This is a genomic window from Planococcus sp. TJ-302, from assembly GCF_058268455.1.
In genome coordinates this window covers 1,151,786-1,209,456 of the sequence record NZ_JBZDOI010000001.1, presented here as the reverse complement: position 1 = coordinate 1,209,456, position 57,671 = coordinate 1,151,786, and the positions used below count along the sequence as shown (strand labels likewise).

At 45.7% G+C, this 57,671-nt stretch carries 52 protein-coding genes and 1 other annotated feature (2 of these 53 running past the window's edge); of the genes, 41 read left to right on the top strand and 11 right to left on the bottom strand.

The features are described from left to right. Together AC4EHB_RS06140 and AC4EHB_RS06135 are read left to right on the top strand one after the other, a co-directional pair. On the top strand, positions 1-469 hold the 3' portion of the coding sequence (locus AC4EHB_RS06140) for an NAD-dependent epimerase/dehydratase family protein (RefSeq protein WP_490980927.1). Its footprint begins 494 nt before the window's first position; only the last 469 of its 963 coding nucleotides appear in the window; its start codon lies off the left edge, out of view; its stop codon occupies positions 467-469. Positions 470-629: 160 nt separating this feature from the next. Next, on the top strand, positions 630-1,706 hold the full coding sequence (locus AC4EHB_RS06135) for a glycosyltransferase family 4 protein (RefSeq protein WP_490974684.1): 1,077 nt from the start codon (positions 630-632) through the stop codon (positions 1,704-1,706). 74 nt (positions 1,707-1,780) lie between these two features. Here AC4EHB_RS06135 and AC4EHB_RS06130 read toward each other — a convergent pair whose 3' ends face one another. Together AC4EHB_RS06130 and AC4EHB_RS06125 are read right to left on the bottom strand one after the other, a co-directional pair. Further along, on the bottom strand, positions 1,781-2,827 hold the full coding sequence (locus AC4EHB_RS06130) for an LCP family protein (RefSeq protein ID WP_490974683.1): 1,047 nt from the start codon (positions 2,825-2,827) through the stop codon (positions 1,781-1,783). A 152-nt stretch (positions 2,828-2,979) separates the two neighbouring features. Beyond that, positions 2,980-3,615 carry a YigZ family protein gene (locus AC4EHB_RS06125; protein ID WP_490980926.1) on the bottom strand — a complete coding sequence of 212 codons (636 nt, stop codon included), beginning with the start codon at positions 3,613-3,615 and terminating at the stop codon, positions 2,980-2,982. 159 nt (positions 3,616-3,774) lie between these two features. On the opposite strand from AC4EHB_RS06125, the gene AC4EHB_RS06120 reads away from it, so the two are divergent. The 7 genes from AC4EHB_RS06120 to AC4EHB_RS06090 all read left to right on the top strand — a co-directional run bounded on the left by AC4EHB_RS06120 (position 3,775) and on the right by AC4EHB_RS06090 (position 9,712). Next, complete coding sequence (locus AC4EHB_RS06120) at positions 3,775-4,920, top strand: sensor histidine kinase (RefSeq protein ID WP_490974681.1); 1,146 nt, start codon at positions 3,775-3,777, stop codon at positions 4,918-4,920. A 26-nt stretch (positions 4,921-4,946) separates the two neighbouring features. After that, positions 4,947-5,621, top strand: coding sequence for a response regulator (locus AC4EHB_RS06115; protein WP_490974680.1), 675 nt, complete (start codon positions 4,947-4,949; stop codon positions 5,619-5,621). Between the two features lie 114 nt (positions 5,622-5,735). Continuing rightward, positions 5,736-6,299 carry a DUF4440 domain-containing protein gene (locus tag AC4EHB_RS06110; protein WP_490980925.1) on the top strand — a complete coding sequence of 188 codons (564 nt, stop codon included), beginning with the start codon at positions 5,736-5,738 and terminating at the stop codon, positions 6,297-6,299. A gap of 196 nt (positions 6,300-6,495) precedes the next feature. After that, positions 6,496-7,332: a DegV family protein gene (locus AC4EHB_RS06105; protein WP_490980924.1), complete on the top strand. Its 837-nt coding sequence runs from the start codon at positions 6,496-6,498 to the stop codon at positions 7,330-7,332. A gap of 38 nt (positions 7,333-7,370) precedes the next feature. Then, positions 7,371-8,699, top strand: coding sequence for an ATP-dependent helicase ComFA (locus tag AC4EHB_RS06100; RefSeq protein WP_490980923.1), 1,329 nt, complete (start codon positions 7,371-7,373; stop codon positions 8,697-8,699). 200 nt (positions 8,700-8,899) lie between these two features. Then, entirely contained in the window at positions 8,900-9,355 is a 456-nt protein-coding gene (locus AC4EHB_RS06095) for a ComF family protein (protein WP_490974676.1), read from the top strand. An 18-nt stretch (positions 9,356-9,373) separates the two neighbouring features. Further along, complete coding sequence (locus AC4EHB_RS06090) at positions 9,374-9,712, top strand: PilZ domain-containing protein (protein WP_490980922.1); 339 nt, start codon at positions 9,374-9,376, stop codon at positions 9,710-9,712. A gap of 31 nt (positions 9,713-9,743) precedes the next feature. Here AC4EHB_RS06090 and AC4EHB_RS06085 read toward each other — a convergent pair whose 3' ends face one another. Further along, a complete protein-coding gene (locus tag AC4EHB_RS06085; protein WP_490974674.1) occupies positions 9,744-10,451 on the bottom strand; it encodes an SDR family NAD(P)-dependent oxidoreductase in 708 nt (235 codons plus the stop codon). Between the two features lie 128 nt (positions 10,452-10,579). Here AC4EHB_RS06085 and hpf point away from each other — a divergent pair, with 128 nt between their 5' ends. The 12 genes from hpf (at position 10,580) to AC4EHB_RS06025 (ending at position 23,565) form a co-directional block, all read left to right on the top strand. Further along, complete coding sequence (gene hpf, locus AC4EHB_RS06080) at positions 10,580-11,143, top strand: ribosome hibernation-promoting factor, HPF/YfiA family (protein ID WP_490974673.1); 564 nt, start codon at positions 10,580-10,582, stop codon at positions 11,141-11,143. 257 nt (positions 11,144-11,400) lie between these two features. Continuing rightward, positions 11,401-13,920: a preprotein translocase subunit SecA gene (gene secA, locus AC4EHB_RS06075; RefSeq protein ID WP_490980921.1), complete on the top strand. Its 2,520-nt coding sequence runs from the start codon at positions 11,401-11,403 to the stop codon at positions 13,918-13,920. A 59-nt stretch (positions 13,921-13,979) separates the two neighbouring features. Beyond that, positions 13,980-15,084, top strand: a protein-coding gene (prfB, locus tag AC4EHB_RS06070; RefSeq protein ID WP_490980920.1) for a peptide chain release factor 2 whose coding sequence is annotated in 2 segments (ribosomal slippage) — positions 13,980-14,054 and positions 14,056-15,084 — 1,104 coding nt in all. Because the reading frame shifts where the segments join, the coding sequence is not laid out codon by codon here. Positions 15,085-15,566: 482 nt separating this feature from the next. Further along, positions 15,567-16,439 (top strand): YitT family protein, encoded by an 873-nt coding sequence (locus tag AC4EHB_RS06065; RefSeq protein ID WP_490974669.1) that lies wholly within the window; start codon positions 15,567-15,569, stop codon positions 16,437-16,439. 49 nt (positions 16,440-16,488) lie between these two features. After that, on the top strand, positions 16,489-16,824 hold the full coding sequence (gene cccB, locus AC4EHB_RS06060; RefSeq protein WP_490974668.1) for a cytochrome c551: 336 nt from the start codon (positions 16,489-16,491) through the stop codon (positions 16,822-16,824). A gap of 273 nt (positions 16,825-17,097) precedes the next feature. Beyond that, positions 17,098-17,784, top strand: a complete 687-nt coding sequence (ftsE, locus tag AC4EHB_RS06055; protein WP_490974667.1) for a cell division ATP-binding protein FtsE — start codon at positions 17,098-17,100, stop codon at positions 17,782-17,784. After that, positions 17,774-18,658: a permease-like cell division protein FtsX gene (gene ftsX / locus AC4EHB_RS06050; RefSeq protein WP_490974666.1), complete on the top strand. Its 885-nt coding sequence runs from the start codon at positions 17,774-17,776 to the stop codon at positions 18,656-18,658. The genes ftsE and ftsX overlap by 11 nt, the downstream gene beginning before the upstream one ends. Positions 18,659-18,736: 78 nt before the next feature. Beyond that, a complete protein-coding gene (locus AC4EHB_RS06045; RefSeq protein ID WP_490980919.1) occupies positions 18,737-20,239 on the top strand; it encodes a murein hydrolase activator EnvC family protein in 1,503 nt (500 codons plus the stop codon). Positions 20,240-20,358: 119 nt separating this feature from the next. Next, the gene (locus AC4EHB_RS06040) at positions 20,359-20,937 is read left to right on the top strand and encodes a peroxiredoxin family protein (protein ID WP_490974664.1); all 579 of its coding nucleotides are present in this window, start codon (positions 20,359-20,361) and stop codon (positions 20,935-20,937) included. A 12-nt stretch (positions 20,938-20,949) separates the two neighbouring features. Further along, positions 20,950-22,059, top strand: coding sequence for a trans-sulfuration enzyme family protein (locus AC4EHB_RS06035; protein ID WP_490980918.1), 1,110 nt, complete (start codon positions 20,950-20,952; stop codon positions 22,057-22,059). Positions 22,060-22,251: 192 nt separating this feature from the next. Next, on the top strand, positions 22,252-23,295 hold the full coding sequence (locus AC4EHB_RS06030; RefSeq protein WP_490980917.1) for a PDZ domain-containing protein: 1,044 nt from the start codon (positions 22,252-22,254) through the stop codon (positions 23,293-23,295). Between the two features lie 12 nt (positions 23,296-23,307). Beyond that, on the top strand, positions 23,308-23,565 hold the full coding sequence (locus AC4EHB_RS06025; protein WP_490974662.1) for a CsbA family protein: 258 nt from the start codon (positions 23,308-23,310) through the stop codon (positions 23,563-23,565). Positions 23,566-23,575: 10 nt separating this feature from the next. Here AC4EHB_RS06025 and AC4EHB_RS06020 read toward each other — a convergent pair whose 3' ends face one another. Together AC4EHB_RS06020 and AC4EHB_RS06015 are read right to left on the bottom strand one after the other, a co-directional pair. Beyond that, positions 23,576-23,887 (bottom strand): AzlD domain-containing protein, encoded by a 312-nt coding sequence (locus AC4EHB_RS06020; RefSeq protein ID WP_490974661.1) that lies wholly within the window; start codon positions 23,885-23,887, stop codon positions 23,576-23,578. Next, positions 23,887-24,579, bottom strand: a complete 693-nt coding sequence (locus tag AC4EHB_RS06015) for an AzlC family ABC transporter permease (protein WP_490974660.1) — start codon at positions 24,577-24,579, stop codon at positions 23,887-23,889. Before AC4EHB_RS06015 ends, AC4EHB_RS06020 begins: the two co-directional genes overlap by 1 nt. 218 nt (positions 24,580-24,797) lie before the next feature. Between AC4EHB_RS06015 and AC4EHB_RS06010 the strand changes: the two genes are divergently transcribed. The 7 genes from AC4EHB_RS06010 (at position 24,798) to AC4EHB_RS05980 (ending at position 36,765) form a co-directional block, all read left to right on the top strand. Next, positions 24,798-25,424: a TVP38/TMEM64 family protein gene (locus AC4EHB_RS06010; protein WP_490974659.1), complete on the top strand. Its 627-nt coding sequence runs from the start codon at positions 24,798-24,800 to the stop codon at positions 25,422-25,424. 75 nt (positions 25,425-25,499) lie between these two features. Continuing rightward, positions 25,500-28,976, top strand: coding sequence for a helicase-exonuclease AddAB subunit AddB (addB, locus tag AC4EHB_RS06005; RefSeq protein ID WP_490980916.1), 3,477 nt, complete (start codon positions 25,500-25,502; stop codon positions 28,974-28,976). Beyond that, entirely contained in the window at positions 28,954-32,562 is a 3,609-nt protein-coding gene (gene addA, locus AC4EHB_RS06000) for a helicase-exonuclease AddAB subunit AddA (protein ID WP_490980915.1), read from the top strand. The genes addB and addA overlap by 23 nt, the downstream gene beginning before the upstream one ends. A 10-nt stretch (positions 32,563-32,572) precedes the next feature. After that, positions 32,573-33,751 (top strand): DUF418 domain-containing protein, encoded by a 1,179-nt coding sequence (locus AC4EHB_RS05995; protein WP_490980914.1) that lies wholly within the window; start codon positions 32,573-32,575, stop codon positions 33,749-33,751. Positions 33,752-33,794: 43 nt separating this feature from the next. After that, positions 33,795-34,694 (top strand): fumarylacetoacetate hydrolase family protein, encoded by a 900-nt coding sequence (locus tag AC4EHB_RS05990; protein WP_490980913.1) that lies wholly within the window; start codon positions 33,795-33,797, stop codon positions 34,692-34,694. Between the two features lie 69 nt (positions 34,695-34,763). After that, complete coding sequence (locus AC4EHB_RS05985; protein WP_490980912.1) at positions 34,764-35,138, top strand: YisL family protein; 375 nt, start codon at positions 34,764-34,766, stop codon at positions 35,136-35,138. A gap of 178 nt (positions 35,139-35,316) precedes the next feature. Beyond that, positions 35,317-36,765, top strand: coding sequence for an alpha-amylase family glycosyl hydrolase (locus AC4EHB_RS05980; RefSeq protein WP_490980911.1), 1,449 nt, complete (start codon positions 35,317-35,319; stop codon positions 36,763-36,765). Positions 36,766-36,801: 36 nt separating this feature from the next. On the opposite strand, the gene AC4EHB_RS05975 is transcribed toward AC4EHB_RS05980, so the two are convergent. The 3 genes from AC4EHB_RS05975 to AC4EHB_RS05965 are packed head-to-tail and all read right to left on the bottom strand — an operon-like array spanning position 36,802 to position 39,848. Beyond that, positions 36,802-38,133, bottom strand: a complete 1,332-nt coding sequence (locus AC4EHB_RS05975) for a CoA-disulfide reductase (RefSeq protein WP_490980910.1) — start codon at positions 38,131-38,133, stop codon at positions 36,802-36,804. A gap of 12 nt (positions 38,134-38,145) precedes the next feature. After that, complete coding sequence (locus tag AC4EHB_RS05970; RefSeq protein WP_490980909.1) at positions 38,146-39,000, bottom strand: DegV family protein; 855 nt, start codon at positions 38,998-39,000, stop codon at positions 38,146-38,148. Positions 39,001-39,035: 35 nt separating this feature from the next. Further along, a complete protein-coding gene (locus tag AC4EHB_RS05965; protein WP_490974650.1) occupies positions 39,036-39,848 on the bottom strand; it encodes a Cof-type HAD-IIB family hydrolase in 813 nt (270 codons plus the stop codon). A gap of 167 nt (positions 39,849-40,015) precedes the next feature. Between AC4EHB_RS05965 and AC4EHB_RS05960 the strand changes: the two genes are divergently transcribed. From AC4EHB_RS05960 to AC4EHB_RS05950, 3 genes are all read left to right on the top strand, one after another. Continuing rightward, positions 40,016-40,786 carry a prolyl oligopeptidase family serine peptidase gene (locus AC4EHB_RS05960; protein WP_490974649.1) on the top strand — a complete coding sequence of 257 codons (771 nt, stop codon included), beginning with the start codon at positions 40,016-40,018 and terminating at the stop codon, positions 40,784-40,786. A 67-nt stretch (positions 40,787-40,853) separates the two neighbouring features. Then, positions 40,854-41,162, top strand: coding sequence for a metal-sulfur cluster assembly factor (locus AC4EHB_RS05955; protein ID WP_135502344.1), 309 nt, complete (start codon positions 40,854-40,856; stop codon positions 41,160-41,162). Between the two features lie 132 nt (positions 41,163-41,294). Beyond that, on the top strand, positions 41,295-43,436 hold the full coding sequence (locus AC4EHB_RS05950; protein WP_490974648.1) for an ATP-dependent Clp protease ATP-binding subunit: 2,142 nt from the start codon (positions 41,295-41,297) through the stop codon (positions 43,434-43,436). A 36-nt stretch (positions 43,437-43,472) separates the two neighbouring features. Here the strand turns inward: AC4EHB_RS05950 and AC4EHB_RS05945 are convergent, their stop codons facing one another. Continuing rightward, entirely contained in the window at positions 43,473-43,658 is a 186-nt protein-coding gene (locus tag AC4EHB_RS05945) for a YjzD family protein (protein ID WP_490974647.1), read from the bottom strand. Positions 43,659-43,846: 188 nt separating this feature from the next. Here AC4EHB_RS05945 and AC4EHB_RS05940 point away from each other — a divergent pair, with 188 nt between their 5' ends. The 3 genes from AC4EHB_RS05940 to AC4EHB_RS05930 all read left to right on the top strand — a co-directional run bounded on the left by AC4EHB_RS05940 (position 43,847) and on the right by AC4EHB_RS05930 (position 48,106). Beyond that, positions 43,847-44,785 (top strand): beta-ketoacyl-ACP synthase III, encoded by a 939-nt coding sequence (locus tag AC4EHB_RS05940; RefSeq protein ID WP_490980908.1) that lies wholly within the window; start codon positions 43,847-43,849, stop codon positions 44,783-44,785. A 29-nt stretch (positions 44,786-44,814) separates the two neighbouring features. Continuing rightward, a complete protein-coding gene (gene fabF, locus AC4EHB_RS05935; protein ID WP_490974645.1) occupies positions 44,815-46,050 on the top strand; it encodes a beta-ketoacyl-ACP synthase II in 1,236 nt (411 codons plus the stop codon). A 331-nt stretch (positions 46,051-46,381) separates the two neighbouring features. Next, the gene (locus tag AC4EHB_RS05930) at positions 46,382-48,106 is read left to right on the top strand and encodes a peptide ABC transporter substrate-binding protein (RefSeq protein ID WP_490980907.1); all 1,725 of its coding nucleotides are present in this window, start codon (positions 46,382-46,384) and stop codon (positions 48,104-48,106) included. 36 nt (positions 48,107-48,142) lie between these two features. Here AC4EHB_RS05930 and trpS read toward each other — a convergent pair whose 3' ends face one another. Both trpS and AC4EHB_RS05920 read right to left on the bottom strand, forming a co-directional pair. Beyond that, positions 48,143-49,132, bottom strand: coding sequence for a tryptophan--tRNA ligase (gene trpS, locus AC4EHB_RS05925; RefSeq protein WP_490980906.1), 990 nt, complete (start codon positions 49,130-49,132; stop codon positions 48,143-48,145). Positions 49,133-49,178: 46 nt separating this feature from the next. Further along, positions 49,179-49,391: a binding site (T-box leader), on the bottom strand. A gap of 42 nt (positions 49,392-49,433) precedes the next feature. Beyond that, positions 49,434-49,775 carry a DUF3899 domain-containing protein gene (locus AC4EHB_RS05920; RefSeq protein WP_490980905.1) on the bottom strand — a complete coding sequence of 114 codons (342 nt, stop codon included), beginning with the start codon at positions 49,773-49,775 and terminating at the stop codon, positions 49,434-49,436. Between the two features lie 241 nt (positions 49,776-50,016). Here AC4EHB_RS05920 and AC4EHB_RS05915 point away from each other — a divergent pair, with 241 nt between their 5' ends. From AC4EHB_RS05915 to spxA, 7 genes are all read left to right on the top strand, one after another. Continuing rightward, the gene (locus tag AC4EHB_RS05915) at positions 50,017-51,729 is read left to right on the top strand and encodes a peptide ABC transporter substrate-binding protein (RefSeq protein ID WP_490980904.1); all 1,713 of its coding nucleotides are present in this window, start codon (positions 50,017-50,019) and stop codon (positions 51,727-51,729) included. Between the two features lie 198 nt (positions 51,730-51,927). Beyond that, positions 51,928-52,863 (top strand): oligopeptide ABC transporter permease, encoded by a 936-nt coding sequence (gene opp3b / locus AC4EHB_RS05910; protein ID WP_490974640.1) that lies wholly within the window; start codon positions 51,928-51,930, stop codon positions 52,861-52,863. Next, positions 52,863-53,882, top strand: coding sequence for an oligopeptide ABC transporter permease (opp3C, locus tag AC4EHB_RS05905; RefSeq protein ID WP_490980903.1), 1,020 nt, complete (start codon positions 52,863-52,865; stop codon positions 53,880-53,882). Before opp3b ends, opp3C begins: the two co-directional genes overlap by 1 nt. Positions 53,883-53,897: 15 nt before the next feature. Continuing rightward, complete coding sequence (locus AC4EHB_RS05900) at positions 53,898-54,953, top strand: ABC transporter ATP-binding protein (protein ID WP_490974638.1); 1,056 nt, start codon at positions 53,898-53,900, stop codon at positions 54,951-54,953. Next, entirely contained in the window at positions 54,953-55,891 is a 939-nt protein-coding gene (locus AC4EHB_RS05895; RefSeq protein ID WP_490974637.1) for an ABC transporter ATP-binding protein, read from the top strand. Before AC4EHB_RS05900 ends, AC4EHB_RS05895 begins: the two co-directional genes overlap by 1 nt. 109 nt (positions 55,892-56,000) lie before the next feature. Next, positions 56,001-57,206, top strand: coding sequence for a putative glycoside hydrolase (locus tag AC4EHB_RS05890; protein WP_490980902.1), 1,206 nt, complete (start codon positions 56,001-56,003; stop codon positions 57,204-57,206). Positions 57,207-57,583: 377 nt separating this feature from the next. Next, positions 57,584-57,671 carry the 5' end (the start) of a transcriptional regulator SpxA gene (spxA, locus tag AC4EHB_RS05885; RefSeq protein WP_175580282.1) on the top strand. The gene runs 308 nt beyond the window's last position, so 88 of the gene's 396 nt are visible here — the first part of the coding sequence; it begins with the start codon at positions 57,584-57,586; its stop codon lies beyond the right edge, outside the window.

Below are 57,671 nucleotides of genomic sequence, written 5' to 3'. Positions count from 1 at the left end.
CTGGGCAAGTAAATTGGCGGAAAGCGGGAAAGCGTTGATTCCTGGCAGCAAGGCACGAAAAGTGCAGTGGATCGATGCACGGGATTTGGCGAGCTTTGTCATTAGGCAAATCGAAGAGGAAAACGGGGGGATCTTCAATGTAGCGGCGGACGCAATCGACATGGAACAATTTGTCTGCGCTGTTGGAATAGGGGAAACAGACGCTATATGGGTTGATGATGAATTTCTAATGGGCCAGGGCATTGAGGCTTTTGAGATTCCATTGTGGATACCGGTGTCCGATGAACATCCTGAAGGATTTATCGCAGTCGACAATTCCAAAGCGAAGAAAGCGGGGCTTCAATGCCGAGCGGCCGACGAAACTGCCAGAGATATCCGGGAATGGCTTACTGCACGAGGTGAAGGGCAATTGCAAGCAGGTATTAGCTGGGAAAAAGAACAAGAGCTGCTGGCTCTTTTTAAAAAATGAAATACTGATTTATTTTATGGGAATCTGTGAAACTTTTCATGGGCAAATGCGTCTTACTATAGAATAAAAACTTTATGCAAAAATCTAGTATTCTTTAAGCTGCGTGTTATAATAAAAATTGGATATATATGTGGTAAAAGAAGTTTTGAGGAGGAAAGACATGCTATACCTAACATTGGTTTTGGCATTTATCGCTTCTATAGTTCTCACTCCGATTGTGAAACGGTTGGCATTCCGTATAGGAGCAGTTGACCGCCCTAATTATAGAAAAGTACATGCGAGAATTATGCCTCGCTTAGGCGGATTAGCAATATTTGGTTCATTTGTTATCGGTTATTTCATTTTACGCCCAGAAGAATCGATTTCAAATGCCGTGGATCCGGCCTTTATCCCGATTTCTACAGCTATTTTAATCGGCGCCGTTATCATCACCATTACAGGTGTATTGGATGATATGTATGAAATTACTGCTAAAGCGAAAATGCTGGGCCAATTTCTTGCTGCAGCGATTGTCGTTGTAGCGGGGGGACTTGAAATTTCGTTTATCAACTTGCCGTTCGGGGGAGTACTTGATTTCGGGTATTTCAGTATTCCTTTGACAATTATTTGGATTATCGGTATTACAAATGCAATCAATTTAATTGATGGGCTCGATGGCCTTGCAGCAGGCGTTTCAACAATCGCCTTGACAGCATTGGCAATTATGGCATTTATCATGGGTGATCCATTTGTTATGTCACTTGCTGCAATCCTGGCCGCCAGTTCCATCGGCTTCCTGTTTTACAATTTTCATCCCGCGAAAATTTTCATGGGAGATACAGGGGCTTTGTTCCTTGGATTCATGATTTCAGTACTGGCTTTGATGGGCTTTAAAAATGTTACAGTAGTAGCATTGATTATTCCTATTATTATGCTGGGAGTGCCAATTTCGGATACATTCTTCGCCATCGTTCGAAGAGTGCGCGAAAAGCAGTCGATTTCTGCTGCTGACAAATCGCATTTACACCATTGCTTATTGAACATCGGCTTCTCCCATAGACAGACCGTATTGATCATTTACGGCATTGCCGCATTGTTCGGCTTAGCTGCATTGCTTTTCTCACAAGCAACTTTGTGGGGCGGCATCCTGCTCATAAGTGTTATGCTGATTGCCATCGAATTGTTCGTTGAAGTGGTAGGGCTCGCTGGCAAGAATTACCGGCCCCTTATCAATCTTGTCAAACTCATCGGAAAATAAAAAATCTGAAGCGCTCTGCGCTTCAGATTTTTTTTGGTTAATAGCAAAAGAAAAACCGCAGCAAGGCTGCGGTTTTAATAATCATCTTTATCTTCTGGAGTTTCTGCAAACTTAGTATCGCTATTGTCTGAAAGGGTGGATGTATCTGGTTTTAACCCTAAATGGCTTTGCAGAATATCTTGTACTTCTAAAAGAGACTCTTTATCGAGTTGCCAGTAGTAAGTGCCGGTAGACATGTCGTCATATCCTTGTACAGTCAATGTATCAACATCCGGTTTGCCGTCTTTTGCATATTCAAAGAACGATTGCATATCTTTGAATGTCAAATCAGTTTTCATATTGCCCCCAACTGCATCAATAACATCGCCGTACTTAGTTAATGAAGAAGCGGATAGTACTTTGTTCATGATGCTCTCGATAATCATTTGCTGGCGTTTTCCTCGCTCAATATCATTATCGTAATGGCGGGTTCTGGCTAAGGCAAGCGATTCACTGCCGTTTAATGTCTGTAAGCCTTCTTCAAGAACAATCGCATCTTTTTTATCATTTTCATCTTGTTCTTTCAAATCATAAGGTACGTTTACTGTGATGCCGTCAAGCGCATCAACTACATCGATGAAAGCATCAAAGTTCATGCGTACATAATAATCGACCGGTACATCCAGCAAACCTTCCACACTTTCTATTGTGGAACTGGGTCCATTATAAGCATAAGCATGTGTGATTTTATCTTCCCTGCCAGAGTCCGGGATAAAAGTATAGGTATCTCGCGGAATGCTCACTAGCTTGATCGATTTGTCTTCGTTGTTCAATGTGGCGAGAACCAAGGCGTCGGAACGGGTATTGCTATCGCTTTGTCCTCGTTTTTCACTATTATCAACGCCAATGAATAGGATGGAAACATTATCGTGCAGAGGTTCAACCTGTTCTTCTCTCAGTTCGGACTTGCCGCGGTCTCCGGCAGTTTCAAAAGCGTTTTCGGCAGCATTCTCCACTTTTTTTATTAGATAGACGCCATAGGCAGAACCGCATATGAGAACAGATAGGGCTAAAGTTATCAATACTTTAATCGTCGTGCGCTTTTTTTCGCTTTTGCTTTTGCGGTAATGTTTACGATTCATGGTTAAAACTCCTCTATAATAGGAATGGGTTAACCGAGTATAGAATTCGATCGATCCAATCTTTCCGATTTTAATCAGCATTGTATACAAGTCAGCATACATAGATTCTATTTATTATATACTGAGTTAAATGATACGTAAACGATAATTGATCAAATGGTTTTAAACTCCAAAAATTTGTTTTCTAAGCAGCTGATGACAGCCTGGCCATTAGTCAATTCGTTGATCCATGTGATGAACTCATCTTCTTTTTCCACGGGAACAAAGATGTGGAGACCTACTCCTTCAGAGTAAATAATGTCATCCAATGGATATTCTGATTGTCGTACCTCATTTTCGATTTTGCCAAGCCATGTATAGTCAATCGAGACGTTCATCCGTCTGTGCAGCCGCCGTTCCACCACTCCGGAGGCCAGGATTGCTTCGCTGGCTGTTTTCCCATATGCGCGGATCAATCCGCCTCCGCCAAGCTTGATGCCGCCGAAATACCGGGTGACCACAATTACTGTGTCTTTTAACCCTTGTTTTTTTATCACTTCCAGGATTGGGACGCCGGCCGTTCCACTAGGTTCCCCATCGTCATTCGCTTTTTGGATAATATTATGTTCGCCGATTATATAGGCCGAACAATTATGATTTGCGCTCCGATGCTTGGCCTTAATGGAATCAATAAAATCAATTGCTTCTTTTTCGGTTTCTGCGCGAGCTGCGTAACCAATAAAACGGGATTTTTGTATAATGATTTCACATTGGTTTAATTCACCGATAGTTTTGTAATTTTCTCGCATTTTAATGCCTCCTGGTGTAAAATGTAATCAGATAATATGTAATGTGTTTTTAATATGGATTTGCTTATAAAGTGATATACTAGTTTAAGTCGTAACAGGCATAAAGGTATACAGATTTTACCCCTATATACAGTTCAGTATAGCTAAGGCGGTTTTAAAATGGCTAAAAAATACGATGTGAAAGCACTGGATTCCATTTTCGGCGATGTCCTGGATAGAATGGAAAGTTCAAAGCAGGATATTTTCGTCATCAGTGAACAAAGTCGCCAAAGTTATGAAGATATGAAAAATGAACTCGAAGATGTCCGGTCGAATATCACGCGGATTGTAAAGACCGGCGACCTTCTGGAAGACAAAACACGCGCGGCGCGAAGGCGTCTAGCAGAAGTCTCAAAGTTTTTTGATACACTCTCAGAAAGCCAAGTCAGCCAAGCGTATGAACTGGCGAATGGGCTGCAGGTGCAGTTAGCGGAAAACCGGGCTGAAGAAAAACAGTTTCGCCAAAAACGGGATCGGCTGCAGCGCCGGTTGCAATCACTTTTGCAGACGATTGAACGCGCAGAGCATCTTGTCAACCGGCTGAACGTGACGATGAGCTATTTGACTTCCGATTACGAAGATGTCGGTGAAGCGATCGATAAAGCCAAGCTAAAGCAAGATTATAGCCTGCGCATTATTGAAGCGCAAGAAGAAGAACGAAAACGGCTTTCGCGGGAAATTCACGACGGTCCCGCCCAGATGATGGCGAATGTGCTGCTCCGTTCAGACCTGATCGAACGGACATACAGGGAAAAAGGGCCGGAACTGGCTTTCCAGGAGATTAAATCATTAAAAGAAATGGTGCGGGACGCGCTCACTGAAGTGAGAAGAATCATTTATGATTTGCGGCCGATGGCCTTGGATGATCTGGGGCTTGTACCGACATTAAAGAAATATCTTGAAACCACAGAAGATTACAACAAGGGTACCAAACTTTACTTTCAGTCTAACGGCAATGAAGTGCGGCTTCCCGGCAATTACGAAACTGCCATTTTCAGGCTGGTTCAAGAAGCCATAACTAATGCAGTCAGGCACGGCAAAGCTTCTAAGATAGAAGTGAAAGTGGAATGGTTGAAAAACCATGTAACGCTGATCGTAAAAGACAATGGATCTGGATTTGACCAAGGCATTGTGAAAAACCAGTCGTTCGGTCTGCTCGGCATGAAAGAGCGGATTGAATTGGTGAACGGTGAATTTTTTATCAATTCGTCGCCTGGCAACGGCACGGTGTTGATGTTCCAGATTCCATTGGAGACTGAAAGTTAAGAGACGGTATTGAGGAGGACAACATAATGACGAAGATTATTATTATTGACGACCATCAATTGTTCCGCGAAGGAGTAAAACGCATTCTTGATTTTGAAGACTCGTTTGAAGTCGTCGCTGAAGGCGGAGACGGAACAGAAGTAGTTAAATTGTATGAAGAATACCAGCCGGATGTCGTGTTGATGGATATCAACATGCCACAGAAAAATGGTGTAGAAGCAACTGGTGAATTGATTGAGAAGTTCCCGGATGCAAAGGTCATTATGCTGTCGATCCATGACGACGAGTCGTATGTGACACATGCTTTGAAAACAGGCGCACTCGGCTATATGCTGAAAGAAATGGACGCGGAAGCAATCATCCAAGCCATTAAAGTTGTGGCTAAAGGCGGATCGTACCTGCATCCGAAAGTTACGCGCAATTTAGTGATGGAATTCCGCCGTTTAAGCGAACGCGAAAACAAAGGTTCATTCCATCAAACTGAAATTCGCCGCCCATACCATTTGCTGACAAAACGCGAAAGCGAAGTGCTCCAGCTTTTGACAGATGGACAAAGCAACCGTGTAATCGGTGAAACCTTGTTCATTTCTGAAAAAACGGTAAAAAACCATGTTTCCAGCATCCTTCAAAAAATGCAGGTGAATGACCGTACACAAGCGGTTGTCACAGCGATTAAAAATGGCTGGGTTGAAGTGCGATAAAAATACTTTAAAAGCCTGCTGAAAATGCAGGCTTTTTTCTATGTGTTTGGACACAGTTTCTTCATTGTAATTGGTGGCGAGCTATGGCAAAATTGACGGCAGGAGGAATGCGAGATGAAAAAATATCTAGTAGCTGCAGGGCTCATCCTTGTTCTAGCAGGGTGTTCCGATAGAGAAGAAGAGGCAGAAAACGGCAATACTTCGGAAGATGGCAATGCCTCAGCTGAAAATAATGCTGTCGGTCATGGCATCGAAGACGGAGGGGAAGTCGGTTTTACGCTAGACGATGAAGGCAATGTGCAGCAGGCAGAAGTTCCCGCTGAAGAGGAAAAAGCGGTTTTAGCATCCTATAAAGAGTATATCGAAGCATTCAATGCGGAAGATACTGACCGCTACATGACAGTGATTTCCGAAAATCCGGAAGGCTTTGACCGGGAAGAAGACAAAAAGGCTTTGGAAGAAGCATTTGCTGCATTTGATACGACTTATACGACTTCTGATGAAACCATTGTGAAGTACGAAGCTGGCCGCGCTGAAGTATACGCCACAATCGCTGTAGAGATGAAAGATCCGAATTCCGATAAAAGCACAGGACAGACAGGCAGACAAGTAGTGGTCTTCAAGAAAGAAGAAGGAAACTGGCTTGTCAGCGCGCTGCACTTTATCGGCAGCCAATGAATGCGTACGGTACGAGTGAATGGAAGCTAAGGCGATGCCTAAAGCTGAGCAAGAACTAAAGAGAGACGGGACAAGGCAGAAGATTCGCCCTGTCCCGTCTTTTTGTTTTTACCTCATAGGGCTTGCTATTGAGGCCACATATTTATGTACTTTTATATTGTTATTTTTGTTAAACTGGCAATGGAGGCTGATAGAATTGAAAACAGCGATTGTAACCGACAGTACCGCATACATACCGGAGCATGTCCGGAAAGCGAAAAAAATCGAAATGATTCCACTGCAAGTGACTTTTCATAATGAGTCTTTTGCGGAAGAAAAGGAATTGCATGTCGATGAATTTTATAAAAAAGTGAGCGGCACATTGCCTAAAACATCTCAACCGCCTTTAGGCGAATTTGTCAATTTGTACAGCAGACTTGCAGAGCATCACGATGAAATTGTCTCAATCCACTTATCAAGCGGCATCAGCGGAACGTTCAATGGCTCTGTTCAAGCAAATGATCTTGTGGAAGGCGTAAAAGTCTATTCTTTTGATTCGGAAATTTCCTGTGCCATGCAAGGATTTTATGCCATAAAAGCGGCGGAAATGGCTAATTCCGGAGAACGAGCCGCGAATATCATCGCACAGTTGGAAAAAATGAAAGAGTCGATGCGAGCGTATTTCATGGTTGAAGACCTCATGCACCTGAGCCGTGGCGGCCGCTTGTCAAACGCACAAGCGATAGTCGGTGGTATGCTGCAGATTAAGCCACTGCTCCATTTTGATGAAAAAGTGATTGTGCCTTTTGAGAAAATTCGGACTCGCAAAAAAGCAATGAAGCGAATCGGAGACTTGCTGAAAGAGGATTTTAGAGTCGGCGGCCAAATTCAGGCGACAGTGATCCACGCCAACCGTCTGGAAGAGGCTGAAAAATGGATGGAACAATTAAAAACGGAATGCCCTGAAGTGGACTTCGGTATTTCCTTTTTCGGACCGGTCATCGGAACGCATTTAGGTGAAGGCGCTATGGGTCTTGGCTGGGTTAGAAAATAACCAGCCAAGTTCACTTATAATATGGAAGGAGGATGCGAATGGATGAATTGGAAGCATTTTTCAAAGGAAGAATCTGGCTGAAAGATTTTACGCCTTTTTCGGAAGAACAAATTGAACACGCCATAGCCAAAGGCGACCTGCTCGTCACCAGAGGCATCACAGCAGACGGACAATGCGCCCGCTGCCTGGAAAAATCCCCTCAAAAAATCCTATCTTATAATTGTGCGAAATGCGGCAGCATCTGCTTGTATTGCCGGCATTGCATTCAAATGGGGCGCATCAGTTCCTGTACGGAATTGATCTCCTGGGCGTCCTCATCTCCCCAACTACACCTGAACCATTCATTCAATTGGAGCGGCACGCTGACTGCTGCTCAACAGGCTGCTTCGACAGAAGTGGCTGACAGCATGGCAAGAAAGGAAAATCATCTGGTCTATGCGGTCTGCGGAGCGGGAAAAACGGAATTGCTCTTTCAGCCGATATTCGATGCGCTCCAAAAAGGGCTCCGCATCTGCATCGCAGCCCCGCGCACGGACGTTGTCCTGGAACTGTCACCGAGAATCCGTACGGTGTTCCCCTTAACGACTGTCCATACACTACATGGTGGTGCGTCAGTGGAAGAAGGATTCGCAGATATCGTTATTTCCACGACCCATCAATTGTACAGATTCGAAAAGGCGTTCGATGTCATGATTGTCGACGAAGCGGATGCTTTTCCTTATTCTTTTGACGAGGCCTTGGAGAGGGCTGTACTAAAAGCAGCAAAACCCGATTCTCCGATTGTTTTTGTATCAGCGACCCCTTCCAATAAATTATTGAAGCGGGCAGCGAACCGATCCGAAATCTTTAAGCGTTTTCATGGCCATGACCTGCCAGTGCCCGTATTCAAGCCGCTTTGGGCTTATAAGAAAAAATTGAGGCGCAACGCCATTCCTCAAAAACTTAGGTTATGGATCGAGGAACGCATTGCCAAAAAAGAACCATTCCTGCTATTTTTGCCGACGATTGAATTAATTGACCACAGCATTCCGCTCTTCAAAAAAATGGATGCCCGTATTGAAGCAGTGCACTCCAAAGATCTTCAGCGCAAGGAAAAAGTTATGGCACTGCGCAATGGAAACATCCCCGGACTTTTGACGTCGACCATATTGGAGCGGGGCATTACCATACCAAATGTACAAGTGGCGGTGGTCGGAGCGGACGATGCGCTTTTTAATGCCTCCGCATTGATTCAGATTGCCGGGAGGGCTGGGCGTTCGATTTCTTATCCGGCTGGCGATGTAACCTTTTTCCACGATGGTATTTCCCGGGAAATGGACAAGGCAAAATCGATGATCACTTTTTACAATAGGAGGGGAATGCGCTGAACTGTTATTTATGCGATCAGAAAATGCGGCATGAGCCAACATGGCGAAGCCTGTTCTTCCGTGATTTATCTGAAACAGCCTGTCCGTCGTGCAAAGCCCAATTCTGCAGGGTGCCAAAGGCTTGCTGTGGCATATGCGGACTTCCAGGGGATGCAATCTGTCGGGACTGCAGCGAATGGGAAAGGACAGAATATGCGGGGATGGTGGATTCCGGAAAAAGCCTGTATTTGTATAATGAAGCGATGAAAACCTTTCTCCACCAATATAAATTCCTCCAGGACGTTGTTCTTTCGGAAGTCTTTGCAGGTGACATCAACGAAGCGCTGCGCCATTCCAGCTCCATGTTAGTGCCTATTCCAATGAATAAGGAAAAGTTGAAAAAAAGGACTTTTTCGCAAGTGGACGAGCTGCTGGCGTCTGCTGGATTGCCTTTTACCCACCTGCTGTCGAAGACAGATCAAGTTCAAGGCCAGAAGAATCGGCAAGAACGCTTGGAAAGCGCAAAGCTTTTTGAGTGGAATGGCAACGAAATACCGGATAAAATCATGTTAATCGATGATCTGTATGCAACTGGCACGACAATGCGCCACGCTGCAAAAGAATTGAAAATGGCGGGAGCCGGTGAAATTGAGCTGTTTACCTTGATACGGGCATAAGCGCAGAGGAGGGCAATCATGATTTTCGACAGAACGGAAAGTTTCAGGCATGCGTTTGGAAAGCCTCCAGAAGTCCGCATGAAATTTAAGTCAGGGCGAGAAAATTCCGTATTCGGTTTGCTGCTGGATATCTCGCCTTGTGGAGCACGGGTGTTTGTTGACGATGAAATCCCTGCCAATGCTGACACCTTAAGCATTTCTTTCGCCATTACGAATGAAAGGATCAGCGCTGATTGCCTAATAATATGGAAGAAAGAAGCGGCCGGCGGTTGGATTTATGGCCTCCACTTAACGCGGGACGCTGTCCGCGAAATGTTCATCGCAGATGAAGTGAAAGCTTTGAAAGAAAAGAAATAGGCCTGCCGAGCCGGCAGGCCTATTTCTTTTCTTAATGTTCGTAAATCATTTTATGGGTCATGCCACCATCGATTTTCAAGCATTCGCCGGTAATAAAGTCATTTTTCGGATCGCAGAGAAACAGGCATGCGCGTGCAATGTCATCAACTCTTCCAACACGTCCGCTCCAATGCTGCTGGTGGTCTAAGGGGCGCAAGTCTTTTTCATCTCCGGTGTGGATCCATCCCGGAGCGACAGAGTTGACCCGGATGCTGTTTTCGCTAAGAGTGGCAGCCAGTGAATGGGTCAATGCGTAAATGCCGCCCTTAGAAGCTGAATATGTTTCAGTATTGGGTTCTGACATGAAAGCGCGTGTTGAAGCCATATTGACGATGGAACGGATATCCTCGGTCATGAAGCGTGCAGCTTCACGGCTGCAGATGAACACGCTCTTAAGGTTAGTGTCCAAGACCCTGTCCCATTCCCTTTCATCAACTTCCCATATGGATTTGAATTCGGATATGCCCGCATTATTAATGAGAATGTGTATGGCACCATGGTCATTGTTAATAGAAGCGAATGTCTCAATCACTTGGTTGAAGTTTCCGACATTGCAACGCCGGAATTCCACCCCGTCGATTTTCACTTCTTCAATATCCAGCGCAATGACTGTAGCTTGCTGTTTTGCAAAATGCTCTGCGATGCTCTTTCCGATTCCTTGAGCAGCACCGGTGACGACAACAATTTTGTTTTTTAACATAATTTTCATCTCCTTATTAATTTATTTACCTAATCTTTACGAAGTTGAAACTTTTCACGTTTTAAGCAGGAATGTTAAGGGAAGTTATAGAAATAATACCGTGTAAGCTAATAGAAGGAGGAGTTAACATGCTACTATTTAACATTCGAGGCGACAACTTTGAGGTAACTCCAGCAATTCGCGAACATATTGAAAAGAAAGTTGAAAAAATCGAACGTTATTTCCCTGAAGGAACTGATGCTACGGTTATGGTCAACTTAAAAACGATCAATAACAGCCAAACTCAAGCGGAAGTTACAGTGCCGATGAAAAACCTGGTACTCCGCGGGGAAGAGCGCCATGAAGACTTATATGCAGCTATCGATTTGATCGTTGCCAAACTGGAACGCCAAATCAGAAAATATAAAACACGCATCAACCGCAAGTTCCGTGACCGTGAAAGCCTAGGCACAGCGTTTGCGTCGATTGAAAACGAAGCAAGAGCCCTTGACTCGATTGAAGAGGACGAGGAGGATCTGACAATTGTGCGCACGAAACAATTTGATTTGAAACCGATGGATGAAGAAGAAGCGGTTCTTCAAATGAATATGCTGGGCCATAATTTCTTCGTCTTCACCGATGCAGAATCGAACGGCACGAATATCGTCTACAAACGAAAAGATGGAACATACGGCTTGATCGAAACGAGCTGACTCCGATAAAAAGCCTCTCCTAGCGAGAGGCTTTTTTCTGTGATGAATGTGCTTAACCAGCCAATTAAAGCATTCTTGTTTATTTGCACAGGGTTCCTAGCAGTGTTAAAATGAGTCATGAGAATTTTTGTCATGGATTAGAAATAAAAGGCGCCGAGGCAATGGCATTATGGCGCCTGTAGATTATCACACAATAGCAAAAGCGTTTTGGCATCTTGTTAAGGGACAGCCAGACACTATACAGGGAGCGGTTATATATGCTTGGAGTATTAAATAAAGTATTCGATCCGAACAAACGGGACTTGAAAAAATTAGAAAAGACTGCTGACACTGTCGAGGCATTGGCAGCTGATTTTGCAGCTTTATCCGACGACGCTTTAAAAGCGAAAACGGATGAGTTCGTAGCACGCTATGCAAAAGGCGAATCATTGGATGAAATGCTTCCAGAGGCATTCGCAACAGTACGCGAAGCATCAAAGAGGGTTCTTGGCATGTATCCTTTCCGCGTCCAGATTATGGGGGCAGTATCCCTGCATGAAGGGAATATCTCGGAAATGAAGACCGGGGAAGGTAAAACTTTGACTTCGACACTTGCCGTCTATTTAAATGCAATTGCAAAAAAAGGTGTTCACGTTGTAACGGTCAATGAATATTTGGCTAGCCGGGATGCTATCGAAATGGGCCGTTTATATGAATGGCTTGGCTTAACGGTCGGCATGAATTTGAACAACTTGACGAAAGACGAAAAAAGAGCAGCTTATGCAGCGGATGTCACATACAGCACGAATAATGAGCTTGGGTTTGATTACCTGCGCGACAATATGGTGCTTTATAAAGATGATATGGTTCAGCGTCCGTTGAATTACGCCGTCATTGATGAAGTCGATTCAATTCTGATTGATGAAGCACGGACTCCATTGATCATTTCAGGGCAAGCAGCAAAAGCGGCCCAGCTTTATATGCAAGCCAATGCGTTTGCTCGCCTTCTGATGAAAGACACGGATTATACGTTTGATGAAACAACAAAAGGCGTTGTGTTGACAGAAGAAGGCATTGAAAAGATCGAGAAAGCATTCAGCATCGATAATTTATTCGACATGAAGCATGTTCGGTTGAACCATGCGGTCAATCAGTCGCTGAAAGCGCAAGTGACAATGCATAACGATGTCGATTATGTCGTACAAGACGGCGAAGTGGTCATCGTTGACCAATTTACAGGACGCTTGATGAAAGGCCGCCGCTATTCTGATGGCCTCCACCAAGCAATCGAGGCAAAAGAAGGCCTTGAAGTTCAAAATGAATCAATGACGATGGCAACGATCACGTTCCAGAACTTCTTCCGTATGTATTCGAAATTGTCGGGGATGACCGGTACAGCGAAAACAGAAGAAGAGGAATTCCGCAATATTTACAATATGAACGTTATTACAATTCCGACCAACAAGCCGATTATCCGGGATGACCGGGTCGATTTGATTTATGCGACAATCGCTGGAAAATACAAAGCGGTTGCGGAAGATATCGCTGAGCGCCATAAAAATGGCCAGCCAGTGCTTGTCGGTACTGTCGCTATCGAAACTTCTGAAATCATTTCAGCTTATCTGAAAAAAGAAGGCATCAAGCATTCCGTTCTTAACGCCAAGAATCACGCTTCAGAAGCTGAAATCATTTTGAATGCCGGCCAAAAAGGCGCAGTGACTATTGCAACTAACATGGCAGGCCGTGGTACCGATATCAAACTTGGTGAAGGTGTCATCGAAGCGGGCGGCCTTGCGGTGCTTGGCACAGAGCGCCATGAATCCCGCCGCATCGATAATCAGCTGCGCGGACGTTCAGGGCGCCAAGGAGATCCGGGTGTTACGCAATTCTATCTTTCATTGGAAGATGATTTGATGCGCCGTTTCGGTTCTGACGCAATGCGTTCTATGATGGGTAAATTGGGCATGGACGATTCGCAGCCGCTTCAGTCGAAGATGGTGACGCGTTCTGTAGAATCCGCCCAGAAACGGGTAGAAGGAAACAACTTTGACGCACGTAAACGCTTGCTGCAATATGACGATGTTTTGCGCCAGCAGCGGGAAGTTATCTACAAAGAGCGAATGGAAGTTCTTGAAACTGGCAATATGCGCGCGTTAGTGGAAAAAATGATCGACAGTTCTATCGAACGGATGGTCTATAGCCACACGGCTGATGAAAAACCGGAAAACTGGAACCTGAAAGCGATGTCCGAATTGATCGGTGCGAATCTGCTGCCGGAACACACAATTACCTTGGCTGACCTCAAAGGGAAGAACCAGCAAGAACTGATTGAGTTCATCACAGCGGCTGTCAATAAACGCTACGATGAAAAAGAGCAGGAATTGACATCGGACCGCATGCGCGAGTTCGAAAAAGTCGTTCTCCTCCGTTCGATCGATACAAAATGGATTGATCATATTGATGCGATGGACCAGCTTCGCCAAGGGATTCACCTGCGCGCTTATGCCCAGAACGATCCGCTCCGTGAATATCAGCAGGAAGGTTTTGCAATGTTCGAGGAAATGGTGCTCGCCATCGAAGAAGATGTTGCGAAATATGCCATGAAAGCTGAAATTCGCAGCAACTTGGAACGCGAAGAAGTTGCAAAAGGCCAAGCGGTCAATCCGAAAGAGGATGGGCCAGCGGCAGTTAAAAGAAAAGAACCCGCACGCAAGGATGTATTAATAGGACGCAACGACCCTTGCCCATGCGGCAGCGGCAAGAAATATAAGAATTGCCACGGTACGACAACAGCATAACAAGCAAGCCATGCCGAAGAGCGAATGCTCTTCGGTGTTATTTTGAGGAGGAACTTTCAATGATAGAATTAGCAAGCATCCGCAACGAGCTCGACAAATCCGCCAGCAAATTGGCCGACTTTAGGGGGTCACTTTGACTTAGAGAACAAAGAAGCCCGCATTCAAGAATTAGATGAAATGATGCAGGACCCAAGTTTCTGGAACGACCAAGATTCAGCGCAAGTGGTGATATCAGAAGCGAATGGCTTAAAGGAAATCGTCAATACCTACTATAACTTTGTGGAAACCCAGGAAAATCTGGAAATGACACTTGAACTTTTGCGTGAGGAAGAAGACGAAGAAGTGTATGATGACCTTACTTCAGAGTTAAAAGCCTTCATCTCGCAACTAGCCGATTACGAACTGACGATGCTGCTCAGCGAGCCTTATGATAAAAACAATGCGATTTTGGAATTGCATCCAGGTGCAGGCGGAACAGAGTCGCAGGATTGGTGCTCGATGCTGCTTCGCATGTATACGCGTTGGGCTGAGAAACGCGGCTTTAAAGTGGAAACATTGGATTACCTGGCTGGAGACGAAGCAGGGGTGAAATCTGTCACGCTCGGCATCAAAGGGCATAATGCTTATGGCTACTTGAAAGCTGAAAAAGGCGTGCACCGACTCGTCCGCATCTCACCATTTGATTCTTCGGGGCGCCGCCACACGTCGTTCGTATCCTGTGAAGTGATGCCGGAGTTTACTGGTGAAATTGAAATTGATATCCGCACGGAAGATCTGAAAATCGATACGTACCGCGCAAGCGGCGCCGGCGGGCAGCATATCAACACGACAGATTCCGCTGTCCGCATCACCCACCTTCCAACCAATTCGGTTGTAACGTGCCAACAAGAACGCTCGCAGATCAAAAACCGTGAGAAAGCGATGCAGATGCTGAAAGCGAAATTGTATGCTCTTAAGATACAGGAACAGGAAGAACAGCTTCTTGAAATCCGCGGCGAACAAAAGGAAATCGGATGGGGAAGCCAAATCCGTTCTTATGTGTTCCACCCGTATTCAATGGTTAAAGACCACCGCACGAATTTTGAAACCGGAAATCTCCAGGCTGTCATGGATGGCGATATTGACGGCTTCATCAATTCATTGCTGCGTTCAAAAATGCAATAAGCTAAAGCTAAATAGTTAACAGACATTCCACAAAACAGCTTTGCTTTCCTGCGGGCTTGCGCCGAACTAACTCGTGCTAGCGCTCGAGTGGATTTCGGCACTTCGCTATCCCGCGGGAGTCGGAGCTGTTTTGCTTCATGTCTAAATATATGAAAGATACAGCATCAAATTTATCTTTAAAGTCTATCGATAAAACAAATAATTCGCTATAAAGAAATACTTTGAATGAAGCGGAAGGCGGCGACTCCTGCGGGAGCCGTGCCTGCGGAAAGCGTCTGCCCAAAGCGCAATGAAAAGAATATTTGAGATTTTCTTTATAACAAACCAAAAGCTCGGAAGCGTTTTTCGCTTCCGGGCTTTTTCGTTCCCAAGTGAGTTAGATGGCAACCTGCTTTATCTTGATGAAGTTCACAAGCGACTGTTCCTTTGGTATACTCTGACGGGGTTAAAGAGCTTATTAAGGAAAGAGGATTCAAACCATCATGATGAAAAACAAACAACGCAACCGTAAAGATCCACATCCGCTGCTGCGAATATTTGGTGAGTATTTCAGCATCATCGTCGGCTCCGCAATTGTGGCAATTTCGTTTAATGTATTTTTGCTGCCGAATGAAGTGGCTTCAGGCGGCGTGAGCGGCATCAGTACGATCTTAAAAGGCGTATTCGACTGGAAGCCAGCTTTCGTTCAATGGGCGTTCAATATTCCATTGTTCATTGCGGGCATCATTTTGCTCGGACGAAATTTCGGTGCCAAAACGGCAGTGGGCACGGTATTCCTGCCGCTTGTTGTCTTCTTGACGGAAGCTTGGGAACCGTGGACGCTGAATCCGCTTCTTGGGGCTTTGTTCGGAGGAATTCTTGTCGGGCTTGGCCTTGGCATCGTCTTCCGCGGTAATGCTTCGACCGGGGGAACCGATTTAGCTGCGCAGATTATCACGAAGTATACCGGATTTACACTAGGCACTAGTGTCGCGCTTATAGACGGACTGATTGTGCTTGCTGCTGCCATCGTTTTTGATATTGAAAAGGGCTTATACGCATTGGTCGGGTTGTATGTGACGACAAAAACCATCGACTTGGTGCAAGTCGGATTTGGCAGGTCAAAACTTGTATACATTATCACCAACAAACAAGTCCAAATGCGCGATGCCATCTATGAAGAAATTGATCGTGGCGTCACAAAGCTGACGGCAACTGGTGGTTATACAGAAGCTGAAAAGCCAATTCTTCTAGTGGTCGTCCACCAAACTGAATTTACCCGGTTGAAGAAATTGGTCAAGGATGTCGATCCTGCGGCATTCGTCATAGTTTCTGATGCAGCAGAAGTCCTGGGAGAGGGTTTCAAAAGAGCATAGTATTGGTATACTGTATTGTGTAGATACTTAAAGCGAGGAGGAACAAAGAATGAAAAAGCAATTGATGGCTTTATTATTCGGTTCTGCTTTGGTTCTTGGAGCATGCGGAGGCGGAGAAGATACTGTTGCACCGCCTGCAGACTCAGGAAACGGAGACACGGCAGCTGTTGATGCTGAACAAGTTGTTCAGCAAAACTGTATTTCTTGCCATGGTGAAAATCTTGAAGGGCAAGGAAATTTCCCACCATTAAATGATGTTGGTGCCAGATTATCAGAAGAAGAGATCTTAGGCGTCATTGAAAATGGCCGTGGGGCAATGCCTGCAAAAATTATTGAAGGTGAAGAAGCGACAGCTGTAGCGAAATGGCTGTCCGAGAAGAAATAAACCGGCTAATCAGCCGGTTTTTTCTTTTTGTACAGAAATGATAATAATTTGCGAATAGAACATTTATATGTTAAATTAAACGACGTTCTCAACAGCTGGTTATAGCGCAATCAACTATTACTTTATATTTCTATAATGATAGACATATATCAACAAACCCAATTGATACAGAACTGTAATAAAAAAAAAGGTTTAGGATGTTATAATGATTCTGCCGGAATTTTTTAGAAAAACTCAGCTTAGGGAAACTTAATTCATATAGGTGGTTATTAAATGATTCAAATGAAGAATATTTATAAAAAATATCCGAATGGCATTGTAGCGCTCAACGGACTGAATGTTGAAATCGACCAAGGCGAATTCGTTTATGTAGTAGGACCCAGCGGGGCCGGGAAATCGACTTTCATCAAAATGATGTATCGGGAAGAACGTCCGACATCAGGGAAAATGTTCGTAGATGGCATCGACATTGCTACATTGAAAAACAAAAAAGTGCCAATGCTGCGCCGCCAAATGGGCGTCGTATTCCAAGATTTTAAACTTTTACCAAGGTTGAATGTTTACGAAAATGTTGCATTCGCATTGGAAGTTATCGAAGAATCCCCGTCTAGAATCCGTGAACGCGTCTTAGACGTGCTGGATATGGTGGGATTGAAGCATAAAGCGCGCATGTTCCCGACGGAATTGTCCGGCGGTGAGGCGCAGCGGGTATCGATTGCACGCTCGATCGTCAACAAACCGAAAGTGGTCATTGCCGATGAGCCTACAGGAAACCTGGATCCTGAAACTGCTTTGGATATCATGAATCTGTTCGAAAAGATCAACGCAACGGGCACGACGATTTTAATGGCGACACATAACAAGGAAATCGTCAACACAATACGCCATCGCGTAATTGCCATAGAAGGCGGACTGATTGTCCGTGACGTAGCTGGAGGTGATTACGGTTATGAAAGCTAGAACCTTATGGCGCCATTTCCGTGAAAGCCTTAAAAGCCTCGGCCGCAACGGCTGGATGACTTTTGCATCTGTCAGTGCTGTAACAGTAACCTTGCTGCTTGTTGGAGTTTTCGTTTTGATTATGATGAACTTAAACAAAGTTGCCGATGATCTGGAAAATGATGTAGAGATGAAGGTCTTTGTTTCATTGGAGACGGACGATGCCAGAAAACAAAGCATCGAAGAGACGATAATTGATATACCCGAAGTGGAATCAGCAGTCTATTCCACAAAAGAAGAGGAATTAGCTGATCTTGTTCTTGATTTCGGAAATGAGCTGGATTTATTTGAGCAAAACAATCCATTATTCGATGTTTTTTATGTCAAAGCTTCCAATCCTCAACAGACCGGAAATGTGGCAGCTGAGATTGCTGAAATTGAGAACATAGAAAAAGTAGAGTATGGCAAAGGCAAAATTGAGAAGTTGTTCAATTTCCTTAATGCCGGAAGAAATGTCGGTTTGGTATTAATACTGGCACTACTCTTTACAGCAATGTTCCTGATTTCCAATACGATCCGGATTACGATAGTGGCACGTCGCCGGGAAATTGAAATAATGAAACTTGTAGGGGCGACCAATTGGTTTGTCCGCGTGCCATTTATATTTGAAGGCATGTGGCTTGGCTTACTGGGATCGATCATACCAATCGGCCTGGTTGCTGCACTCTACTATAATACGCTCGAATTTATACAGCCAAAATTGAGTGGGGAATTATTCCAATTGCTTGGCTTTACTCCGTTCATCTACCAAGTGGGCGGCTTGATCTTGCTGATGGGCGTCTTTATCGGTGTCTGGGGCAGTTTCATGTCAATCCGGAAATTCCTGCGCGTATAATTTACAACTTAGAGATAGAGAAGACAGCGAGATAAGAGAGAGAGAAGAAAGAACGTATACCGAAAGGGGAACACGAACTTGGGCTCGAAGTCGAAATGGGTGTTGGCCAGTTTATCATCTGTATTAGCATTGTCGGTATTAATACCGACTGCTAATGCGGATAAATTAACTGAGCTGGAACAAAAACAGCAACAAGCAGAACAGCAGCAAAATCAATTAAATTCAGGCATCTCTGAAAAAACAGGGGAAATGAAAAAAAATGAGACGACCTTAGAAAGACTCTTGTCTCAGATTAAGGAACTGGAAGCTAAGATTGGTGAGACCGAAGCGAAGATTTCCAGCGTAGAAGGCGACATTGAAAAAACAGTAACCGAAATAAATGATTTGAAAGCATCGATTAAAGAATTGGAGCGCAAGATTTCCGATAGAACGGAATTGCTTCAAGAGAGAGCCCGTGCTATTCAGTTGAGCGGCGGTTCTGTCGATTACATAGACGTATTGCTCGGAGCGAACAGCTTTATCGATTTCATCGACCGTTTTTCAGCTGTCAACACGTTGATTGAGGCAGATCGGGAAATCATGAAAGAACAAGCGTATGATAAAAAATTGCTTGCAGAGCAAAAAGCGCAAGTCGAAACGAAATTGGCGCAGCAGGAACAGCGCCGCGCTGAACTTGAATCATTGAAGGGATCACTCAGCGGGCAGAAAGCTGAGCAAGCCGGATTGCAAAAAGAATTGCAAGCAGAACAAAAACGTTTGGCAAGTGAAAAAGCCAATTTGGTTGTTCAGCGCGATGAATCAATTGAAGTTTCTGCAGAACTGGAAAACCAGATTATAGCAGAACAGGAACGATTGGCTGAACTAGCCAGAAAAGCTGAAGAAGAGCGCCAGCGCAAATTAGCTGCTGAGCGTGCAGCGGCAGAGAAAGCAGCAGCAGAAAAGGCGGCGGCTGAACAAGCAGCGGCACAGCTTGCTGCAGCACAACAGGCAGCGGCACAACAGGCAGCAGCAGAAAAGGCAGCAGCGGAAAAAGCGGCTGCAGCCAAAAAAGCGAGCGCTAAACCTGAGCCGGCAGCAAGTGCACCAGCGGCACCCGCTGCAGCACCAACTCCAGCTCCAACTCCAACCCCTGCTCCGGTACCTGTTGTATCTTATACGGCACCGATCAGTGCAGACTTTATCCGTCCAACTTCGGGACGCTTCACATCTGATTTCGGATGGCGCGATATTGGCGCAGGACAGGAATTCCACCAAGGTGTGGATATAGCAAACAGTAAAGGGACGAATGTTGTCTCAGCAGCGCACGGATTTGTGTCGTATGCGGGTTCAATGAATGGATACGGCAATGTTGTCATCGTAACCCATTCGATTAATGGCCAGACGCATGCAACAGTCTATGCTCACTTGAATGCGATTGGCGTTTCTGTTGGCCAATCAGTTTCTCAGGGACAAAGTGTCGGACAAATGGGGAACACGGGACGTTCATTCGGCGACCATCTCCATTTTGAAATTCACGTCGGCCCTTGGAACGGTGCACGATCCAATGCTGTCGATCCTGAAAGATTCGTTTCCTTAAGATAAGAAAGGCCGGCATCGACAGCGATGCCGGTTTTTATTTTTATTCACAAATCAGTGGTTAGCATAGTGGATTTCAGCCCTTGGTTTAACGTATGATGAAAGTTAGGCGAGGTGAAAAGGCAATGTCGAAAAAACTGATCGGCTTGACACTGGTTGCGGTATTGATCGGGATAGCGATTGCTGGAGTGGTAAAAGACAATATTGAAAAAACCAATGAGTTCGACAATATCGCACTTGGCAGCGACGTTGATTTTTTGGCGACCGAACAAGGGCTGGCTAAAGGTGAAATGGCCCCTGATTTCGAATTGACGACGTTGGCCGGGGAAACCGTCAAGCTGTCTGATTATAAAGGGAAAAAAGTTATTCTAAATTTCTGGGCTACATGGTGTCCGCCATGCCGGGCAGAAATGCCTCACATGCAGACATATTATGAAAATCAGGCAGCTGCGGACAATGTAGAAATTTTAGCCGTGAACTTGACAAAAGAAGACCACGGATTGGAAAAAATCAAGACATTTAAAAAAGAGTACGGATTGTCATTCCCGATTCCGATGGATGAAAAGGGAGAAATTGGCGCGTTGTACCAAGCTGTGACAATACCAACTTCCTATATACTGGATACGCAAGGCCGCGTCCAGACGAAATTTGTCGGGCCGATGGACAGAGCTACAATTGAACAAATCATAACGCCTATAGACTAAGGGGATGAGAAGATGGACTCGATTAACACGAAATCAGTGCATACTGCAACTATGAAGGAACGCACAATCCAACCAAAAGTGATGCCGCTTTACCAGACTTCAGCGTTTGCTTTTTCTTCATTAGAAGAATTGGAAGGCTATTATGAAGGAAATGGCACTTATTTGTATTCCCGGACAGCCAATCCGAATACTGATGCGCTCGGCCAAACGGTAGCAGATCTTGAAGGAGCTCCACAGGGAGTTGCAGCGTCTTCTGGCATGGCAGCCATTCTTGCCGGGATTCTCGCCGTCGCTGGTACAGGCGACCATATCCTTGCAGCTGAAGATGTTTATGGCGGCACATTCCATTTGCTGAAGGAAGAACTGGTGCACCTGGGAATGACCGTCCATTTTGCTGATTTCACAGACCTCAGCCAAGTTGAACAAATTCTGATAGACTATCCGGAAGTAAAACTGATTTTCAGTGAGTCCATCACCAATCCATTTCTAAGAGTTGAAGATCTTGCAGTACTTGAGCAATTGAAAAAACATTACGGTGTGAAGCTGATGATCGACAATACATTTGCTACACCGTATACGGTTCAGCCTTATGCTTTAGGCGTCGATCTTGTCGCGCATAGCGCTACCAAATATTTGGGTGGCCATAGCGATGTGACGGCAGGCGTGCTTGTCGGAGACGCCGAATTGATTCGGTTGGCTGAAAGCCGCATCGTTAACCTGGGAATGAATTTAAGCCCATTTGAAGCATGGTTGACTATCCGCGGCATCAAGACGCTAGCGGTTCGGATGAAGGCACAGACAGAAAATGCGGCTGCGATTGCAGCGTTTCTTGAGGGCAAAGCTCAAGTCTGGTATCCAGGCAAGGGCGCGATTGTTACATTCGCATTGCCGGAATCAATGAATGTTTCCAAATTCTTTTCATCACTGGGCTGGATCAAAATTGTTCCTACTCTGGCTGGAGTGGAAACGACGGTTTCCTACCCGTTCGGAACTTCGCACCGGGCGTTGTCCCTTGAAGAAAAAGAGAAAATTGGGGTTACGCGCCAAGTAATCCGCTTATCAGCTGGAATTGAAGGAACTGATGATATTTTATCGCAGCTTGGCGCTGCGTTTGAAAACTGAAAAAGAAGTGCAGTGAGCGCTGTTTCTTTGGTACAATGGGAAGTAATGCAAGTGGTTGTGAATAGGAAGGTGTAAAAAGTGATAATGGATGCGTTACTGGACATAGGAAAATTTTTTATAAACCCTGTTTTTTACATAGCTTTGTTGGCAGCGGTGATGCTCGGCTACTTCCGAGTCAAGAAAGAACGGAAAATGTTTCGTACACGCATAGTTTGGGGCTGGCGGGAATTTGCCGGACTTCTGAAGGACGGATTGCTGTTCGCGCTTGTCTTTTCAGTGCTTTTTGCTGGCATCGGGTTGGTTGTGCCAATTGAATGGCTGATCGCTTTAAGTGCGGCGGCTATTTTGCTAATGGTAACCGGCGTTTATCAGCTCGGCTCGTTCATCTATTTGGCATCGGCTGCTGTGTTCATCGGCTGGTTATTCCGAGCCAACGGCTGGATCCTGGATCTTGGAATATATAGCTATAGCGGCTACGCGGTCAATTGGGGCTGGCTTGTGCCGGTTGCATTGATTTCCGGGGCCATGGTGGCTGCCGAGGGCTTGCTGATTCGCAGGCACGGAGCGGAAGCCGCCTCGCCAAGGCTTGAAACCTCTTCCAGAGGGCTGGCGGCCGCAGCTTATACAGCAAAACGCCTGTGGCTGTTGCCAGTGCTGCTGGTTGTGCCGGGAGATCTTATCGAATCATACGCGCCATACTGGCCGCAACTGCCAATCGGTCAAAGCATGTTTTCGTTCATCCTGTTTCCAATGGTTTTCGGTTTTCATAGCCGTGCCAGAAAAACGATGCCGATTTATTTATATCCGGCAATCGGAGGGCTCGTCTGGAAGCTCGGTGCGGCAATTATCTTGCTGTCGCTTGTGGCATTGCTATGGGAGCCACTCGCTTTCATCGCGCTTGTTGCCGGTGCAGCGGGACGCCTTGCGATTACTGTGAATTTTGAGCTGAAAGAACGCCAAGGCAATAATGCAGTTGCGCCGCAGTCTCTCGGAGTGATGATCATTGACGTGCTGCCGGATTCGCCGGCACATAAGATGGGCTTGCTGCGCGGAGAAGTGATTCGCAAAGTCAACGGTTTATCGGTATCAAACGAAATGGAATTATATGAAGCCATCCAAGTGAATGCTGCCCATTGCCGGCTTGAAGTGCTTGACCACAGCCGGGAAGTAAGGCTGCGCCAGCACGTTATTTTCCGGCATGACCACCATCGCTTGGGGCTCATCGTTGTTAAATAAGGAGCTAATAAAATGGAATCGATGCTTACAAAGTTTTTATTGTCCCTGCTGATCCCTGGCCTACTGGTCGTACTCTTTACAAGGGTCACTTTCAATCACATTGTGGGGTTAATTTTAACGGTTGCATTGATCGCAGCTGCAGTTTATGCAGGATACACTAATACGTGGTTTTTATATGCCGTAAACGCTGCTTCCCTGACATTCGGGTTCTGGTATGCAACACGGATGTATCACCGCACGAAAAAAGCCGAAACTCATGAAGATGAGTAACGGCTTTTTTTTAGGAGAAAAACAGACTGTAAGCGGCTAGGACTGCAATGGAGCCCAGCACGACCAGCATGACGTTGGCGCCGGCCAAAGCAATGCCGAATGCGGCCGCCGCCCCGATGGCGCCGAACCAGATATTATCATCCTGGATAAACAGGATCGCTGGAAAAATCAAGGCACCCAGTACGGCGTAAGGAATATTGCGCAGAATCCGCTGGACGGTGTCCGGCAGTTCACGGCCTTCCAGAAATGTTAAAGGAATGGCGCGCGGCAAGTAAGTTACAAGTGCCATGCCTAAAATCATCCACCAAAACCAATCGCCCATTATGTTTTCACACCTTTCGAAGAAATGATTTCAATGATGACGGCAGAAGCGAGAGTGGAAAATAGGATAGCCCATCCGGTGGACAGCCAACCGGTGAAGTAGAAGACGGAGTTGATGATTCCGGCAATTGCTGCCAAGCTGAACACTTTGCGGTTTCCGCGCATCGAGGGGACTAAAAGGCCGACGAACATAGCATACAGCGCAATCGACATGGCTGCCTGCAGAAATTTTGGCAGGTTGGCTCCAATCAAGTGGCCGAACGCTGTGAATACCACCCAGCTGCCGTATGAGATGGCGATGACGCCCGCTGCGAAAGACGTGCGCACTTTGCTGTCTTCCTGGATAGCGAGAACTGCAAACGATTCATCCGTGATGCCGAACGCGTATAACGCTTTTTTCCAGACGGCCGCAGGTTCCATTTTTTCATTTAACGCAGCAGTCATCAGAAAGTGGCGGATATTAACGACGAATGTATTCAGCACGATAAGAATCGGTGCGACTCCGGCGGTGATCAGCGACAGTGAAATATATTGCGCCGCTCCCGCAAATACGAAAATACTCATGGCTGTTGCTTCGATGAGCGACAAGCCGGTAGTCTTTGCCAGCAGCCCGAATGTCAAGGCGACCGGGAAATAGCCGATAGCAATACTGGTGCCGGCTTTCAGCCCAGCAGTAAAACCACGTTCCGTCATGGGGCAAACTCCTTATGTAAAAGTATTTCTCTTTTCCAAATGAGGGGAAAGAGTGTAAAGTAATCAATATAGTCTATCATAAGATAATTCGGCTTATGAAGTATAGTCTAAAAAAACAATTGGCGGCCAGTTCCAGCGAGTTCCAATGCTTCTATAGGATTCGTTGGTTATTGGTGCGTCTACATAACGGCACATAACAGAGGCAGAGGATGGGCTACATGGCAGACTTTTTTTCATTGGAAAATATTATCGAATTAACGCAATCATACCGGGCATTCGGTCCGCTCATCGGATTTTTACTGCCATTTCTCGAGGCATTTTTGCCGTTTTTGCCACTCTTCGTATTTGTCTTCGCAAATGCCACAGCGTATGGATTATGGTTCGGGTTTTTGCTGTCATGGCTTGGGACAGTAGTAGGGGCATACGCCGTCTTCCTGATTGTGCGGAAATACGGACAAGCGCGCTTCATGAATTTCATGACGCGCCATGAAAAAGTGCAGAAATTGATCCGCTGGGTGGAACGCAATGGCTTTGGCCCGTTGTTCTTATTATTATGCTTTCCGTTTACACCATCCGCATTGGTCAACTTGGTGGCCGGCTTGTCGAATATCAGCCGCCATTATTATTTATTGACGGTAATGGCAGGAAAATTTGTCATGGTCTTCATCATTTCGTTTGTGGGCTATGATATCCGGGCGTTGTTCACGCAGCCGCTGCGGACAGCAATCGTCATTGCAGTCATTTTGCTGCTTTATGTGGTCGGCAAGATTTTCGAAAAAAGACTGCATAAAAGAGTGGAAGAAGACTTCAGGCAAGCAGGAGAAAACAATAAAAAACAGGGATGAGAAGGCTGCGGAAAGTAGCAACTTACCTGTTTTTCTTATATAATAAGAACAAACGTTCTGAAAAGGAGTGGTAATGTGTCATTGCGAATTGTCTATGGACGTGCAGGTTCCGGCAAAACCCGGTTTATACAGGAAGAAATTGCTGAAGAATTAAAGCGCAGCAGAGACGGGGATCCGATATTTTTCGTCGTTCCTGACCAAATGTCGTTCTCTACGGAGTATCGGCTTTCTTCTGCGTACGGCATGAACGGCATGATCCGCGCGCAGGCAGTGACATTTAAGCGCCTAGCATGGCGGGTGCTGCAGGAAGTTGGCGGCATCAGCCGCAAAGAAGTCGATGCTTTCGGCTACCGGATGTTGATCCGCAGTCTCCTTGAAGAACATAAAGGCGAGTTCCAGCTTTTTCGCAGAGCTGCTGGCAAACGCGGGTTCACCGATCAAATTGAACAATTGGTGAAAGAGTTCGCCAGATATTGCGTCGATTGCGGAGAGCTTTCGACCATCCGTTCTTCGCTGGAAACGGCCGGTGCCCCGCGAACGCTGCTTGATAAAGCAGCAGATCTGGAATTGATCTTAGCTGAAATAGAAAGCCGCCTTGGGAAAGTATTCGTCGATTCCGAAGGCCATTTGGCGTTATTGGCGGAAAAAATCCGGCATTCAGAGCTTGTCAAAGATGCCGACATCTACATCGACGGATTTGTGTCATTCACTGCACGTGAATACGAGATCATCGTGGAGCTGATGAAATACGCAAAAAACGTCACGATTGCGCTACCGATGGACAATGCTTCTGATGGAAGGGATGAGCAGGCGCTTTTCCATCAGTCCGCCAATACAGCGCAGCGGCTGACCGACTTCGCACGAAAAGAAAGCGTGGATATTGAACATCCGGTCCAAATGGAAAGGCAGCGGCGTTTCACAAATGCGGAACTTGCCCATTTGGAGCAGTATTTTGATGATTACCCACAGCCGAATTTTGTGTCGCAGGGCCATATCCGCTTGGTGGAAGCTTCAAACCGCAGGGCAGAAGTCCATGCTATGGCACGGTCTATCCGCCACCAAGCGCAGGAGGGGATGCGCTATAACGAGATCGCTGTGCTTTACCGCCAGCCGGAAGTATATGATGAATTGATCAATACGATCTTACCGCAATACGATATCCCTTATTTCATCAGCCAAAAGAAAACGATGCTGCACCATCCGCTTATCGAATTCAGCCGCTCGGTGCTTGAAGCCGTGCTGTCCAATTATTCATATGAACCCGTGTTCCGCGCGGTCAAGACGGATTTGTTTTTTCCGGAAGCAAGCGTCTCGAAATGGCGCGAGCGGAGCGATCTACTTGAAAACTTCGTCATCGCCAACGGCATTTTCGGCGATCGCTGGTTTGATGACAAACGCTGGTTCTTTAAGAAATACCGCGGGCTTGAAATGCATACCGGCGTCCAGACCGACGAAGAGCGGGCGGCGCAAGTTGAGCTTCATGCTGTGCGCGATCTTATTCGGGATCCTCTTTCACGTCTGAAGGAAAACTTCGGCAGCTGCCGGACGGGGCGCGATTTTGCAGAAGCGCTTTATTTGTTCATCGAAGAACAGGATGTTTACAGCAAATTGCAGACGCTCAAAGACCGGGAGGAAAGGGAGCACCGGCTATTGGCTGCTGCCGAGCACGAACAGGCATGGAACCAATGGGTGGCAGTGCTCGATCAATTCGTCCTCATGTTCGGCGACCAGGAAATCGGTCTGCCGGCAGCCGCGAAAATTCTGGATGAAGGTTTTGAAACCTTGGAATTTTCACGGATTCCGCCTTCCTTGGACCAAGTTACGGTTTCGAAAATGGATTTGGCCCGTTTAATGGACATCAAGTCGGTCTTTGTCATCGGCGCGAATGACGGTATATTGCCGAAGCGCGTTGAACAAGAAGGCTTGCTGACAGATACGGACAGGGAATGGTTTGCCCAAATCGGTTTTGAATTGGCGCCGACTTCCAAAAGTCGTTTGATGGATGAGACCTATATGGCTTACCGGACATTTACATCAGCATCGGATTTGCTTGTTGTTTCTTATCCAATTGCAGACGAAGAAGGGAAGGCATTGCTGCCTTCGCTTTACATCCAAAAGCTTCAGGATATGTTCGGCATCGCTTTGACGCCGGCCGCTATCGACCCAACGGAATTGAAAGATGCAGCGCCTCTTGACTATATTTCACATCCACGCGCCTCTCTTTCCTATCTGACGTCGCAGCTGCGCGGCGGCAAATTGGCGCCGGAATGGCGTGCAGTCCTCGCTTATTACCGCGAAGATCCTTTATGGTCTTCGGTAGTGGCAAGGATTTTGGAACCGATTAAACCGAATACAGCGGATACGCTGCGCGAAGAAATCGCAGAGCCGCTGTATGGCACAACAATTTCGTCAGGCGTGTCGCGGGTGGAAACCTATTTCGGCTGCCCGTTTGCGCAATACGTCTCCTACGGCCTCCGGCTTGAAGAGCGGAGTCAATATAAACTGGCTGCTCCGGCTATGGGGGATCTGTTCCACGCAGCCATCAAATGGATTTCAGATGAAGTTGCGAGATTGGGTGTATCCTGGTCTTCGCTAAGCCAGAAGCAATGCAATGAACTTGCGAAGGCGGCAATAGACCAATTATCGCCTTATTTCGTAAATCACATCTTGATGAGTTCCCACCGCTACCGCTATATCCAGCATAAACTTGAAGCCATTATCCGACAGACCGCATTCATGCTTGGCAAGCACGCGAAAGTAACCGGCTTTAGGCCTGTAGCGATGGACGTCAGCTTTGGTCTTAAAGAATCGATTCCTCCGCTTGAGGTGCCGTTGCATAAGGGGCGGCTCATGAATATTCGCGGCCGTATTGACCGCATCGATTCAACGGAAATCCATGACAAGTCGTATATCCGCATCGTCGATTATAAATCATCGAAACAAGGGCTTGAACTGGGCGATGTCTACCACGGGTTGGCGCTTCAGACATTCACTTACCTGGACGTAGCTCTCGACAATTCGGAACGCCTCCTAGGCAACCCGGCAGAACCGGCTGGCGTGCTATATTTCCACATGCACAATCCGATGTTGAAACTCTCGAAGCTGATGACAGCGGATGAAATAGAAGAGGAAGTCGCCAAATCATTCAAGATGAACGGGCTGCTTGTTGAAGATCCCGAAGTCATCGAGGCGATGGACAGCGGCATCGACGGCTATTCCAATGTTATTCCGGTGCGCCTGAATAAAAGCGGTGAACTTTCCAAGTCGCAATCGAAAACGGTGATGAAAGAAGACATGCAAGCCATCCGCAGATTTGTCCGCGGCAAACACCAGGCAGCCGGCAACGGCATCTTGGAAGGTGATACCCAAATTACGCCGTATAAAGTAAAAGACCAGACACCATGCCAGTTTTGTTCTTATCGGTCGGTTTGCCAATTCGATCCGGCAGACCCCGATCAGCATTATCGCAAACTGCCTGTTTTGAACACGGACAAGGCAATTGAACTTATTCGAAAGGAGGCTGCAGGCGATGATACCGAACAAACCGACTGATGCCACTTGGACAGACGAACAATGGCAGGCCATTTGGGCAAAAGGGCAGGATATGCTCGTGTCCGCCGCGGCCGGTTCCGGCAAAACGGCAGTGCTGATCAACCGGATGATTGAGAAAGTGCTGGCGGAAAACGATCCGATTTCCGTCGACGAATTGTTGGTCGTGACGTTCACCAATGCATCAGCCGCTGAAATGCGCCACCGCATGCTGGGGGCGCTGGAAAAAGCGGTGGCTGAAAATCCGGAATCGAAGCATTTGCGGAAGCAATTGCGCCTCATCAACAAAGCGCAAATTTCGACTTTGCATTCATTCTGCCTGCAAGTGGTGAAGCAGTATGCGTACCTGCTTGAAATCGATCCAGGCTTCCGCATCGCCAATGAAACCGAAGCGGCGCTGCTGCGGGACGATGTGCTAGAAGCGGTGCTTGAAGAAGCTTATGAAGGCGAAGGGGCTGAAGCTGTATACCGTTTAGCCGACAGTTTCACTTCAGACCGCAACGACCAGGCGATGGAAGTTCTGTTGAATAAGCTTTACGATTATTCGCGCGTCCATCCGGACCCTGAGCAATGGCTGGACCAAGTGCCGGCGCTATATGCAGTGCCGGAAAGCGCGTCAATTGATGATTTGCCGTTTATCGGTGATTTGAAAATGGCAATCCGCCATGCTTTTGATGAAGCGCTGCAGCTTGCGCATGAAGGCAAGGCGCTGGCACTCGAACCGGAAGGCCCTGAGGTTCTTGTGGGCACATTCGATTTGGACATTGCGGTCATCCAGAGTGCAATTGGGGCACTGGATGAATCTTGGGAAAGCCTGCATGAACTGAGCAAATCAGTGGCATGGCCAAAAGCGGCGTCAATTAAAAAAGATTCATGCGATGCGAAACTGGCGGAAGAAGCAAAGGCGCGACGCAACGAAGTGAAAAAACTCGTCAATGGCATTTTTGAGTCTTATTTTACAAGGGGACCAAAACGGCTGCTTGAAGAAATGCGTGAAATGGCACCGTTGATGGAAACATTGACAGCTTTAACGAAGACTTTCGGTTCACGTTATAAAGCTTTGAAGATTGACCGGGCAATTGTCGATTTTTCAGATTTGGAGCATTACGCGCTGCAGATTTTGAGTGATGGCGGAAACCCTTCGGATATCGCAAAAGACTACCAGCGGCAATTCAAGGAAGTGCTCGTGGATGAATACCAGGATACGAATATGCTGCAGGAAAAGATCCTGTCGTTGGTGAAATCCGGCACGGAGGCAGCAGGCAATTTGTTCATGGTAGGTGACGTCAAGCAGTCAATCTACCGCTTCCGCTTGGCGGAGCCGATGCTGTTCCTCGGCAAATATTCACGCTTCACGGCTGAGTCGGAAGGCACTGGCCTGAAAATCGATTTGAACGCCAATTTCAGAAGCCGCAGAGAAATCCTCGATGGCACAAATTATATATTTTCACAGATCATGGGTGAGCGCGTCGGGGAAATCACTTACGACGCGTCCGCCGAATTGAAGCATCGAGCGCCGTTCCCAGAAATGGAAGTGCCGCTCGAAATGGTGCTGATCCATGAGCCGGAAACGGAAGAAGAGCCGGAAGATGATATGGCGAAGTCACAATGGGAGGCACGTTTTATCGCAGGCGAAATCCACAAGCTTATGGCGCAAGGGACGCTTGTCTATGATCCATGGAAGCAGGACAATCGGCCGCTGGAATACAGCGACATTGTCGTCTTGATGAGATCGATGACGTGGTCGGGCGATTTTGCGGATGAGTTCAAGGCGGCAGGAATTCCGCTATACGCAGAACTCACCGGCGGCTATTTTGATGCGCTGGAAGTAATGATTATGCTCAACACCTTGCGCGTCATCGATAACCCGTACCAGGATATCCCGCTAGCATCGGTGCTGCGGGCTCCATTCATCGGATTGAAGGAAAATGAATTGGCGGAAATCCGTTTGGCTGCACCGAACGCTTCGTTCTATGAAGCGGCGAAAACGTTTATCCGCAACGGTACGGGCATCGACCCGGCAGCAGCAGAAAAACTTCAACGCTTCACCTACCAGCTGGAAGACTGGCGAAACCTGGCTCGCCGGGGCTCTCTTGCAGAATTAATTTGGCAGGTCTACCTGGACACGAATTATTATGAAATGGCCGGGGCCATGTCGAACGGCAAGCAGCGCCAAGCGAATTTGCGTGCATTGCATGACCGTGCGCTGGAATATGAAAAAACCTCGTTCCGCGGACTGTTCCGCTTTTTGCGCTTTATCGACCGGATGCGCGAACGCGGGGACGATTTGGGAACCGCTAAATCGTTGAGTGAAAAAGAAAATGTTGTGCGTTTGATGACCGTGCATAAATCGAAAGGCTTGGAGTTTCCGGTCGTCTTTTTTGCCGGAACCGGCCGATCGTTCAACGAAATGGATTTTCGGAAATCTTATCTATTCGACCAGGATTATGGGCTGGCTGTAAAAGCCATCAATCCGGATACCCGCTTGGAATATACCTCACTGCCATTTTTGGCGGTAAAAGAAATGAAACAACTGCAGATGAAAGCGGAAGAAATGCGAGTCTTATATGTTGCGATGACACGCGCCAAAGAACGCTTGTACATGACGGCTTCAGTTAAAGACATAGACCGGCTGCTTGAAAAATGGAAGGTCAACTCCCCGCAGATTTTGATGCCTGATTTCCTGCGTTCCCGTGCGAAAACGTATCTCGATTGGATTGGTCCTGCATTGTCGCGCCATCCTGATGCAGCAGAAATATTCGGCACTGGCGGACAGCAATTGCCGCACCACTCCCGTTTCCATGTCAGCATCATCGAATCCACTTCATTGCTGCCAGCAGTGTTGGACGTCGAAGAATTGCTCCATGCGGAGACGGGGGATATCGATTACACGGATGAAGTGTGGCGAAGATTCGATTTCCGCTATCCGCATCAACAAGCAGTCGAGAAAAGGTCGAAGCAATCTGTCTCCGAGATGAAGCGCCTGCAGATGCTGCAGCGGCTGGATGAACCAGAATCTTTTATCAATGCAACCGAAGGCGCGGTAAAGCGCGCATTGGCCCACCGCCCGGACTTCATGCAGGAAAAACGGATGTCGGCTGCAGATGTCGGCACCGCCGTCCATGCTGTCATGCAGCATATTCCACTGGACAAAAAAATGTCTGTGCCTGAAATCAAGGAATTCATAGAAGAGCTGGTAGGCAAGGAAATATTGTCGGAAGACGAAGGAAAGGCTGTCCGCGCCAGCAGCATCAGTAAATTTTACAGCAGTGAGCTATACGGCCGCTTGTCGAGGGCCAAGAACATTAAACGCGAAGTTCCCTTTACCTATGCGAAAAAAGACCAAGATGGCGACCACCAAATCATCCAGGGGATTATTGACTGCCTTTTTGAAGAAGAGGAGGGCTGGGTTCTGCTGGATTATAAAACGGATAGTGTCCTGGGCATTGCGCATATCGGACAGGAGATGGCATCGCGCTACAGTGTACAATTAGCCGTTTACCAGGAAGCGGCAGAGGCTATTCTGCAGATCCGCATCCAAGAACGCCTGCTGTATTTGTTCGCCGCTGACCAGACAGAGAAGATTTAGGGGGATTTAAGTGAAAATACAACCTGTGGCTACCAACGAACGAATCGAGGCATTGGACTTGATGAGAGGATTTGCGCTTCTTGGAATCCTGTTGATTAATATGCCTGCGTTCCACTCACCATTTTCTTATATTGATCCTTATAGCTGGTTTGACGGCGAATGGGATACGGAGGTATTCACTTTTCTGGATATATTTGTGCAAGCGAGTTTTTACCCGTTATTTTCTATGTTATTCGGGTATGGTTTAGCAATGCAGTTCGTTAAAGCGCAGAAGAGCGGGCAGAAATTTGCACCGCTGGCAGTAAAACGCCTGGCTTTCCTGCTGCTGATCGGCATTGTGCATGCGTTTTTAATCTGGTATGGGGATATTTTGATCACTTATGCCATATCGGGAATCTTGCTGATTGGCATGCTGCGGCTGCCTCCGGCGTGGCTATTGGGATTTGCGGCTTTGCTGTATTCCATCCCGCAGTTTTTCTTGACTGCGTTGATGTTCATCGCGGTGTCAGTAGATCCGAATTTCTACACGGGCATGCAAGAAGTCCAAAACTCGCTTTCAGCTTATCCGAGGGGTTCATTCGCTGAAATTTTTCGTCAGCGCTTGGATGATTGGATGAACGGGAACAACTCATCGACTTATCTTTTGCTGCTTGTAATGATTCTGCCGCATATGATGCTCGGAGCGGCTGCTGCAAAATGGCGGCTTGTCGAACGGGCATCTGAGCTAAAGGGTGTATGGACAGCACTAGCTGTTGGAGGATTGGGAATAGGGCTTCTATTAAAATCAACGCCGTTCCTTTTTGAAAAAAACTATGCGTTCATGTATGTCCAGGATTCCCTAGGTGGACCTTTGGTTTCAATCGGCTATGCTGCGGCAATCGTTTTGCTGTCGCGTTATAAAGGTTTCCGTAAACTCTTCCACCCGCTAGCCAATGTGGGGCGCATGTCGATGACAATTTACATCATGCAATCATTGATTGCGACATTCATCTTCTATTCTTATGGATTCGGGCTTTATGGCCAGGTGGACATAGCGGTCGGCACTTTGATTGCATTAGGGATTTTTGCAGTACAACTTATCTTCGCAGAAATATGGCTTTCCAAATTTTCACAAGGACCACTTGAGTTTGTATGGAAAAAAGCGACTTACGGACGAAATTTCGAAAAAAGCAACAATTCAAAACAATGAATGTGTATAATGAATGGAATCATAGAAAAGGAGTGTTTGAAGTATGAAGCTGTTATCTTTTCGATTTGAAGGGGAAGAACGTTTTGGACCGAAAGTTAAGAAAGAAGAAGCAGTATGGGATGTATTAGCGATTCAGCAAGAGCTGGAAGTGCTGCCATCTTTTCCACAAAAGCTTGTTGAAGGGGTTTCCGAGGGAATGGAATTTGTTGAACAAATGCGGAAACTGATTGAAGCAGCTGGAAAATCTGAACATCCTGAGCAATTCAAACTCTCTTTTTCAGATATCGAATGGCTAGCGCCAATTACACGGACACCTAAAAATATTATCTGTGTCGGCAAGAATTACGCGGACCACGCGAAGGAAATGGGCGGGGAAGCACCTGTTGAAATGGTGGTCTTCACTAAAACGCCGAGTACAATTGTTGGAGACGAAGCAACGGTTTCAGTCCATAGCGACTTAACAGAAGCTTATGATTATGAAGGCGAATTGGCTATTGTAGTCGGTAAGGCAGGCAAAAAAATTCCGAAGCAGATGGCTTACGATTATGTCTTTGGATACACAATCGCCAATGATTTAACGGCGCGCGATCTGCAAACGAAACACCAACAGTACTTCCTAGGGAAAAGCCTTGAAGGTTCTTGCCCGATGGGACCATATCTCGTCACTAAAGATGAGATACCACAATCTCAGAACCTTTCAGTCGTCACCAAAGTGAATGATGAAGTCCGTCAGAATGGCAATACGGAAAATATGATCCGCCGCGTAGATGACATCATTTCGGAAGTATCGAAATACATCGCGCTAGAACCAGGTGATGTGATCTTGACAGGAACACCTGCAGGAGTGGGGAAAGGGTTTAACCCGCCAAAATTCCTGAAAGCTGGAGATACAGTTAAAGTATCAATCGAATCAATCGGCACACTCGTCACACATTTGTCATAACGGCAAACTTGTCTTTTAGGTGCAAAGTTATGCTAAACTGAAAAAGACAATTTTAGAAGAGGTGACGATTTGGCTTTCTTAACTGATACTACACATCTACACATTACGACTTGGATCATCGGCATTGTCTTGTTTCTAGTGGCTGCATTCATGGCCAAAGAAAGCAAAGGGCGCAAGATTACGCATATGGTCCTTCGCTTGTTCTACATTCTGATCGTGATTTCCGGATTGACTTTGTTCGTCGAACATTCTTCTTATGATGCAATGTTGTACGGCATGAAGTTCCTATTCGGAATATTGACAATTGGCATGATGGAAATGGTGCTGGTACGCTCGAAAAAACAAAAACCGGTCACTTTATTCTGGGCGTTGTTCGCTGTCTTTTTATTTGTAACAATGTTCCTAGGCTTCAAATTGCCAGTAGGCATTAATTTCCTGGCATGATCTTTAGAAAAACAGGCGCACTTTGCGCCTGTTTTTTTATGCTGAAATTCACAGTTTAGACGAAAGTGCCGGACAACTGTTGGTTATTTGCATTTTCTTCAACAGGGAACTGTGGATTTTTGATAAAATAGACCGAGTGAAACGGATTAATTGAGCCTCATTGAGGGAGGATATTGGATTGAAAGCAAAATGGCTATTAAGCGTGCTGATCGGAGCACTGTTGTTAAGTCCGATCGAACCCGCTGCGGCGGCGGAAGAACGGTCGATTGAGGACGAAATCATCTACGATGTATTGGTTGACCGGTATTTCAATAAAAAGATCGACAATGATTTTGAAGTGAGCGCACAAGACCCAGCGGCATTCAGCGGCGGGGATTTTGCCGGCCTCTCAGATCAAATGATGCACATAAAGGACATGGGTTTCACGATGATGTCGATTGGCTCCGTTTTTGCCACTGCTACATATGACGGCAAGACTGTGCTGGATTATAGCCAGTTGGAGCGCCACTTCGGAACCGAAGAAGAGCTTCAGGCCCTGATTGAACAAAGCCATAAAGAAGACATGAAAGTCATGGTGGATATTCCTACGCAAAGCCTGAGCAGGGATCACGCCTGGGCGGCTGAAAATCCAGAGTGGTTTACCGAGAACGCGGACGGCACATTAGCACTTGATACATCGAATTCTGAAGCCCAAAAGCAATTGGTGACCGCAATCGGCGATTTCATCAAGAAATATGAAGTTGATGGTTTGCGTTTGTTGGAATCGGATAAGGTCGATACTGGATTTATCGAAATCTTTTCCAGCGAAATGAAAAATATCCGCAACGTTTACCTGATCAATGATCAGGAAAGTGAAGGGATAGACGGCATGGACGCAGTTGTATTGCCTGGTGCGGAAGAAGTGCTCAGAAGCAGCTATAAGAACTTCGACCAAGATTCTTCGGGGCTGCCCGAACTTATTGAGAAAAGTCCGGAAGACCTGGTCCGCGTTGATTCGCTTCTCGGTTCCCGGTTTACTGCCGACGCTGTTGCAGAGAGAGGATTTCCACCGACGCGCTGGCGCCTGATTATGACCCAGCTGTTGACGATGCCTGGAATCCCAGTCGTGCAATACGGTTCGGAAACAGCGATGAACGGCAGTGAGTTGCCTGAGTCGCATCAGATTATGGATTTGGCAGTGGAAGAAGAATTGATTGACCACATCACGAATTTGAATTCGCTGCGGAACTCTTCCGAGGCAATGCGCACAGGAGAAACCGAAGTGCTTCATGAAGAAGACGGCTGGATCGTCTACAAGCGTTTTAACGAAGAGGAAATGTGGATTGTTGCGATCAATAATTCATCGTCGACGAAAAGCATCAGCATCCCTGCGGCAGAAATCGGCAGCGATAAAGAAATGCGCGGATTGTTTGAAAGCGACGTTGTGCGTCAGGAAAGCAATGGCAATTATCGCATCACGCTTGACCGGGAAATTGCCGATACATTCCACGTGACAGAAGAAAAAGGATTGAATACTGCTTATCTGGCGGCGCTTGCTGTCCTTTATGTCTTGTTTATGTTTTTCATCTGGTTAGTCTGGAGAAAAGGAAAGCAGCGCAAAGCTGACGGAGCTGCGAAAAATAAATAAGAAAAAACGGTCCCTGTTTCGAGGGACCGTTTTTTCTTATTTAACAGCTTTATAGCCGATCATATTGATCGGGTCTTTAGGTGAAGAATACGGTGGGGCGTAGCAAAGCTCCAGCGCTTGCAGATCTTCTACCGTTAGGCCAGCGTACATGGCAGTGACGATTACATCAATCCGTTTGTCGACGCCTTTTCCGCCAAAACATTGAGCACCTAAAATTTTGCGGGACTCGGGGTGGTAATGCACTTTCAACGTTAATCTTGAATGGTCAGGATAATAGCCGGCATTTGAATTGCCTTTATGGATGACGGTTTCATAAGGAAGTCCGCTTTCCTGTATCATCGTTTCGCTTAATCCCGTCATGGCGATAGTTTTCGAAAATACTTTGGCAATGGATGTACCAAGCAAGCCGGTTTTCGGAATGGTGTTGCCGGTCAAATGGCGCGCAATCAGGTATGCTTGCCGATGGGCAGGCCATGCTAGAGGGATGCGCTTTGGAGCACCAGTTACGAGATCAGTATTTTCAGATGAATCCCCTAAAGCGTAAATACTTGGATCGGCTGTTTGCATAAAGCCGTTTGTTTTGATGCCGCCTGTATCGCCAATCGGGAGCCCTGCTTTTTCAGCCAGTTCCGTATTAGGCTTGATGCCTACACTCAGGATGTGGAAATCTGCTTCAAATGTTTCGCTATTTGATAAAGTTACCGAGTTCCGGTCAACTTTTTCTACATTAACGCCAGTCCTGACATTGACTCCATTCGCTTGCAGCTCTGTTTTGACCAAAGCAGACATGTCTTCATCAAGGATCGACATGACGTGCGGCGATTTATGGACCAGGTTCACATCAATGCCAAGCTCCTTCAAATTTTCAGCCATTTCGATGCCAATAAACCCGGCACCTGAAATGCAGCAACTGTTAGGCTTGCGTTCTTTGATGAATTTTTTGATCTTCTCCATATCTCCATAACTCCGGAGTACAAATACTTCGGCGGAGGACAATCCGTCGATGTCAGGTACAATTGCGGATCCGCCTGTTGCCAGGATTAGCACATCATAGCTTTCATCGAATTTTTCACCAGTGGTCGTATTTTTTATTGTGATAGCCTTTTCACTGCGTTTGATTTCTAACGCTTCGTGCTTTAGGAAAACTTGGATATCGCGTTTTTCTTTGAAAGATGAAGGGTCTGCCATCAGCAAAGACTCAGGGTCTTCAATGACTTCGCCAATAGCGTAAGGCGTGCCGCAAGCAGCATAGCTCATCGTCGAATCGCGATCAAACACCGCGATGGCGGACTCTTTATCATAAAATCGAATTTGCGCCGCGACAGTCGCGCCGCCGCCGACCGCTCCAATGATTACAATTTTCCTCATTGTCTGTTCACCTCAGGCTTTCAATTGGCTTAGGAAAAATACAGCGAGCGTTCCAGGGCCAGTGTGTGCTGCAATGACAGAGCCGATCAAATAGATTTCCACGTTTTTCGGCTGGAGCTGATCTTCGATTTCGTGTTTCAACATCAGCGCGTACTCGATATCGTCGCCATGGCTGATTGAAATCGTCTGTTCTTTCCAATCGGAGCCGCGTTCCTTCATTAATTCAACCATGCGTTTCAGTACTTTTTTCCGGCCGCGCAATTTTTCGATTGGTACTAGTTTGCCGTCCTCTACGTGAAGTAGGGGTTTGATGTTCAATATGCCGCCGACAAAGGCACTTCCTTTGGAAATACGCCCGCCTTTCGCCATATACTCCAAATCTTCAACTGTAAATAGACTTTCCAGATGTGCAACCATAAAATTGACTGCGTCAATGATAGCGGCGCGCGGCTGTCCTTCAGAACGGAGCCGCGCGGCTTCTTTGACGATCATTCCATAGCCAAGTGATGCAGCTTTCGAATCAATGATTGTCAGAGCCAGATTGGGATGGTCTTCGCGGACTTGGTCAGCGACCATGACCGCTGTATTGTATGTACCCGACAATTCTGAAGAGAAGGCGATATAAAGCCCTTCTTCTCCGTCTTTCGCCAATTTTTCAAATGTGTTCATCATTTCTTCCGGTGAAACTTGCGAAGTTTTCGGTTGGATGTCTGAACGGATCGCATCGTAAACAGTTTTGGAATGGATTGTGCGGATGTCTTCATATTCTGCGGTGCCGATATGGACGCGCAATGGGAAGTAATCAACGTTTTCGTCTACGAAAAACTGTTTCGGCAAATCAGAAGCGCTGTCAGCAAATAATCTCATAAAAATCCTCCTTTTTATTTTGGACCTGCAATATGTTATTTAGTTAATTTCAAACGGTCAATCAGCAGTTCGGCGATGCCGTCATCATTATTCGTCAATGTAATTTCATTGGCGATATTTTTTAAGGGGCCGATAGCGTTTCCCATTGCAACTCCAACTCCTGCATAGTCGATCATTTCAAGATCATTGTCTTCATCTCCGAAAGCAATGATGTTTTCTTTTGCGATGCCGAGTGATTTGGAGACGCGGTCAATTCCGACCGCTTTGTTCAAGCCGCTTTTGACTATTTCGATAACGTGCCACGGAGCACCCCAGCGGCGATGGTCGATGACTTCCGCATGGACAGAGTTCAAATGTGCATGAATCAATTCAACCTTTTCATAAGGTGCGTGAATCAGCATTGAAGTCGGATCAACCCGCAGGTAATTCCGCAAATCGCCGATCGTGATGCTTGGGTCTCCCATGCTGAAGATATCCATCAGTTTTTCATCGTGGTGGTGGACGTAGACATCGTCCAATACTTCCGCAATGATGTTATGGAAGTTGAAATCATGCATTGACTCGACGACTTCATGGACGACATCCAGCGAAATAGGCGTATGGTGCGTCCCCCAACTATTATTTGTTGGATGGTGCACAAAAGCGCCATTGAAGTTGACTATCGGCGTCTGCAAACCCAACTCTTTATAATAAGGTTCACTCGAACGATAAGGGCGGCCAGTGGCAATCATAACTTGATGCCCCGCCTCAATAGCTTGGAATAAGGTTTGCTTGGTCTTAGGTGATATGACTTTCTGATCGGTTAATAGCGTCCCGTCCAAGTCCAGTACAATCAGGTGTTGTTTCATGGTATCCGTCTCCTTTCTCTCTATTATATAGTGTAGCGATAAGGCAACTGTTTCGTCAAAGAAACTTGATAGCTGATTAACCGTTTTTGGAAATTTTTTAGGGGGCTGTGGAATGCTTGCCGGTGTTTCAGAACATTGATAGGATGAAAGGGAAGGAAGTGAGATCGATGCGTGTAGAGAGAGAAAGTTGGAAAGGCATACCGCTGCTGCATGTGGTGCCGGATGACAAAATCGACGAACGGCTGCCGACCGTGGTATTTTTTCACGGGCATATGAGCGCTAAAGAACATAATCTGCATTACGCCTATCAATTGGCTGAAAAAGGCCTCCGTGTATTGTTGCCGGATGCACATCTCCACGGGGAACGGGAAGAAGGGCTAGACGGAATCCAGATGAGCCTGCGCTTTTGGGAAGTGGTGCTGATGTCGATCGAAGAGCTGGAAATTTTGAATAATGAATTACATAGAAAGCAATTGGCTACGGGTGAGATTGGCGTCGGGGGCACTTCCATGGGAGGCATCACGACACTCGGTGCGCTGACTGTTTATCCTTGGATCAGAGCGTCGGCCGTCATGATGGGTGCCGCAAACTATGTCCAATTGGCGAAAGCGCAAATGCAGCAATTTGAGTCAAAAGGATTCAAGCTGCCTATTACAGAGGAAGAGCGGCGCAAAATGTTGCAAACGCTGGAGCATTTCGATGCTACGAAGAACAAATCGATTTTCAATAGCCGGCCGGTGTTTTTTTGGCATGGCGAACAAGACGCCACTGTGCCATTTTCGCCGATATTCAGCTTTTACAAAGCATTAGTGGAAGATTATGCAGAAGTTCCCGAACGCCTCTATTTTATGCGTGACAAAGAAGCGGGGCATGCTGTCAGCCGGAGCGGGATGCTGGCGGCAACCGACTGGCTGGCGAGGCATACGGCAGGACAATAAGCATGGGAATTTGAAATACACGGAAACTTTGTTAAGATAGAAAGAGCAGAAGAAGGAGGGGCTTTAAATGGATCAAGATATGAGAGACAGTATGATGGGCGCTTTGGAACAAGTTATCGACCCGGAATTGGGTGTCGATATTGTAAACCTCGGCTTAGTCTATGACGTGGATATGTCAGAAGACGGTTTTGCTGTCGTAACAATGACATTGACTTCAATGGGTTGCCCAATGGGTCCCCAGATTGTTGATATGGTGAAAAGAGCATTATACGAACTGCCTGAAATTGAAGAAGTCGATGTAAAAATCGTCTGGCAGCCGGTATGGGGCAAAGAAAATATGTCGCGCTACGCCAAAATGGCGCTTGGCATCCGTTAAAGCGGATAGGTCTTCCGGAAATTCATTTTTCCTGAGGGCCTTTTTTTATGGTTTAATCGTTTGCTTTTAAGGGGCGAATTTCATATAATTGAATTAGTCAAGAAAGGTCAAACTTTTAAAGGAGTGAGCAGAATGGTTCAATTTCCAAACCAGAATCAAGAACAGCAATCGCCGCTTGAACAATATGGACGCAATATGGTGGAGCAGGCGAAATCCGGGAAAATGGATCCCGTCATCGGCCGGGATCAGGAAATCCGCAATGTAATCCGTATCTTATCGCGGAAAACGAAAAACAACCCTGTATTGATCGGTGAGCCGGGCGTAGGGAAAACCGCAATTGTCGAAGGTTTGGCACAGCGCATCGTGCGCAACGATGTGCCGGAAGGTCTGAAGGATCGGGTTATCTATGAGCTGGATATGAGCGCATTGATTGCTGGTGCTAAGTACCGCGGAGAATTCGAAGAGCGCTTGAAAAGCGTTTTGAAACAAGTCAAGGATAGTGCTGGCCAAATCATTTTGTTCATTGATGAAATCCACACGATTGTCGGCGCCGGTAAAACGGAAGGCGCAATGGACGCTGGGAATATGCTGAAGCCGATGCTTGCGCGCGGCGAACTGTATTGCATCGGAGCAACCACATTAGATGAATATCGATTGCACATCGAAAAAGATCCAGCACTGGAACGGCGCTTCCAGCAAGTTATGGTGCGTGAACCCTCTGTGGAAGATACCGTATCGATTTTACGCGGTTTGAAAGAACGTTTTGAATTGCACCACGCGGTGCGCATCCATGACCGAGCAATTGTAGCGGCTGCGGCAATGTCGGACCGTTATATTACAGAGCGTTTTCTTCCGGACAAAGCGATCGACTTGATCGATGAGGCGTGCGCAATGATCCGCACAGAAATCGATTCGATGCCCCAAGAGCTCGACGAAGTGACCCGCAAGCTCATGCAGCTTGAAATCGAGGAGCAGGCATTGATGAAAGAAAAAGACGCAGCCAGCAAAGCACGCCTGGAAACGCTCCGCAAGCAAATTGCCGAGCTGAAAGAGTCTTCCGCCGGCATGAAGCAGCAATGGACTTCTGAAAAAGAAGCATTGAAGAAAATCCAGGAAAAACGCGAAAAGCTGGACCAATATAGAAGACAGCTTGAAGAAGCTGAAAACCGCTACGATTTGAACGCCGCTGCAGTGCTGCGCCACGGCAAGATTCCTGAACTTGAGAAAGAATTGGCTTCGTTAGAATCGGACCTGGAGAAAGAAGGGGCGGAACGCCTGTTGCGGGAAGAAGTGACGGAAGAGGAAATTGCTGGGATCGTAGCCCGTTGGACGGGAATTCCGGTGACGAAATTGGTTGAAGGGGAACGGGATAAATTGCTGCGCCTCGGCGATACATTGAAAGAACGTGTAATCGGCCAGGATCGCGCGGTAGAGTTGGTGACTGAAGCCGTATGGCGGGCCAGAGCAGGCATCAAAGACGTGCAAAAGCCGATAGGTTCGTTTATCTTCCTTGGACCAACAGGGGTAGGGAAGACGGAACTAGCTAAAGCATTGGCTGCCAACCTTTTCGATTCGGAAGATCATTTCATCCGCATCGACATGTCGGAGTATATGGAGAAACACAGTGTTTCCCGCTTGGTGGGAGCGCCTCCTGGATATATCGGCTATGAAGAAGGCGGCCAATTGACGGAAGCGGTGCGGCGAAATCCGTATTCGGTTGTGCTGTTGGATGAAATTGAAAAAGCACATCCTGATGTAGCCAATATATTGCTTCAGATTCTGGATGACGGACGTATCACGGACAGCCACGGACGGCTCGTGAACTTTTCCAATACCGTCGTCATCATGACATCAAATATCGGATCGGCGTTTATCGGGCAGGAAACGAAAGAGCATTCATTGGATGACATCATCATGGCGGAGCTCCGCAAGCATTTCAAGCCGGAACTATTAAACCGTATAGACGATATCGTCATTTTTCATGCCTTGGATAATAGCCATTTCTATGGCATCGCCAAGAAAATGCTTGCAGAACTCGGAGCACGCTTGGCCCAGCAGCAATTAAAATTGGATGTTGATGAATCAGTCATTCGCTATGTAGTTGAAGCGGGGACAGATCCGATTTTTGGAGCACGTCCGCTGAAACGTTTTATTCAGCGGGAAATAGAAACCAATATCGCACGTGAGCTGATCAAGGGGGATATCCAACCAAACTCTACTTTGCAGCTGACAATGGAAGACAACCGTTTGGCCATCATAAAAAAAGAAGCGTAATCCGGAATTCCGGGTTACGCTTCTTTTCTTCTATTATTAATGTTTTTCAGGTGCAGGGCCGTCCGGGATCAATGAAGACAGGACGAATATCAAGATTGCCACAGCTACAGAAATATAGACACCCACCATAAAGTCGAATGGAACGTTCTGCACTGCGCTTACTACGTAATTCAATAACGAAATCAACAAGAAAGACCAAAAGAATGTACCTAGAAATTGCATCAATTTTCACCTCGACATAGAAATATCTGTGTTAATCATATCATACCGGTTCACAGACAGAAAGAAAGTTTCCGATTTTCAAAGATTATTTGTCCGAAATTTGTCAGCGAGTTGAAATAAATGGGCAAATGACGTATTATTATTACCAGGTACTAATAATTGATGTTAATTGAAATGAGGGACCAATCATGAATGCAGGGATACTCGGCGTAGGAAGATGTTTGCCAGAGGGTATATTGACGAATAAGGATTTGGAAAAAAGCCTGGATACTTCAGATGAATGGATCCGCACAATGACTGGCATTGAAGAGCGCAGAATTGCGAAAGACGACCAGGATACATCTCATATGGCGTTGGAAGCTGCAAATCAGGCGATAAAAAACGCCGGCATCGATCCAGCAGAAATCGGAATGATTCTGGTTGCAACAGTAACGCCTGACCAGCCGTTCCCATCCGTAGCAAGCATGATCCAGCAAGAAATCGGAGCCAAGCATGCAGCGGCAATGGATGTTTCTGCAGCCTGTGCGGGATTCATGTACGGCGTGATTACAGCGAAGCAATTTATCGAGTCTGACACTTATAAATACGTTCTAGTCGTCGGCGTCGAGAAATTATCGAAAATCACCGATTGGGAAAACCGCAATACAGCTGTGCTTTTCGGCGATGGAGCCGGAGCGGTCATCATGGGCAAAGTTTCAGAAGGACGGGGAATCTTATCGTTTGAACTTGGAGCGGACGGCACCGGCGGAAAGCATCTTTTCCAGGACGAGAAAGACCATTTGGTGATGAACGGACGGGAAGTGTTCAAATTCGCAGTTCGGCAAATGGGCGAATCTGCGATCAATGTAATTGAAAAAGCGGGACTAACAAAGGAAGATGTGAATTTCCTTGTCCCTCACCAAGCGAATATCAGAATCATGGAAGCTTCTCGCACCCGTTTGGATCTACCGATTGAGAAAATGTCGAAGACCATCCACAAATATGGCAATACTTCAGCAGCATCGATTCCGATTTCATTGGTGGAAGATGTGGAAGAAGGCCGGATCAAAGATGACGATGTCGTCGTTATGGTCGGTTTCGGCGGCGGTTTAACATGGGGCGCGATAGCAATGCGATGGGGCAAATAAAAGGTTAAGCGAAAGGAAGATAGAATAGAATGGAAAATCGTAGAGTAGTAGTTACAGGCATTGGGGCAGTGACTCCTTTAGGAAATAACATTGAAACAACTTGGGAAGCAGTAAAAGCCGGGAAATCCGGTGTTGGCCCGTTGACTCGGTTGGATCCGGATAAATACCCGGCCAAAATCGCTGCGGAGGTAAAAGACTTTTCAATAGAAGAATATGTTGAAAAGAAAGAAGCTCGAAAAATGGACCGCTTTACGCATTATGCATTAGCCGCATCGATCATGGCGATGAAAGATTCTGGACTGGAATTGAATGAAGAGAATGCTTTGCGCACAGGTGTATGGATTGGGTCAGGAATCGGCGGTATGGAAACGATTGAAAACCAAATGGATGTTTTGAACACGAGAGGTGTCCGACGCATCAGCCCGTTCTTAATTCCGATGATCATTCCTGACATGGCGTCAGGGCAAGTTTCCATCTACTTCGGCGCGAAAGGCATCAATTCTTGTTCCGTAACAGCATGCGCATCAGGTACGAATTCCATCGGTGATGCATTCAAAGTCATCCAGCGCGGCGACGCGGATGCAATGATCACGGGCGGTGCGGAAGCGCCAATTACACAATTGTCCGTGGCAGGCTTTACTGCGAATACCGCATTGACAACAAACCCGGACGCAGCGACTGCTTCACGTCCGTTCGACAAGAACCGCGACGGATTTGTCATCGGCGAAGGGGCCGGCATCATCATTCTCGAAGAGTATGAGCAGGCTAAAGCACGCGGCGCGAAAATTTATGCAGAACTAGTGGGCTATGGCTCAACGGGTGACGCGCACCACATCACAGCTCCGGCACCAGGCGGAGAAGGTGCAGCACGCGCAATGGCACAGGCACTTGCAGACGGCGGTGTTGAGAAAACCGATGTCGGCTATATCAATGCGCATGGCACAAGTACACCTTATAATGACCTTTTCGAAACGATGGCAGTGAAAACGGTCTTTGGTGAGCACGCTTATAAGCTTGGCATGAGTTCGACGAAATCGATGACGGGCCATCTCCTAGGAGCGGCTGGCGGCATTGAAGCAATCTTCACTGCGCTTGCTTTGAAAGAAGGCATAATGCCTCCAACAACGAATTACAGCACGCCGGATGAGGAATGTGATTTGGATTACGTACCAAATGAAGCGCGCAAAGCGGATTTGACATACGCGATGAGCAATTCACTTGGATTCGGCGGGCACAATGCTTCTTTGGTATTCAAGAAAATTTAAAGTTTGATAAATGAAAACGGTAAGCTGCAGGCTATTTTTGCAGCTTGCCGTTTTTTATTTGTCTTAAGCAACCACTAAATGAGGAATCGTTTAATTGCGAGAACTGAAAGCTATGTATTTAAGCTAAGCAACTACTTTATGGCTTTTCGGAAAATAATTATATAATGCTATGTTTTTTCTATACTAGAAAGAATTTTAATAGCTAGCAAACTTAGTTTATGATATAAATTTGATTAAAATTATCTGAATTATCAAATAAATGATATCAATTTCAATGAAAAGGCGTATAATTAAAGCATACATATCAACTCAACTCGAAGGAGGACTGAAAGTGAATGCCACCAAAGTTTTTTTATTGATTGTTTTAGTTTTAATGGCAGTTGTCGTTGTGTCTGGGTGCAGCGAACAAGAAGGGGAAACTAAAACAGAGACGGTACAAAGCGATGGTGAGGCGACAGAAACAGGAGGGAGTGGGAACGAAAAAAGTCTTGAGAGGGATGATGAACAAATCTTAAACTTAATAGAAATCGGTGAATTTAATTCGATGGATTCGGCACTTGCAAGAGACGTCGGTACTTTTAACGTGTTGACCAACGTTAACGAAGGGCTTTTCCGTCTAGACGAAGATAATCAAGCGATTCCGGCTCTTGCTGCAGAAGAACCAGACATTAGTGAAGATGGGTTGACTTACACATTCACCTTACGTGAGGCTAATTGGTCAAATGGTACACCCATTACATCAGCTGACTTTGTTTACTCTTGGCAACGGGCAATTGACCCGGCTACCAAATCGCCTTATGGTCCATACATGATGGCAGGCACTGTCGCAAATGCCGAAGCTATTGCTGCGGGTGAAATGGAAGCTTCTGAATTAGGGATAAAAGCACCGGATGAAAGAACATTGGTTGTTACGCTTGAGCGGCCAGTCCCGTATTTTATTTCCCTAATGGCGTTCCCGACCTTCTTTCCGCAAAATGAAGCGTTTGTTACAGAAGCCGGAGACGCTTATGCAACAAACGCTGATCAAGTACTTTATAACGGGCCATTCACGTTGGCTAGTTGGGAAAGCAGCGGAACAACTTGGTCAATGGAGAAAAATGAAGAATATTGGGATGCAGAAACAGTTGTTCTTGAGACGATAAATTTTGATGTCGTAAAAGATCCTGCGGATGCAGTTGAGCTTTATACTTCAGATGAAAAAGACCGTACGTATCTTGTTGGTGAATTTGCGAAGCAATATGCTGATGACCCGGAATTGGTAGAAGAGCAAAGTCCTGCCATCTTCTACTTAAAATTCAATCAGCTGCGTGACGGGGAAAAAACCTTATTCGCAAATGAAAATATTCGAAGAGCCCTGTCACAAGCTTATAATAAGAAGGAAATGGTAGACGCTATCTTAGCGGATGGTTCAGTGCCAGCAAACTATTTAGTGCCAATAGAATTCGCTTTTGATGAAAGCGGAAAAGATTTTCGTTCTGTAAATGGCGATATGCTGGAATTCAATGCTGAAGAAGCCGCTGAGCTATGGAAGACTGGATTAGCAGAAGAAGGGCTGGATGAAATAACACTGGAACTTTTAAGCGAAGATCATGAAGTATTTATTAACTTAAATGAAGAATTGAAAAGTCAACTGGAAGAAAACTTGGAAGGATTGACAGTAAATATAAAAACAGTGCCCTTTGAAGCTCTTTTGCAATTTGAAGAAGCACAGGATTATGAGTTCCTGCATACAGGATGGGGTCCGGATTACTTGGATCCAATGACATTTATTGATTTGTTTGTTACAGATTCTCCACTCAATTTGATGTCTTATTCAAACGAAGAATTTGATGCATTGGTTGAATCAGCAAAAGGGGAGCTAGCGCAAGAGCAGGATGCACGATGGGAAGCATTGGCAGAAGCTGAAAGAATCCTGATCGAAGAAGACGCGGCCATTGCCCCCACCTATCAAATGGGATACATGTCGTTGCAAAAACCATATGTGAAAAACATAATAAAAAACCCATTTGGAAGCGAGTATAGCTACAAATGGGCGTATATTTCTGGAAAAGAGTAAAAAAAAAGGGCTGCAATCCCTGCAGCCCTTTTTGTTTTATTTTCTTTTACGGCCAAGGCCCATGGCATTTTCCATTTTCTTTAATGTATTATTTGCCAGGGCATTGGCTTTTTCTGCGCCAGCATCAAGAACTTTGTCCAGTTCATCTGAGTCGATCAATGCAGCATACCGCTCTTGTATCGGGGCCAAATGTTCTGTAACTGCTTTGGCGACAGAAGATTTGAAATCCCCGTAGCCGGAGCCTTCATATTTAGCAACCAGGCTGTCAATGGTTTCACCGGTCAATGCAGCTTCAATGGTCAATAGATTTGCTACTCCCGGTTTATTGATTGGATCGTAGTTGACGATGCCTTCGGAATCGGTAACTGCGCTCTTAATTTTCTTTTCTATCGTTTTCAGATCATCCAGCAATGTAATAACCGCTTTTTTATTGGTGTCGGACTTGCTCATCTTTTTCGTTGGGTCCTGCAACGACATGATGCGTGCGCCATTCTTCGGGACGCGGATTTCTGGAATCGTAAAAATATCATTAAATTTGCGGTTGAACCGCTCTGCCAGATCGCGTGTCAATTCGATATGTTGCTTCTGGTCATCCCCGACAGGGACAATATCCGTTTGGTACAACAGGATATCAGCCGCCATTAGTGGGGGATACGTCAATAGTCCAGCCAAGACAGAAGTGTTTTTAGCTGATTTATCTTTGTACTGAGTCATGCGTTCAAGTTCCCCGATAGTCGAGATGCATTGCATCATCCATCCCGCTTGGGCGTGTGCTGGAACTTCCGACTGAATGAACAGGGTCACTTTCTCCGGATCGATGCCGGCTGCAAGGTACAATGCCGCCAAGGACTTGATGTTCCTCCGCAGCTCTTTACTGTCCTGCGGCATCGTGATGGCATGTTGGTCGACGATGCAAAATATGCAATCATACTCGTCTTGAAGGTCCGTAAATTGTTTAAATGCGCCGATATAGTTTCCTAAAGTCACTGTACCGGTAGGCTGTACGCCTGAAAAAATCTTTTTCATCGACAATTCCTCCTCAAAATAAAAAAACACAGCACACATCCCTGCATAAAGGGACGAATGATGTGTTTTTCCGCGGTACCACCCTAGTTGCCGTTTCCGGCCACTCTTCTTCATAACGTGAAGAACACGGAAACGGCTACGTTGCTTCACCGTTTCAGCTCAAAAGTCCATTCAATGGCATCCTTCGCCTGTTTCCACCAACCACAGGCTCTCTATTATAGAAGGAAGACCATTTACTACTCTTTATCACAGCTTCATATATTCATCCATTATAAACCAAAGAAGAAATTCAGCGCAATATCTACAACATATAAATCAGCAAACAGATTCCCATAACGAGCAGCGTAGTTCCGCCGATGATCAACAAAGGGGAGCTGGAGAAAGCCATTGTTTGCGAAGGGAGCCTCATCTCGTCGTCTTCAAGCGTCGACTTTCCTTTAAACACTTTCCGCATACTCATCGTGAAGATATCGAATACACCGGTTCTAATCACAAAAACCCATAAACCGATGAAAACCAATACCCCTCCATAGATGAAAGAAGTATTAATGTAGGATAAAAGAGAGAATGGATCACTTCTAAAAGTCATGGTCAATAAGATTAGAAATTGAATTATTAATATACCGATAAAAGATTTTTTCATTTTTTTGCACCTCAGTTCTAATATAGTGTAGAAGATTTCCAAAAAAAAATCAAAAAAAAATGATAAATTTTTCCTTAGTAAACGCTTACAAACCCAATATTCACGCTACTTCACGACTTTTCTTTGACATCTTGCTGTCATCAGATTGTAATCTGGTTAAAAAAAACGCTGTACAAGGAAAAAAGAATATGTATAATTAACAGTGTACCAATTTTTCAGAAAACTTAAGGGGGTCACGTACGTGAAGAACAGCAAGTTATTTTGGCTAATGAGCCTAGTTTTAGTTCTAAGCGCATTTTTAGCTGCATGTGGCGGCGGAAGCGAAGAAGGATCTGAAACACCAGAGAAAAAAGAAGAAGGAACGACTACTGAAGCACCTGCTGCAGGAGAACCAGATGCAGTACAAGAACTTAACTTGATGGAAGGCGCAGAAATTCCTTCAATGGACTCAGCTATCGCTGAAGATTCTGTAGCATTCAACATCTTGAACAACGTTAACGAAGGTTTGTTCCGCTTGAACCAAGAAAACGTTGCTGAGCCAGCTCTAGCTGAAGGCGAACCAGAAGTCAGCGAAGACGGCTTGACTTACACGTTCAAATTGCGTGATGCAAACTGGTCTAATGGTACACCAGTTACAGCGCAAGATTTCGTTTTCTCATGGCAGCGCGCGATCGACCCGGCTACTGGATCACCTTATGGTCCATACATGATGGCTGGAACGATCAAAAACGCTACAGCAATCTCTGAAGGCAAAATGGACAAAGCTGAACTAGGAATCGAAGCTACTGATGAGAAAACTCTAGTAGTTACTCTTGAGCGCCCAGTTCCTTACTTCATGTCATTAATGGCTTTCGGAACTTTCTACCCGCAAAATGAAGCTTTCGTTACTGAAAAAGGCGATGCTTACGCGTCTAACTCAGACAACTTACTTTCAAACGGTCCTTTCGTCTTGACTAACTGGGATGGCACTGGACTTAAATGGTCAATGGAAAAAAATGCTGAGTACTGGGATGCTGAAACAGTTCAACTTGAAAAAATCAATGTTGACGTAGTTAAAGAGCCAGGTACTGCAGTTAACCTTTACACTTCAGGCGAAAAAGATCGCGCTGGCCTTTCAGGCGAGTACGCTATGCAATACGCTGATGATGCAGAAGTTATCAAAGAACTTGAACCAACTCTTTTCTACTTGAAATTCAACCAAGAACGCAATGGTGAAAAAACTCCACTTGCGAACGAAAACATCCGCCGTGCACTTTCGTTGGCGTTCAACAAACAAGATTTAACTGACGTAGTATTGGCTAACGGATCACTTCCAGCTAACTACTTAGTACCAACTGAATTCACTTTCGACGAGAGCGGCGCGGATTTCCGTGAAGTAAACGGCGACATGAACGAATTCAATGCTGAAGAAGCTAAAAAATTCTGGGCTACTGGCTTAGAAGAACTTGGCGAAACTGAAGTTACTCTTGAATTGCTTGGCGGAGACTCTGAGCTTGCTAAGAAAATGGATGAGTACTTGAAAGCACAACTTGAAGCAAATCTTGAAGGTTTGACTGTAAACCTGAAAGCTGTACCATTCAACGTTCGTTTAGAACTTGATGAGGCGCAAGATTACGATATCCAAAACTCTGGATGGGGCCCTGATTACCAGGATCCAATGACATTCATCGATTTGTTCGTAACTGGTTCTTCACACAACTTGATGTCTTACTCTAACCCTGAGTTTGACAAATTGATTGAACAAGCTAAAGGCGAATTGTCTCAAGACCTTGCTGGTCGTTGGGATGCAATGGCTAAAGCTGAAAAAATCTTGATCGAAGATGACGCTGCTATCGCGCCAATTTACCAACGCGGTGTTATGTCACTTCAAAAACCATATGTTCAAGGTATCGTTTCTCACCCATTCGGTGGAGATTATAGCTACAAATGGGCATTCGTATCAGGCAAAGAATAATTCTGTAAACTGGCCACTGTGAAAAACAAATAGTAAGAGAGTATATCGTATAAGTTTGTTCGATATACTCTCTTTTCTAATGTATGAAAATTCACTGAAAATTGACCATTTTCAGCTAACTAATGAAAAGAACATGGCACCCATTTGTAGATGTTCATGGCCCATGTAAAATAGATCTAATCTTCTTGGAGGTGCAACATGGCAAGATATATCGGAAAACGATTGATTTATATGGTAATCACTTTAGCACTGATTGCTACATTCACATTTTTCTTAATGAAAATTTTACCAGGATCCCCTATTGCTTCCGCAAGTAAACTATCTCCTGAACAAAGAGCGGTTGTCGAAGCGAGGTATGGTTTGAACGAACCTCTTCCAGTTCAGTATTTCGACTATATGTTCGGTTTAGTACAAGGCGACCTAGGCATCTCGATCAACCAATTTAAAGGCGCCAATGTTACAGACTTGATTTTGAGCCGCATGGGCCCATCTGCACAAATCGGTTTCCAAGGCATGGTTCTAGGCACATTTATTGGGGTGCTCCTCGGCATGGTTGCCGCATTGAGGCAAAACACGTGGGTGGATTATTCCAGTACGTTGGTAGCGATTATCGGAATATCGATACCGTCTTTCGTTTTCGCTTCACTTCTCCAATACTGGTTCGGCGTTAAGCTGGAATGGTTCCCGGTTGCGCTCTGGAAAGAAGGCTTTATGTCCAGTGTCCTGCCATCGATCGCATTGGCGATGTTCCCGTTGGCAACTGCAGCGCGTTTCATCCGAACAGAAATGATTGAAGTCTTAAGCTCGGATTATATTACTCTTGCAAAAGCAAAAGGGTCAAGCGGATTTGAAGTCGCATTCAAACATGCTTTCCGTAATGCATTGATTCCCTTGGTAACCGTTCTTGGGCCAATGGCAGTCGGCATTTTGACCGGTTCACTGGTTGTGGAGCAGATCTTTGCGATTCCAGGAATAGGTGAACAATTCGTGAAATCCATTATGGTTAATGACTTCTCTATTATTATGGGCACGACGATTTTCTTTTCAGTATTCTTGATTGTCGTCATTTTAATAGTGGATATTCTATATGGCATCATCGATCCTCGGATCCGTCTTTCAGGAGGTAAAAACTAATGACACAAAATCTAGAAAATTTGCCGAAAGGCTCGTTCGAGCGTATAACGGTTGATGCAAATCAAGCTGAACGCATATCAAAACCGAGCATGAGCTTTTGGCAGGATGCATGGCTTCGCCTGCGAAAAAACAAAGGAGCGATATTCAGCATCGTCCTTTTCACGCTAATTGTCATCATGTCTTTCGTGGGACCGATGATCAGCCCTTACGAACCAAACGCGCAAACAATCACACATGCTAACTTGCCGCCTAAAATTCCGGTCATGGAGAATTTGGGCATCCTTGATGGACATGGCAATTTAGGTGGCAAAGATGTTGATATCTATGACTTGAAAAATGTCGAAGTGAATTATTGGTTCGGCACTGACGGCCTTGGCCGCGATATGTTCTCACGCCTTTGGAAAGGGACGCAAGTGTCCTTGTTCATCGCCTTTGTCGCAGCAGCGATTGATATGCTGATCGGCGTCATCTACGGCGGGATTTCCGGCTATTTCGGTGGCCGTATTGACGATTTTATGCAGCGTATTGTCGAAATTTTAACGGGTATACCAAACCTTGTTGTGGTAATCCTTTTCATTCTGATCATGGACCCGGGTATTTTAGCAATTATCATCGCCTTGACGATAACCGGATGGACCGGGATGTCACGAGTCGTCCGTGGGCAAGTCCTAAAATACAAGAACCAAGAATTTGTTCTTGCTTCACGAACTTTAGGTGCCAGTGACTCTCATATCATCTGGAAACATTTGATGCCTAACGTTCTGGGCATTATCATCATCAATACAATGTTTACGATTCCAGGTGCCATCTTCTTCGAAGCCTTCTTGAGCTTTATCGGTCTGGGCCTTCAAGCACCGGATGCGTCTCTTGGAACGTTGATCAACGACGGCTATAAGCTGCTTCAATTCCAGCCGCATATCTTAGCGTTCCCAGCAATTCTCTTGAGTTTGATCATGATCTGCTTTAACTTGATCGGTGACGGCTTGCGTGATGCGCTAGATCCTAAGATGAAAGATTAAGGAGGAAAGTTTAAAATGAAGAAAATCTTACAAGTAAAAGACCTCGAGCTTTCCTTCAATACTTTTAACGGGGAAGTAAAAGCGATTCGGGGAGTAAACTTCGATCTATATAAAGGTGAGACTTTGGCGATTGTGGGGGAGTCGGGTTCCGGTAAATCGGTAACGACAAAATCCATCATGCGCTTGCTGCCTGAACAATCAGCTGTTTTCAAAAACGGCGAAATCTTGTTTGACGGACGCGACTTGACGAAACTTACCGATAAAGAAATGCAGAAAATCCGTGGAAAAGACATTTCGATGATTTTCCAGGATCCAATGACTTCTTTAAATCCGACCATGCCAATCGGCCGCCAAATCACTGAACCGATTTTAAAGCACCAAAAAATCAGTAAATCAGAAGCGAAAAAAGTGGCAATCGACCTTTTACGCCTTGTAGGTATGCCGAAACCAGAGCTGCGGATGAAACAATATCCTCACCAATTTTCAGGAGGCCAACGCCAGCGAATCGTTATTGCGATTTCCTTGGCCTGCAACCCGCAGATTCTGATTGCGGATGAGCCGACAACGGCATTGGATGTTACGATTCAAGCACAGATTTTGGAATTAATGAAAGATCTGCAGAAAAAAATCGATACTTCGATTATCTTCATCACACACGATCTTGGTGTAGTGGCAAATGTAGCTGATCGAGTTGCTGTAATGTATGGTGGTAAGATTGTTGAAATCGGCACTGTCGATGAAATCTTTTACAATCCACAGCATCCTTATACATGGGGATTACTAAGCTCCATGCCGTCATTGGATACTGCAGAATCGAAACTGTATGCAATTCCAGGGACGCCGCCAGACTTATTGGCACCTCCAAAAGGCGATGCGTTTGCACTTCGCAGTGAATACGCATTGCAAATCGACATGGAACAAAACCCTCCATTCTTTAAGGTGAGCGAAACCCATCAAGCGGCCACTTGGCTCTTGCATCCGGACGCTCCGAGAGTAGAGCCGCCGTTATCTGTCATCGAACGGATGAAGAAATTTCCGGGAAGCAGATATTATGAAGGAGGAGCTGTATAATGGCTGAAAAGTTATTGGAAATCAAAAACCTGAAACAGCATTTCAACATCGGCAAAGCCAACGAGGTCAAAGCAGTTGACGATATCAGCTTTGATATCTATAAAGGCGAAACTTTGGGCTTGGTCGGCGAATCCGGTTGTGGTAAATCCACAACCGGCCGTTCGATCATCCGTTTATATGATGCAACTTCCGGCGATGTTTTTTATGAAGGTGAAAACGTCCACGGCAAAAAGTCTAAAAAAGATCTAAAGAAATTCAACCGCAAAATGCAGATGATTTTCCAAGATCCTTATGCTTCATTGAACCCGCGCATGAAAGTCATGGACATCATTGCTGAAGGAATCGACATCCATGGCTTGGCAAAAAACGGGGCGGAACGCAAACAAATGGTTTTTGAATTATTGGAAACGGTCGGCTTGAACAAAGAGCACGCCAACCGCTATCCACATGAATTCTCAGGCGGACAGCGCCAGCGTCTTGGAATCGCGCGTGCCCTAGCAGTAGATCCGGATTTCATCATCGCTGATGAGCCGATCTCTGCATTGGATGTTTCGATTCAAGCACAGGTAGTCAACTTGCTGAAAGAATTGCAGGAAAAAAAGGGTTTGACTTATCTTTTCATCGCGCATGACCTTTCAATGGTCAAATACATTTCAGACCGCATCGGAGTCATGTACTTTGGGAAATTGGTCGAATTGGCGCCTGCGGAAGATTTGTACAACAACCCGATGCATCCATACACACAATCCCTATTGTCTGCGATCCCGCTTCCGGATCCGAATTATGAACGCAACCGGGTCCGTAAATCTTACGATCCAGCGTCGCATAATTACACAGAAAAAGATGATGTGCAAATGAGAGAAATAACGCCTGGCCATTTCGTTCAATGTTCGACTTCAGAGTTTGAAGCGTTAAAAGCGTCAGTAGCCGTAAGATGAAAAATTTTAAACAGCGATGCCTATATATGGCATCGTTGTTTTTTTTCTTTCTATTTACCTAAATAATGATAAAATTGGAATAGAAGAATAGAAAGAAAGCAGGTGCAACATGATTAAAAAGAAATGGGCAATTGTTAGCGTGTTATTGATGAGTTCTTTATTGGGGACTCCAGTGGCGGCAGCTGAAGACGATGCATCGCCGAAGTTCACACCACGCAGCTATAAAGGCACAGAATTTAATATGGAACTTTTGACAACTTCAGCATTATATCGATTTGACTCAGGATTGAATTTTGAATACCCGGATGCTGTACGCGGCATATTTGTCACAGGCAATTCAGCAGGTGGTGAACGCTTTGAAAGATTGGTCGATTTTGTCGATAAGACGGAGTTGAATGCGATGGTAATTGACATTAAAGAAGATCTGGGGCATTTGACTTATATGCCTAAAGAGGGAACAGATTTGGCCGCTATGGATATTGGTAAACCGTTTATCAAAGATCCTAGAGCCGTTCTGGAAAGGCTTGAAGAAAAGCAAATTTACCCGATTGCACGCGTAGTGGTCTTTAAAGATTCCATCCTTGCAGAAAAGCGGCCGGAGTTGTCATTCGTTGATAATGGCGCAGTGTGGAAGAATGGGCGCGGGGAATCTTTCGTCAATCCTTTTCTAAAAGAAGTTTGGGATTACAATGTACAAATTGCAATTGAAGCTGCAAAACTTGGGTTTAAAGAAATTCAGTTTGACTATGTGCGATTTCCCGAAGGCTTCGAAAACCGTGCGGATGTATTGGACTATTCAATGGGTGAGTACGGCGATTCTTCTCAAGACCCTGTACAAAGCCGTGTAAGCGCTGTAACGGATTTTGTGGCGTATGCACGAGAACAATTGAAACCATACGATGTAGAGGTTTCTGTCGATATTTTCGGCTATTCGGCAACGCTTGCTGAAGCGCCTGGCATTGGCCAGAATTTCGGGAAAATATCCGAAAACGTCGATGTCATTTCTTCAATGATTTATCCTAGCCATTGGACCGCGTATTTCGGCATTCCGAAACCGGATCTAGAACCGTATAAACTAGTATCGGAATACGCCAAAATGGAAAACAAGAAATTGGCTGAATTAAAAACAGCCCCGGTTTCACGTCCTTGGCTGCAAGATTTCACAGCATCCTATCTAGGAGCAGGAAACTATAAGAATTATGGCAAAGCCGAAGTCCAAGCGCAGATAAAAGCGCTAAACGATAACGGCATTAACGAGTTTTTGCTTTGGAATGCTGGAAATACCTATTCCCAAGGAGTCGACTACACACCATAAAACTTTAAAACCTCCAACGGTTAACGTTGGAGGTTTTGTTTTTGAAACTTTCTGCTAGCTGAAACGTTATAATAAGAGCAAGAAAAGTGAAAACTTGTTTTCAAAGGGCAATTGCAATTGAGAATACTTTTTTTGATAACAGGGTTTAAAGTGGACGAGGGCGGGTAAATTATTGTTATATATAAGTTAATGGTAATCAGATATTATATAGCGATTATGTGACAATATATAAGCTTTCGGCATATTTTTTTAACAACAGTATATCCATTAGAAATCAAATGTTGTATAATGAATGTAAAGCTTCTACATTATAGTGATTCTAATTTAATAATCATTCATCGAATTAACTTGAATCCGAAAGGAAGTGCTTCACCATGATGGTTACACTATTTACTTCTCCAAGCTGTACGTCTTGCCGAAAAGCAAAAGCGTGGCTGGAAGAACACGATATTCCATATACAGAAC

What these genes read in the sequence shown, in the direction of transcription:
- AC4EHB_RS06135 (WP_490974684.1), top strand. Translation starts at nt 630, where the DNA reads ATGCTATACCTAACATTGGTTTTGGCATTTATCGCTTCTATAGTTCTC.
- AC4EHB_RS06130 (WP_490974683.1), bottom strand. Translation starts at nt 2,827, where the DNA reads ATGAATCGTAAACATTACCGCAAAAGCAAAAGCGAAAAAAAGCGCACG.
- AC4EHB_RS06125 (WP_490980926.1), bottom strand. Translation starts at nt 3,615, where the DNA reads ATGCGAGAAAATTACAAAACTATCGGTGAATTAAACCAATGTGAAATC.
- AC4EHB_RS06120 (WP_490974681.1), top strand. Translation starts at nt 3,775, where the DNA reads ATGGCTAAAAAATACGATGTGAAAGCACTGGATTCCATTTTCGGCGAT.
- AC4EHB_RS06115 (WP_490974680.1), top strand. Translation starts at nt 4,947, where the DNA reads ATGACGAAGATTATTATTATTGACGACCATCAATTGTTCCGCGAAGGA.
- AC4EHB_RS06110 (WP_490980925.1), top strand. Translation starts at nt 5,736, where the DNA reads ATGAAAAAATATCTAGTAGCTGCAGGGCTCATCCTTGTTCTAGCAGGG.
- AC4EHB_RS06100 (WP_490980923.1), top strand. Translation starts at nt 7,371, where the DNA reads ATGGATGAATTGGAAGCATTTTTCAAAGGAAGAATCTGGCTGAAAGAT.
- AC4EHB_RS06095 (WP_490974676.1), top strand. Translation starts at nt 8,900, where the DNA reads ATGGTGGATTCCGGAAAAAGCCTGTATTTGTATAATGAAGCGATGAAA.
- AC4EHB_RS06090 (WP_490980922.1), top strand. Translation starts at nt 9,374, where the DNA reads ATGATTTTCGACAGAACGGAAAGTTTCAGGCATGCGTTTGGAAAGCCT.
- AC4EHB_RS06085 (WP_490974674.1), bottom strand. Translation starts at nt 10,451, where the DNA reads ATGTTAAAAAACAAAATTGTTGTCGTCACCGGTGCTGCTCAAGGAATC.
- hpf (WP_490974673.1), top strand. Translation starts at nt 10,580, where the DNA reads ATGCTACTATTTAACATTCGAGGCGACAACTTTGAGGTAACTCCAGCA.
- secA (WP_490980921.1), top strand. Translation starts at nt 11,401, where the DNA reads ATGCTTGGAGTATTAAATAAAGTATTCGATCCGAACAAACGGGACTTG.
- AC4EHB_RS06065 (WP_490974669.1), top strand. Translation starts at nt 15,567, where the DNA reads ATGATGAAAAACAAACAACGCAACCGTAAAGATCCACATCCGCTGCTG.
- cccB (WP_490974668.1), top strand. Translation starts at nt 16,489, where the DNA reads ATGAAAAAGCAATTGATGGCTTTATTATTCGGTTCTGCTTTGGTTCTT.
- ftsE (WP_490974667.1), top strand. Translation starts at nt 17,098, where the DNA reads ATGATTCAAATGAAGAATATTTATAAAAAATATCCGAATGGCATTGTA.
- ftsX (WP_490974666.1), top strand. Translation starts at nt 17,774, where the DNA reads ATGAAAGCTAGAACCTTATGGCGCCATTTCCGTGAAAGCCTTAAAAGC.
- AC4EHB_RS06040 (WP_490974664.1), top strand. Translation starts at nt 20,359, where the DNA reads ATGTCGAAAAAACTGATCGGCTTGACACTGGTTGCGGTATTGATCGGG.
- AC4EHB_RS06035 (WP_490980918.1), top strand. Translation starts at nt 20,950, where the DNA reads ATGGACTCGATTAACACGAAATCAGTGCATACTGCAACTATGAAGGAA.
- AC4EHB_RS06030 (WP_490980917.1), top strand. Translation starts at nt 22,252, where the DNA reads ATGTTTCGTACACGCATAGTTTGGGGCTGGCGGGAATTTGCCGGACTT.
- AC4EHB_RS06025 (WP_490974662.1), top strand. Translation starts at nt 23,308, where the DNA reads ATGGAATCGATGCTTACAAAGTTTTTATTGTCCCTGCTGATCCCTGGC.
- AC4EHB_RS06020 (WP_490974661.1), bottom strand. Translation starts at nt 23,887, where the DNA reads ATGGGCGATTGGTTTTGGTGGATGATTTTAGGCATGGCACTTGTAACT.
- AC4EHB_RS06015 (WP_490974660.1), bottom strand. Translation starts at nt 24,579, where the DNA reads ATGACGGAACGTGGTTTTACTGCTGGGCTGAAAGCCGGCACCAGTATT.
- AC4EHB_RS06010 (WP_490974659.1), top strand. Translation starts at nt 24,798, where the DNA reads ATGGCAGACTTTTTTTCATTGGAAAATATTATCGAATTAACGCAATCA.
- addA (WP_490980915.1), top strand. Translation starts at nt 28,954, where the DNA reads ATGATACCGAACAAACCGACTGATGCCACTTGGACAGACGAACAATGG.
- AC4EHB_RS05990 (WP_490980913.1), top strand. Translation starts at nt 33,795, where the DNA reads ATGAAGCTGTTATCTTTTCGATTTGAAGGGGAAGAACGTTTTGGACCG.
- AC4EHB_RS05975 (WP_490980910.1), bottom strand. Translation starts at nt 38,133, where the DNA reads ATGAGGAAAATTGTAATCATTGGAGCGGTCGGCGGCGGCGCGACTGTC.
- AC4EHB_RS05970 (WP_490980909.1), bottom strand. Translation starts at nt 39,000, where the DNA reads ATGAGATTATTTGCTGACAGCGCTTCTGATTTGCCGAAACAGTTTTTC.
- AC4EHB_RS05965 (WP_490974650.1), bottom strand. Translation starts at nt 39,848, where the DNA reads ATGAAACAACACCTGATTGTACTGGACTTGGACGGGACGCTATTAACC.
- AC4EHB_RS05960 (WP_490974649.1), top strand. Translation starts at nt 40,016, where the DNA reads ATGCGTGTAGAGAGAGAAAGTTGGAAAGGCATACCGCTGCTGCATGTG.
- AC4EHB_RS05955 (WP_135502344.1), top strand. Translation starts at nt 40,854, where the DNA reads ATGGATCAAGATATGAGAGACAGTATGATGGGCGCTTTGGAACAAGTT.
- AC4EHB_RS05950 (WP_490974648.1), top strand. Translation starts at nt 41,295, where the DNA reads ATGGTTCAATTTCCAAACCAGAATCAAGAACAGCAATCGCCGCTTGAA.
- AC4EHB_RS05945 (WP_490974647.1), bottom strand. Translation starts at nt 43,658, where the DNA reads ATGCAATTTCTAGGTACATTCTTTTGGTCTTTCTTGTTGATTTCGTTA.
- AC4EHB_RS05940 (WP_490980908.1), top strand. Translation starts at nt 43,847, where the DNA reads ATGAATGCAGGGATACTCGGCGTAGGAAGATGTTTGCCAGAGGGTATA.
- fabF (WP_490974645.1), top strand. Translation starts at nt 44,815, where the DNA reads ATGGAAAATCGTAGAGTAGTAGTTACAGGCATTGGGGCAGTGACTCCT.
- trpS (WP_490980906.1), bottom strand. Translation starts at nt 49,132, where the DNA reads ATGAAAAAGATTTTTTCAGGCGTACAGCCTACCGGTACAGTGACTTTA.
- AC4EHB_RS05920 (WP_490980905.1), bottom strand. Translation starts at nt 49,775, where the DNA reads ATGAAAAAATCTTTTATCGGTATATTAATAATTCAATTTCTAATCTTA.
- opp3b (WP_490974640.1), top strand. Translation starts at nt 51,928, where the DNA reads ATGGCAAGATATATCGGAAAACGATTGATTTATATGGTAATCACTTTA.
- opp3C (WP_490980903.1), top strand. Translation starts at nt 52,863, where the DNA reads ATGACACAAAATCTAGAAAATTTGCCGAAAGGCTCGTTCGAGCGTATA.
- AC4EHB_RS05900 (WP_490974638.1), top strand. Translation starts at nt 53,898, where the DNA reads ATGAAGAAAATCTTACAAGTAAAAGACCTCGAGCTTTCCTTCAATACT.
- AC4EHB_RS05895 (WP_490974637.1), top strand. Translation starts at nt 54,953, where the DNA reads ATGGCTGAAAAGTTATTGGAAATCAAAAACCTGAAACAGCATTTCAAC.
- AC4EHB_RS05890 (WP_490980902.1), top strand. Translation starts at nt 56,001, where the DNA reads ATGATTAAAAAGAAATGGGCAATTGTTAGCGTGTTATTGATGAGTTCT.